Raw genomic sequence first — 56,775 nt, forward strand, 5'->3', positions numbered from 1 at the left:
GCTCTGGCTGTTGTTCCAGCGCACCCGCTGGGGCGTGCTGGTGCGGGCGGCGACGCAGGACCGCGACATGGTCGCAGCGCTCGGCGTCAATCAGAAATGGCTGTTCACCAGCGTGTTCGCGCTCGGTGTCTTCCTCGCTGCGCTCGGCGGCGCGCTGCAGATCCCGCGCGATGCGGTCAACCACGCGATGGATCTGCGCGTCATCGTCGAGGTCTTCGTCGTGGTTGTGATCGGCGGTCTCGGCAGCATCATCGGCGCCTTCGTCGCGGCGGTGCTGGTGTCGGAGCTCAACGCCTTCGGCATCCTGATCTTCCCGAAGATCTCCATCATCCTGGTGTTCCTGGTGATGGCGGTGGTGCTGATCGTCCGGCCGTGGGGACTGTTCGGTAAACCCGAGGCGCCGGCGCGGCGCACGCCGGGCCTGACGGTCAATCCGTGGCGGCCGCTGACGATGAATGAACGGCTCGCCGCGATCGCCGCGCTCGTGGTCGCCGCCGCGCTGCCGTTCGTTGCCGGCAATTACGTGCTCACCGTCGGCTCGGAGATTGCGATCTTCGTGATCTTCGCGGTCAGCCTCCACTTCCTGATGTCGGTCGGCGGGCTCGCCTCGTTCGGCCATGCCGCCTATTTCGGCCTCGGCGCCTATGGCGTCGCGCTGCTCGCCAAGATGGCGGGCTTGCCGATGATCGCGTGCCTGCTGCTCGGCCCGCTGCTCGGGCTCATGGGCGCCGCCGTGTTCGGCTTCTTTGCGGTGCAGCTCTCGGGCGTCTATTTCGCGATGCTGACGCTGGCCTTTGCCCAGATTGTGTGGTCGATTGCATTCCAGTGGGTGTCGGTCACCGGCGGCGACAACGGCATTCTCGGCGTCTGGCCGGAAAAATGGGCGGCGAGTCCGTCGCATTTCTACTGGCTGTCACTCGGTATCGCCGCCCTCGCGGTCGTGATCCTGCGCATCATCGTGTTCTCGCCGTTCGGCTTTGCGCTGCGCGCCACGCGAGATTCGCCGTTGCGCAGCGAAGCGGTCGGCATCAACGGCAAGCGGATCCAGTGGACCGCCTTCGTGATCGCGGGCACGGTCGCCGGCCTAGCGGGCGCGCTGTTCGCCTACCTCAAGGGCAGCGTCTTCCCCGACAATATGGGCATCTCGCTGTCGGTCGACGCGCTGGTGATGGTGCTGCTCGGCGGCGTCGAGACGGTGTCGGGCGCCGTGGTCGGCGCGATCGTCTACAAGGCGCTCAACATCTGGCTGGTCAGCCAGACCGATCTCTCAAAACTCGTGCTCGGCGGCTTCGTCGTGCTGATTGTGGTCGCCTTCCCGAAGGGCATCGTCGGCACGCTGGAAGCGTTCCTGCACCGTCGGCGCAAATCCGGATCGTCGTCGTCGACGTTGCTCACCTCCCGCATCGAGACTGCCGAATGAGCATGGTTCCCACATTGCTGTCGGTCGAGGGGCTGACCAAATCCTATGGCGGCGTGCACGCTGTGCGCGGCGTCTCGTTCGAACTGCGCGCCGGCGAGATCCTGGCGCTGATCGGACCGAACGGCGCAGGCAAGAGCACCTGCTTCGACATGCTGAACGGCCAGAACATTCCCGATAGCGGCCGCATCCGCGTGCTGGGCGCGGAGACCACCGGCAAGAAGCCACGTGTGATCTGGCGCATGGGGGTCGGCCGCACCTTCCAGATCGCGGCGACATTTCCGACCATGACGGTACGCGAGAACGTGCAGGTCGCGCTGGTCTCGCATGGCGGACAATTGTTCAACCTGTGGGCCTCGACCGCGCGGCAGGCACGCGACGAGGCCGGGCGACTGCTCGACCTGGTCGGCATGGGCGCCTATGCAGAACGCCCCTGCGGCGAGCTCGCCTACGGCGACGTCAAACGGCTGGAGCTTGCGATCGCGCTCGCCAACCAGCCGAAGTTGCTTTTGATGGACGAGCCGACCGCCGGCATGGCGCCGCGCGAGCGCGTCGAACTGATGCGCTTGACGGCGCGGATCGCGCGCGAACAGTCGATCGGCGTTCTCTTCACCGAACACGACATGGACGTGGTGTTCGAGCACGCCGACCGTATCCTGGTGCTGAACCGCGGCACGCTGATCGCCGAGGGTTCGCCCGAGGAGGTGCGCGGAAACGCCCAGGTGCGGGCGATCTATCTCGGCGAAGGCCTGCTCTATGACGCCCGGCACCGCGAGGGGGCATCGGCATGAAGCTCACGGTGAAGGACCTCAACAGCTTCTACGGCCCGGCGCATATCCTGTTCGACATCGCGCTCGAGGTCGGCGAGGGCGAAGTGGTGGCATTGCTCGGCCGTAACGGCGCCGGCAAGTCGACCACATTCCGCTCCATCGTCGGCCTGGTCGAAAACCGCTCCGGCCGCGTCATGTTCGAGGGCAGGGACGTCTCGGAGCTGCCGACGCATGCGATCGTGCGCGGCGGGCTCGGCTATGTGCCGGAGGAACGGCGCATCTTCACGGATCTGACGGTCGAAGAAAATCTCGAGGTCGGCCGCCAGCCCAGGCGGCCCAATGCGCCGCAATGGGATCGCGAAAAACTGTTCAAGCTGTTCCCCAATCTTGGGGAGATGCGCGGCCGGCCCGGCGGGCGCATGAGCGGCGGCGAACAGCAGATGCTGACGATCGCGCGCACGCTGATGGGCAATCCGTCGCTGGTGCTGCTCGACGAGCCGTCGGAAGGGCTGTCGCCGAAGATCGTCGAACAGATGGTCGATGCGATCCTGGCGATGAAGAAAGAGGGCGTCAGCATCGTCGTCTCCGAGCAGAATCTGCATTTCGCCCGGCTGATCTCGGATCGCGCCTACATTATCGAACGCGGCCGGATCTGTTTTGGCGGCACCATGGCGGAACTCGATGCGCGCCCGGATATCCGCGACGCGCATCTGTCGCTGTAAAGGACGGGGTGGACATGGCGAGGAGCGCTGCACAGAAGCGAAGCGTCAAGGCGGCCAAGCCCGGTTACGTGCTCGATGACCAGATCGGCTTCATCCTGCGCCAGGTGTCGCAGCGTCACGCCGTGATCTTTTCCCGCGAGATCGGCATCAACCTGACGCCGACGCAATGGGCGGCGCTGTCGAAGCTGTCCGAGGTCGGGGCATGCTCGCAGAACCAGCTCGGGCGGCTGACCTCGATGGACGTTGCGACCATCAAGGGCGTGATCGATCGCCTCACCGCGCGCGGCTTGACCGAGACCTCGCCCGATCCCGACGACGGCCGCCGGCTGATGGTGAGCCTCACGCGCGCCGGCCAACAGATGGCCGACAAGGCCGCGCCGAATGCGCTGGTGATCTCCCGGGAGACGCTGGCGCCGCTCGACGCCAAGGAGCGGGAGACCCTGATGGCGCTGCTCGGCAGGTTGCGGTGACCTTACCCTCCCCTGGAGGGGGAGGGTCGGATCACATCGAGCATAGCGAGATGAGAGCCGGGGTGGGGCGGTCTCTCCACACGGGCACTGTTCTAATGGTGAGACTGTCACCCCACCTCGGTTCGCATTTCATGCGAACCGATCCTCCCCCTCCAGGGGAGGATGAAGAAAGTGCCACCGTGTCGCATCCGGATTATGTCGCAAGGCCAAGCGCGACGGCGCCGACCAGCACCAGGCTGACGGCCCAAACGGTGTCCAGGTTGAACCAGCTCCGGGCCACGAATTTGAGGCCGAGATAGCGGTAGACCAGCCACGCCAGGCATCCGCCGGCGGCGATCATCGCGCCGGCATGGACGATCGCGACCAGCACGGCCATGGTCAGGCTGCTGTCGATCAGGGAGTTGGCAGCCGCGTGGTCTTGGTCCGGCTCAGCCGTGCGGCATAGTCCGAGATAGATCGGCACCAGCATCAGCGCGGCGCCGTGGGCGATCGCCACCGCGAAGGACCACAAAGCGAGTTGCGTCGGCGGGATCCGCGCCAGGGCCCGCGGATGGCGGCGGTCGATCAGCCGATAGATGCCGAAGGCGATCACAAGCAGGCTGGCGCCGATCCGGATCGTACGCTGCCATTCGACGAGGGTGATCAGCAGCGCGAAGGGAAGGATCACGAGCAGCATCGCCAGCAGGTGACCGATTGCGAGCGGGCCGAGCGCGGCTAGCAGCGCGCGCGAACTCCTCTGCATCAAGCCGGCCGAAACCGCGAGCGGCCAGCCCATGCCCGGGTTGATCCCGTGGTAGAGGCCGCTCGCAATCACCGCCAGCCACAGCCAGGCCGGTGTCCAGTCGGCTGTACTCACATTCAGGCCGAAGGATAGCAGAACGAATCCGTAGAGCAGTCACCGCCGTCGAGCCGGATCTGGTGCGCGCGATACCCGTCGGGGAGGCTGACCCAATAGTCCTTCGCCAGTTCAAGCCCGCCGCCCGGGCTTGCATTCGCCATCACCTCGGCGCCGGGAATGCCTTGCGGATAGAACTGGTCGTCCCAGGTCGAGTAGAGCGAATTGGTCCAGTAGACCCGCTTGCCGTCGCGGCTGATCTCGACCATCTGCGGACCGCCGGCAAATGCCTGTCCGTTGGGATGCGGCGTGCGGCTGACGATGCCGCCGATGCGCACCGATCCGGCGAGTTTTGGTTTGCGCGGATCGCTGACATCGTATTGGCGCATCTCGCCGGTGGCCCAGCAGGAGACGTAAAGGAATTTGTCGTCCATCGACAGGTCGATGTCGGTCACCAGCGGCGGCACCGCGCCGAAACCCTGCAGCAGCGGTGGCAGCTGCTCCTTCGGCGCGGGCTCGGGCGGAATCGTCGCCGTCTTCTCGATGTGAAACTTGCCGCCCTCGCGCCACCAGGTCCAGATCGAACCTTCCAGGTTCGTGGTATCGACCACGACGCCGACGAAGCCGTATTCGCGAACCGGATCGTGCGCGGGCCGCACTTCCAGCGCCATCTGATGGTTGGCGCCGAGATCGATGGTCTGCACATTGCGTCGCGCCCGCAGATCCCAGAAGTGGAGGCGATGGCCGTATTTGTTCGAGAGCAGGTCCTCCGGCACGATGCCGTTCTCGAATTGCGGCGGCAGCGCCCATTCGCTGCTCACCATGTAGTCGCGCGGCAGGTTCCACCAGAAGTCATAATGCTTGGTCTGCGGACCGCGATCGATCTCCCAGCGTCCGAGGACCTCGAAGGTCTCGCAATCCATGATGAAGACGCCGGGCGGTCCATCGGTGCCGTCCTTGCCGCCGCCGCCCAGCGTGGAGACGTAGATGCCGTCCGGTCCGCAGTGGATGGTATGCGGCCGCGAATAACCGGTCTTCCTGAACACCTCCTCGGGCTCGATGATCTTGTGGATCCTGGCCTGCGTCGGATCCGGCTTGGTGTCGATGATGTAGATCCGCGACGACCGCATGCCGGGAACGACGAGATAGCGGCGCTCGATGAAGGCATGTCCCGCGAGTGGGGAGAGCGCCGACGAGCACGCGTTCCAGCCGAAATGGTGAAACTCGTCGCCCTTGTTGGGCATCGTCACGGTGTGGACGATCTTGCTGTAGGTCGGCGAGCCCGGCTTGACGTCGATCACGGCGAGCGCGTCGGGCTTGGAAAAGTCCGGGCTGAGCAGCACCGTGTAGGCGAAGTTCTCCGCCGGAGCTTCCATCGCAAGCTTCGGCGACGCGTGAAACGTGGGATCTGGCCTCATCGTCATCGTGCTGCCTCCTGTTTGCCTGGTGTGAACCAACACGGCGCGGCGGCATGCGGCAGGAACTTAATCGTCGCGTGGCTCTTGCGAGCGCCGTCGGCTAGGTTCGCGTGGCGGCACGATACACCTCAATGATGACGGGTGGAAACAAGGTTCGGTTACGGGGGCGGCGCGGCAAAGGCGCGCGGCGCTTTACTGTTCCCTACGGACCATCTTTCACCGTCACCCCCGCAGAGCGGCAAAGCCGTTGCGAGGGGGTGACGGGTCACTATCGCGATTATTTCGCCACGATCTCCGGCACCTTGCCGGCGGGCGGCGTGTTGCGGCTGCGCTGGGTGCGGACGATGCCGTCGATGATGGTCATGCCGATGCCCGGGAGATCGCCGAGCTGCACGCTGTGCAGAAGGTTCTTGCCCGGCGAATGCTGCGCCATGTCCATGATGACGAAATCGGCGGAGCGGCCGACCTCGATCAGGCCGCAATCGAGCTCGCGCATCCGCGCGGTGTTGCCGGTCGCAAGGCAGAATGCCAGCTCGGCCGGCAGCTCGCCGAGCGAGGACAACAGCGAGACCATGCGCAGGATGCCGAGCGGCTGCACGCCGGAGCCGGCCGGCGCGTCGGTGCCGAGGATGACGCGATGCAAATCGCCCATCTCGCGCGCGGTGCGCAGCGTGAACAGCGCCGAACGCTCATTGCCGTTGTGCACGAGCTCGAGGCCACGTTTGCAGCCCTCGCAGATGCAGCGGATCTGATCGTCGGGCAGCGCGGTGTGGCCGCCGTTGATGTGGCCGACCACATCGGTGTCGGCTTCCAGAACGACGTCCTTGTCGATCAGGCCGGAACCGGGAATCGAAGGTCCGCCGGTGTGGATCGTGCTTTGAATGCCGTATTTGCGCGCCCAGCCGACCATTTTCCGCGCCGTCGGCCCGTCCTTCACGCCACCTAGCCCGACTTCGCCGAGTAGCTTGACGCCGGCGGCGGCCATCTCCTTGAAGTCGTCCTCGACCATCTCGCATTCGATCACGGGCGCGCCGGCATGCACCTTCACGCCGCCCGGCCGCAGCGTCCAGAACGCGCGCTGCGCGAAGATCGCCATCGCCTTCACCCCGACCACGTCGCGCGGCCGGCCGGGCATATGCACCTCGCCGGCGGAGATCATGGTGGTGACGCCGCCATGCAGATAGCTGTCGATCCAGCTGGTCTGGTTCTGCCGCGGCGTCCAGTCGCCGGCGACGGGATGGACGTGGCTGTCGATCAGGCCGGGCGCGACCGTCGTTCCCATGGCATCGACGATCGTGGTGGCGCCTTCGGTGTCGACGTCCTTGAAGCGGCCGATCGCGGTGATCTTGCCGTTCTCGGCGACGATGGTATCGGCGTCCAGGATCGGCCTTTCCAGCGCTCCCGACAGCAATATCCCGATATTGCGGATCACCAGCTTGCTGGGGCCGGTGGCCTGGGGCGCGTCGTGAGCCATGGGTGTTTTCCTTTTTCGTTCCGAAATTGCCCGGGAATTTGAGCCCGGCTTGACTTTTCGATCAAGTCGGATTATTCGTTTGTATACGAATGATCGTATACAAACGATCCGGCCGGTCAACGGGGTTCAAGTCCCTTTCCGCCGCAGCACAAATCAGGGATTGGTGCGATGAGCAATTTCAACCAGGAAAGCGTCCTCAGCGTTCATCACTGGACCGACACGCTGTTCTCCTTCAAAACCACGCGCAATCCGTCGTTCCGTTTCCGCAACGGCGAGTTCACCATGATCGGGCTCAAGGTCGGCGAGAAGCCGCTGCTGCGGGCCTACAGCGTCGCCAGCGCGAATTACGAGGACACGCTCGAATTCTTCTCGATCAAGGTTCCGGACGGCCCGCTGACCTCGCGCTTGCAGCACCTCAAGGAAGGCGACGAGATCATCGTCAGCCGCAAAGCGACCGGCACGCTGGTCATCGACAACCTCGAGGATGGCCGCAACCTCTATCTGATCGGCACCGGCACGGGGCTTGCGCCGTTCCTCAGCGTGATCAAGGATCCCGAGACCTATGACCGCTTCGAGAAGGTCGTGCTGCTGCATGGCTGCCGCCGCGTCAGGGAGCTCGCCTATGGCGAGATGATCACCGAGAAGCTGCCGCAGGACGAGCTGATCGGCGATCTCGTGCGCGATCAGCTGATCTACTATCCGACCGTGACGCGCGATCCGTTCCACAACCGCGGCCGCATCACCGACCTCATCACCTCGGGCAAGCTGTTCGCCGACATCGGCCTGCCGGCGCTCGATGCCGCGCATGACCGCGTCATGATCTGCGGTTTGCCGGCGCTGGTCGCCGACACCCGCACGCTGCTCGGCGGCCGCGGCTTCGTCGAGGGCAATCACGGCGAGCCCGCGCAGTTCGTGGTGGAGAAAGCGTTCGCCGAACGCTGATCTTCGCAGCGAGGGCGGAAGCAATCCATCTTCCGGTACAGTCGGGAGCAATGGATTGCTTCGCTCCGCTCGCAATGACGTGGATGGGGCTGTGTGCAATCAGGGCCTGACCGCCGGCGTCTCGATCGGCATGCCACGCGCCCGCGTCATCAGATAGAGCTCGAGCTCGACCAGTTCGGGCGAGCCGTATTCATAGGCCTGTGCGCGGATGCCGGTGATGCAGGCGCGCAGCCGCCGCTGCAACGATCCGAGCGACTGCCATTCCAGCCGGTACAGCGGATAGCCGGTCGGTTGTCCCTGCGTGATCGCGCTGCCCGCGAGCTTCTTGTCCCAGTTGTCGTCGTGGCAATTGGTGCAGCCGAGATTAAGCTGGCCTTGCCGCTGCATGAACAGCGCGTGGCCCTTCTCGATGAAGGGCGCCAGCTCCGGATCGTCGCCGGCCGCCATCGGCATGCCGCGTGACTGCCGCGCGACGTAGGCGGTCAGCGCCAGCAGCTCGCGGCTTTCATACGCGAAGGGCGATGCCTGCTGGTGGTTGGTGCGGCAGAGATTGATCCGCGCTTCGAGGTCGACCGGCTTTCCCAATGCCTTCTCGAAGCCAGGGTAATGCGCCGCGACGCCCTTCATGCTGATGCGCGCATCGTTGTGGCAGTCGGCGCAGGCCTTGTCCGCGCGGCCGGCCTTGCGCGTCCACAGCGCCTCGCCGTCGAGCACGAACAGCATGCCGGGGTTGGCGGTGTCCTCGTCCTGCATCGCCCTGGTGTCCGCGCTCATGAAGCTGTAGCCGGAGCGGCGTTCGGATAGCGGAATCTCCGCGGCGAGCGCCGCGCCCGCCATCGCCATCAGCAGCGCGATGCAGACCGCAATCCTCATTCGACCGTGATCGAAGCCTGCGCGGTCTCCGAAAATCCCTTGTCGCCGATCCACTCGAACTCGAACTTGCCGCTCTCGGTCACCGTGGTGAAGAAGGTGATGAACGGGTTGGCGGCGATCGCCGGATAAAGATCGGCGCGAAAGATCTCCGTGCCGTTGAAGCGGCACGTGAAGCTCGTGATGATGTCGCGGGGCACCACGTCGCCCGAGGCGGTGTGGCGATAGCCGGTCTCCATGATGTGCGACATCAGCGTCTTGATCTCGATGACGCTGCCGCGCTTGGCTTTGGCCGGCACGTTGATCAGGGCCGACGGCATCAGATCGTCTCCTCGGTGCAGGCGGCGAGCGTCACCACGACATCAGCGGTTGTCGACCAGAAGGTGTCGTCGGACAGCCGTGCGATGGCGGTGACCTTCTGGCTGTCGGCGAGGCGAATGCGGGTCGATATTTGGGCGCGTCCGGCGCGCGGCCCGAGATAGAAATTACCGATGTTCGGCTGCGGATTCTTCTCGTTGAAGACGTGGATGCTCTTCACATACTCGTCTGCCGTCATCGCGCTCGTGACGCTGACCGTCATCGGCACCGTATTGCCGTTCTCGACCAGCGGTGGGATGTCGAGCTTGACCTTGCCGGTCCGCACATTGGCTTCACCGACCACATTGCGGATCGCGGCCTTCAGCATCGCCGGTGTGGCGTCGGCAGGGCGCACGATCACCATCACTGCCGCGCCTCCGGCGAGGCCGAGAACCGTGCGGCGTGTGGTCTGGTTTGAATTCGCCATCCGTTGATTGGTCCTAGTTCCGCAACGTTAGAAGATAAGCCACGATGTCCTCGATCTGCTCCGCCGACAGGATCGGCTTGCCGCGCCATGACGCGCCGACGCGCGTGAGGCCGTCGACGCGATAGTAGGACGGCATGATCGTCGCCGTATTGAGGTGCGACGCGTCGACCAGCCGGAGCCGCAACTGTCCCTCGGACCAGCGGCTGCCGCTGCCGGTGAGGTTCGGCGCGAGGTCGCCCTGGAACGCCTGTTCGGGAAATGGGCCGCTGTGGCAGAGGATGCAAGTGGAGGAACGCTCGACGATCAGTGCACGGCCGCGGGCTGCGTCACCCTTGGCTCCGGTTAGCGAAGCGGGAATCGTATCGCCGACCACGGTATAGGGGCGCAACTCTTCGGCGCCGACGGGCGCGCAGGCCGCGAACAGTGCCGCGGCGAGCAACGTTATCGGGGCGAGCCTAGCCAAAGGCGTCTCCCGTGATGGTCTTGAACCAGTCGAGCGCCTGGTTGGCCTCGCGCTGCTGCACCTCGCGCGGCGCGTCGACCGGGCTCGTGGTCACCTCGGCTTCGGCGTATTGATCTTCCCTCGGCTGATAGATGCCCTTCAGCGAGAACGCGTAGCCCGGCGCAACGGTGTTGTAGCAGGCGCCATCGAGCCGCGGCGTCTCCGGCGCCTTGCCTGCCAGCGCGTTGACGATCGCGGCCGCGCAGGCCCGGCCTTGCGCCGCCGCCGCGGAAGCGGATTTCGGAATCCCGCCGGCGATCGCGGCATCGCCGATGACATGGATGTTGGGCACCAGCTTGGAGGCAAAGCTGACCGGATCGATCGGGCACCAGCCGGTGTGGTCGGCGGCGCCGGCGATCTCCGCGATACGGCCGGCTCGCTGCGGCGGGATCACATTGGCGACCGCGGCGGTGTAGTTGCCGAAATCGGTGACGATCTCGTTGGTTGCCGGATCGACCGACGTCACCCGTCCGCCCTGCGACAGCGCGATCCGCTCGATCATGCCGGGATAGAGCTCCGCCCACGCCTTCTCGAACAGCTTCTGTTGCGAGTAATTGTCCTTGGCGTCGAGCACCAGGATCTTCGACTTCGGCTTCTTCGCTTTCAGGTAATGCGCGATCAGGCTGGCGCGCTCGTAAGGCGCCGGCGGGCAGCGCAGCGGCGCGGCCGGTACCGCGATCACGACGAGGCCGCCGTCGTCCATGGCCTCGAGCTGCCGGCGCAGCAGCATGGTCTGCGCGCCGGCCTTCCAGGCGTGCGGCATCTTCTCGGCGGCGGCCTCATCATAGCCGGGCAGGGCGTCGAAGCGCATGTCGATGCCGGGGGCGAGCACGAGCCGGTCATAGGAGAGCGTCGTGCCATCGGAAAGCGCGATGCTACGCGCCTGCGCGTCGATCTTGGCGGCCGCCTGCGCGACGACGGTGATGCCGTTCGCCGCAACCTTGTCGTAGGTGAATTGCTGCGCGGAGAGTTCGCGCAAGCCCGCGATCACCTCGTTGCTGAACGGGCAGGCTGTGAAGGTCCTGTTCGGCTCGATCAGCGTAACCTGCAGTTTTTTGTCGAGCCGCCGCAGCGCCCGCGCGCAGGCCGCGCCGCCAAAACCGCCGCCGATCACCGCGATCCGCGGTGCGCCTTGCGCCAGCGACGGACGCGACAAGGCCGCCGCTGCGACGGCAGCGGCGCCACGGACCACATCCCTGCGCGTCGGATGACGCGTGACGGCCATGCACAAGAATCCGGAAAAAGGAAGCGGCGGCCGGTCGGACCGCCGCTTCTGGTTTGATCAGGCGAAAGAGATGTTCTGGTTACGCAGCGGGAAAGAGCGGATGCGTTTTCCCGTCGCGGCGAAATAGGCGTTGAGCACCGCCGGCGCCGCAACGCCTATGGTCGGCTCACCGACGCCGCCCCAGAACCCGCCGCTCGGCGCCATCACCGATTCCACCTTCGGCATTTCGTTGATGCGCATCGAGTTGTAGGTGTCGAAATTGGTCTGCTCGATGCGGCCGTCCTTCACGGTGCAGCCGCCATAGAACAGCGCGCTGAGGCCATAGACGAAGGAGCCCGCGATCTGCCGCTCCACCTGCGCCGGATTGACGACATAGCCGGGGTCGGTGGAGGCGACGATACGGTGCACCTTGATCTTGCTGCCGTCGGTTACCGAGATCTCGGCGGCGCCGGCAACATAGCTGCCATAGCCCATCACCTGCGCGATGCCGCGATAGACACCCTGCGGCGCCGGCGTGCCCCAGCCGATCTTCTCGGCCACGGCGTTGAGCACCGCGAGATGCTTGGGGTGCTTGCCCATCAGCTTGCGGCGGAATTCGACCGGGTCCTGACCGGCGGCCTGGGCAAGCTCGTCCATGAAGCATTCCATGTAGATCGCGTTGTGATTGACGTTGACGCCGCGCCAGAAGCCGGGCGGGACGTGCGGGTTGCGCATCGCATGCTCGACCAGCAAGTTCGGCACCGCATAGCCGATCGCGGCTTCACCGGACTGCGCGACGCCCTGGAACGCGGCGGGGTCCATGCCGTTCTGCAGCGCTTCCGGGCGCACCGAGAACAGGATGGATTGACCCGACAGCCGGTAATGCAGCGCCACCAGATTGTTGTCGGCATCGAACGCGCCGGTCAGCTTGCACTGCGTGATCGGGTGATACTTACCGTGCTGCATGTCCTCCTCGCGCGACCACAACAGCTTGATCGGCGTGCCCGGCATCTGCTTGGCGATCGCCACCGCCTGCCGCACATAGTCGGTCATGCCGCGCCGGCCGAAGCCGCCGCCGAGCATCAACTTGTGCACGTCGACCTTCTCCGCCGGCAGGCCGGAGGCCTCGAGCGCCGCCGCGAACGCCGCCTCGCCGTTCTGCGTGCCGCACCACACCTCGCATTTGTCAGGCGTGTAGAGCACAGTGGCGTTCATCGGCTCCATCGTGGCGTGGTTCTGGTAGGGATAGCTGTAGACAGCTTCCACCTTCTTGGCCGCGCTCGCGATCGCCGCCTTGGCGTCGCCGTTCTGGTTGCCGACATAGGCCGGCTGTGCATTGTCGAGACCTTCGGCAAGCCACTTCGCAATGGTCTCGCTGGAGACCTTCGCGTTGTCGCCTTCGTCCCAGACGATCGGCAGCTTGTCGAGCGCAGACTTGGCGTGCCACCAGGTGTCGGCGACGACGGCAACGGCGCTGTCGCCGACCGGCACCACCTTCTTGACGCCCTTCATGCCGGCGATCTTGGCTTCGTCAAAGCTCTTCAGCTTGCCGCCGAACACCGGGCAGTCCTTGATCGCGGCGTTCAGCATGCCCGGCAGCTTGACGTCGATGCCGTAGGTCATCTTGCCGGTGGTCTTGTCGACGGTGTCGAGCCGCTTCAGGCCCTTGCCGGCGATGGTCCAGTCCTTCGGATCCTTCAGCTTGACGTCGGCCGGCGGCTCGAGCTTGGCGGCGGCTTCCGCGACCTTGCCGTAGGTCGTGGTCTTGCCCGAGGGCGTGTGGGTGATGACGCTGTTGGCCGCCTTGCATTCGGTGGCTGGCACCTTCCACTCATTGGCCGCGGCCTGGATCAGCATCACGCGTGCGGTGGCGCCGCCCTTGCGGACATAGTCCTGCGAGGTGCGGATACCGCGGCTGCCGCCGGTCGAGAAATCGCCCCAGGCGCGCTTGCGGGCGACGCTCTGGCCGGGCGTCGGATATTCGGTGGTGACCTTCGACCAGTCGCACTCCAGTTCCTCGGCGACGAGCTGGGCGAGGCCGGTCAGCGTGCCTTGGCCCATCTCGGAGCGGGCGATGCGGATCACCACGGTGTCGTCGGGCCGGATCACGACCCAAGCGTTGACTTCAGGCGCGCCGTCGGCGGCGCGCACCACGGAGGGACCGCCGAACGGCAGATCGAGGCCGAGCGCGAGCCCGGCGCCGGCCGTTGCCGTGCCGATCACGAAGGCGCGGCGGTTGAGTGTCGGCATGATGTGTTGGTTCATGGCTGCCTCCTCATGCGTTCGCGGCAGCATGGATAGCCTCGCGCACCTGCTGGAAGGTGCCGCAGCGGCAGATATTGGTGATGGCGTCGTTGATGTCGTCGTCGCTCGGCTTCGGATTCTCTTTCAGCAGCGCCGCGACGGCCATGATCATGCCGCTCTGGCAATAGCCGCATTGCGGCACGTCGCTCGCGATCCAGGCGAGCTGCACCTTGTGCATCACGCCGCCGGCCGCGAGGCCCTCGATGGTGGTGATGTCCTTGCCGGCCACTTCGCTCACGGTCACGCCGCAGGAGCGCATCGCGACGCCGTCGATATGCACCGTGCAGGCGCCGCATTGTGCGATGCCGCAGCCGTATTTGGTCCCCGTCAGTCCGACATTCTCGCGAATCGCCCACAGCAGTGGCGTGTCGTCCTCGACGTCTACATTGGTAGTCTTGCCGTTGATTTTGAGGTTTGCCATCGCTTTCCCCTGAATGGTCCAATCCTCCGATTGGACTTCGGGGCGATGTTGGCCTTGAAACTGGAACGGTTCAAATCAAGAATATGCGCTTGCAGTGCGGAAGAAAGTTGATGGCGCGGTGTATGGTCGCGCTCCGCGCATGCAACATGCCTGTCATGTCTTTTGCGGTGAGGCGACGGCCAGGCGCAGCAAGCTCATGACGCTGCCGAGCGCGGCAAATCCGGCACCCAGCCCCAGCGCTACGGTTGCGCCCTCGCGATCGGCGAGTGCGAAGCAGAGCGCGGCGAGTGCAGCGCCGGTAGTCTGTCCGGTCAGCCGTGCGGTCGCAACGATGCTGCTGGCGCTGCCGCTGCGATGCGGCGGTGCGCTCGACATGATCGCCTTCATGTTGGGGGTCTGGAAGAAGCCGAAACCGATGCCGCAGATCATGGTGCGCCAGACGATGTTGGCAATACCGGGCTCGGCCGGCAGGGTCGCGAGCAGCACCATGCCGAGGCCCAGCAGCAGCATGCCGATGCCGCCGAGGATGCCGGCCGGATAGCGATCCGACAGCCGGCCGCCGATCGGCGCCATGAAGGCGACCACCAGTGGCCAGGGCGTCATGAAGAAGCCGGTCTCGACCTGCGAGCGGTGCAGTATGTCCTCGAAGTAGAACGGTAGCGATACGAAGGCGAGGCCCTGCACAGCAAATGAGCAGACGGCGGTCGCGGCCGACAGCGCGAAGATCGGACGGCGGAACAGGTCGATCGGCAGCATCGGCGCCGGATGATCGGCATGCCGCCGGGTCAGGATCCAGCCGAACAGCAGGGCGCCGGCAAACTCCGAGATGACGAGCGCAGGCGCGGTCTTATGGGCGGCGCTGCCGATGCTGATGATGAAGAGCCCGAGGCAGGCGCAGGCCAGTGCCGCACCGGCGAAGTCGAAAGCGTGGGTGGCGCGCGGCGTCTTCGGCAGCGTCTTCATGCCGATCAGCAAGGCGACGATGCCGAAGGGAATGTTGACGGCGAACAGCCAGGGCCACGGGCCGAGCGCGAGGATGCCGGAGGCGATCGTCGGCCCGAGCGACATGGCGCTTGCGACCACGAGCGCATTGTGACCGAAGCCGCGGCCGAGCATCCGGCTCGGATAAACGAAGCGCACCAGCGCGGTGTTGACGCTCATGAGGCCGCTGGCGCCGAGCCCCTGCAAGGTGCGTGCGACCAGGAGGCTCGGCAGCGACCACGCCAGCGCACAGCCGAGTGACGCCAATGTGAACAGCAGGAGACCGCCGATGTAGATCCGCTGGTGGCCGACGATTTCGCCGAGTGCACCGAGCGGCAGCAGCGTGGCGACCAGGGCGATCTGGTAGACGTTGACGACCCAGACGACTTCCGCAGGGCTGACATGCAGATCGCTGGCGATCGCGGGCAGCGCGATGTTGGCGATCGCGGTATCGAGCGAGGCCATCGCCAGCGCGGTGAAGATCGCGGCCACCGCCCAGCGCCGCCGTTCCCAGGGCAATCCATCGGTGATCGGCGCCGCAGCCGCGGTGGTCGGGGTCTTCTCGAGCATGCCTGAAAATGTCTCCGGGATCGCCATGTACTACGTCACCATCCCGTTCCCCAGCCGCGCCATTGCATGATGCGTATGCGAAGTGACGTTGCCGGACGCGGACCGGCAGGCCGCGGCCGAGAGTCGGTCGCGCGGCGAGGGGTGGAACGAAGAGCAACACTCGCGCAAATTGTGTCGCGAGAACGCCGAAATATGACTCGGCGGCCGCGCAACAAATTCAGTGTCGTCCCGGCGTAGGCCGGGACCCATAACCACAAATGACAATTGTTGCGCGACGCTGGGGCCGCAGCCCTCTTCAACAACACAGCCCTGTGCTGATGGGGTCCCTGCCTTCGTAGGGACGACACCGAGATTGTGGCGCGTGAGCGCGATCGATCGAGTTCGTGTTCCCGCGGTGTGTCAGACAACCGCACGCAAGCGACTTTCGGATAGCTTGCGTCACGGTCGCGATCGACTACGCTTGGCATACAAGCAGGCGCGACGTCAGATCGCGCCGCAGAGGGGACGCGCGCATTGCACGGACAGGCCGACTGGCGCAGCGAAGCCATGCGAAGCGCCAGGGAGGGAACCCGGCGCCGCGCATTCACTGGCCTCTGGATCACGGCGCTGCTGGCGATCCTCGGCTTCCTGGTCATCTATCCCGTTTTGATGCTGCTGCTCGGCGCGCTCACCGACACCAACCCGGTGGTGGACGGCATCCGCCTCAGCCTGAGCCATCTGTCGATCGCCAATTTCCTCGCCGTGCTTGCCAATCCGAATGTCGGCGAGGCGCTGCTCAACACGCTGATCGCCTGCGGCGGCGGCACTGTGATCGCGGTCGCGATCGGGCTGTTCTTCTCGTGGATCGTGGTTCGCACCAACACGCCGTTCAGGGGCTTCATCGCTGCGGCCAGCATCCTGCCGCTGTTCGCGCCGCCGCTGGTGGCGGGTGTGGCCTGGGCGATCCTCGGCTCGCCGAAGACCGGGTTGATCAACACGATGTTCAAGTGGATGGGCTCCGACCTGCGCATCGATCTCTATTCGATGTGGGGCCTGGTGTTCGTGTTCGGCATCTACTACGCGCCCTATGTCTACATGTTCACGTCGTCGGCGCTGCGCAACATGGACCCGAGCCTGGAGGAGGCCGCGGAAATCTCCGGCGCCAGCGCATTCACCACGCTGTTCACGGTGACGTTTCCGCTGATCATGCCGGCGATCGTCTCGGGCATGCTGCTGTCGTTCATCGTGATGCTCGGCATCTACGGCATCCCGGCCGTGCTCGGCGCGCCGACCAATCTGAACGTGCTGACGACCTACATCTTCAAGCTCACCAACTGGTCGCCGCCGCTCTACAACACCGCAGCGGCGGTTGCGATCATCCTGATGATGGTCACGGGGCTCCTGGTCTATCTGCAGCAGAAATTGCTCAGCGGGCGCAGCTATACGACCGTTGCGGGCAAGGCGTTCCGGCCGCGCAGCCTCGATCTCGGGCGGTGGCGCTGGGTCACCTTCGCGCTCGGGATCGTCTATCTCGTCATCGTCGTGGTGCTGCCGTCGCTGGCGCTGATCGTCGCGGCGTTCCGCAAGTTCATGTTCATCCGCGACGCCGCGAGCCTGTTCGACATGCGGCAGTATTCGCTGATGCATTTCGAGAGCATCTTCGACAATCCGCTGACCATGAGGTCGATCTACAACGCGATCGAGGTCGGCATCATCACCGCCATTGTCGGCGGCGCGCTCGCCTTTGCGATCGGCTACACCATCCATCGCACCCGCGTCGCGGGGCGCGGCGCCATCGACCTGATCTCGACGCTGCCGGTCGCAATTCCCGGGCTCGTGGTCGGCGTCGCCTATCTCTGGGCCTGGATCGGCGTGCCCGGCGGGCTCTACGGCACGATCTGGATTCTTGCGCTCGCCTTCATCGCGCGTTTCATGCCCGACACTGTGAAGGCGCTGTCAACGTCATTCCTGCAGATCCATCGCGAGCTCGAAGAGGCTGCCTGGGTTTGCGGCCGGGGCATGCTCGGCACCATCAGGACGATCGTGCTGCCGCTGGCGCGGCCGGGCGTGCTGGCGTCGATGACGCTGCTGTTCGTGCTGGCGATCCGCGAGCTCGGCTCGTCGCTGTTCCTCTACACCAGCAACACCATGGTGATGTCGGTGCTGCTGCTCGACTATTACGAAGGCGGCAATATCGGCAAGACCGCGGCCTTCAGCCTGGTGCAGACCGTGCTGCTCGGTGTCCTGATCGGCGGCGCCAACTGGCTGTCGCGCGGGGCGGCGCAGGGCAACGTGGCGCGGACCGGATAACGAATAAGGGGAGGATTGGCGATGGATAGACGAACCTTCACCACACTGGCCTTGGCGAGCGTCGCAACGCTCGCGCTGGCGCCGGCGGCGCGGGCACAGGAGTTCGGCTCGGCGGAATTGATCGCCACTGCAAAAGCCGAGGGCAAGCTCGTCTATTACACCGCGAACTTTGCCGAGATCGAACAGCAGGTGATCAAGGCGTTCAACAAGCGCTTTCCCGAGATCAGGGTCGAGATGGTCCGCGCGCCCGGCGGCCAGCTCATCACCCGCGTGAAGACCGAAGCCGCGGCCGGCAAGCTGATCGCCGACGTCGTCGACCATTCAGATCGCGCGCTGATGCAGCCGCTGGAGGATCTGTTCCAGGACTATGCGCCGCCGAACGCGGCCGATTACAGCAAGGACGCGCTGATCTCGCCGAAGCTGTGGCCGCGCGCCACCATCGCCTGGTCGATTGGCTACAACACCGAGCTGGTGAAGGATCCGCCGAAATCCTGGATGGATCTGACCAAGCCGCAATACGACAAGCTGATCGGGCAGGTGTTCGCGCAGTCCGGCGGCACCACCTGGACCCGGATCATGTTCGAACGCCAGGTGCTCGGCGATGACTACTGGGCCAGGCAGGCCGCGACCCATCCCGTGCTCTATCCTTCCGGGGCGCCGACGGCCGACGCCCTGGTGCGCGGCGAGATCGCGATCGCGCCGCTGCTCTACAACGTGATCTACCAGAAGAAGAAGGACGGCGCGCCGATCGAGATCTTCTTTCCGCCCGAGGGCGCGCCGGTCAATCCCTATGCGAGCGGCATTCCCAAGACAGCTGCGCATCCCAATGCGGCAAAGCTGTTCCTGAACTGGTGCCTGTCGAAGGAAGGACAGACCTTCATGATCAAGGAGCTCGGCAATCTCACGTCGTTGAAGGAGCCGCCGGCATTTCCGGAGGGCTTCGATCCCAAGGCGGTCAAGCTCTGGTACCCGAAGTTCGACGAGTACGTGAAGCTGCACGCGGCGTGGGTCGCGGACTGGGACAAGATCTACGGGTATCGGCAATAGGCTGGTGTAGCGATGACGGCAACGCTCGAGGTCCACGATCTCAGGAAGCAGTTCGCGATCGGTCGCCCGGCGATCGACGGCGTCAGCTTTGGCGTGCCGGCCGGCGAGATCGTGGTGCTGCTCGGGCCGTCCGGTTGCGGCAAGACCACGACCTTGCGCTGCGTCGCCGGGCTCGAGCATCCGACGGATGGCGAGATCAGCATTTCCGGGCGAGTGGTATCGTCGCCGGCGCGCGGCATTCTGGTGCCGCCGCGCTTGCGCAACCTCGGCATGGTGTTCCAGTCCTACGCGGTGTGGCCGCATATGACGGTGCGGCAGAACGTGATCTATCCGTTGAAGCACCGCACGGTCGGCCGCACCGACGCCGCCCGCATGGTCGACGACGCACTGGCGCTGGTCGGATTGTCCGATTATGCCGACCGGTCGGTGGTGGCGCTCTCAGGCGGCCAGATGCAGCGCGTCGCGCTGGCGCGCAGCATGGTGTACCGGCCGCAACTCCTGCTGCTCGACGAGCCGCTGTCGAACCTCGATGCCAAACTGCGCCTGCGGCTGCGCGACGACCTCCGCGTCATCCTCAAGCAGACCGGGATGACCGCGCTCTATGTCACTCATGATCAAGCCGAGGCGGTCGTGCTCGGCGACCGGATCGGCGTGATGCGCGACGGCAAGCTGTTGCAGATGGACACGCCCGACGTGATCTACAACCGTCCGGCCGATCTGTTCGTCGCCAATTTCACCGGCGCGACCAACGAGCTCGCCGGCACGCTGGTCGCGTGCAGCGGCGGCTATGGTGTGGTCGATTTCGGCGATGGCCGGCGAGGCGAGGTCGCGCTGTTCCAGCCGCTTAATCCCGATGAGAAGGTGCGCGTGGCGCTGCGGCCCGAGAACATCGCGATCGGCCGGCCCGATGGCGCCAACACGTTTGCGGCGAAGGTGCTCGACCGGCGCTACCAGGGCACCCAGACCGCCTACGGCATCGAGCTGTTCGGCAAACGGCTGGAGGCGATCGAGCTCGGCACCGCCGCGCGCCATCAGGTCGGCGTCGAGGCGCAGGTCGCGCTGCCGCGCGAATGCCTGTGGGCCTACCGTGACAATGGGCCGATGTCCCAAGACTAAACAGAACCGGGCAGAAGCTACTGCAGCGCCATTCCCGAAGTCTTGATCACGGTGGTCAGCTTCTGCTGATCGGCTTTCATCAGCGCGGCGAGCTCATCGAGCGACATCGGCTTGCCCGGAATATTGGCGAGCGACAGCTGGCGCTGCACGTCGGGGTTCTGCAACGCCTTGTTGATCGCCGCGTTGATCTTCGCAAGCAGCGGCGCCGGTGTCGCGGCCGGCACGTAGATGCCATACCAGGGAACGTAGGCGGCCTCGGCAAAGCCGGCTTCCGCGATGGTCGGGACGTCGGGCAGGTCGGGGACGCGCTTGTCGGTGAACACCGCGAGCGGCTTGACGCTGCCGGCCTTGATGTGCGGCAGCGCCAGCTCGAGCGAGACGATCTCGAAATGCATCAGGTTGGTCATCAGGTCGATCAACGCCTGCGGCTGGCCCTTGTAGCCGACATTGGTCAGCTTGATGCCGGCGGCCTGAAACAGTTTCTGCGCACTGAGGTCGATCGACGATCCGGTGCCGGGATTGCCGAAATTGAACTCTCCGGGCCGCTTGCGGGCCAGCTCGACGAATTCGCCGATGGTCTTGACCGGCATCGACGGGTGCACCAGCGCCACACTCTGATTCCAGACGGCGAGGCCGACGCATTTGAAATCCCTTGCCGCGTTCCAGCCGGCGTCCTTGTAGAGATCCGGGTTGACCAGCAAAGCGGGGCCGGTGACGACCCAGGTGTAGCCATCCGGCTCGCTGCGTGCGACGGCTGATGTGCCGATATTGCTGTTGCCGCCGGGCCGCGCCTCCACCACGACGGTCTGCTTCCAGTCGCGGCCGACCTGCTCGGTCACAGCGCGCGCGACGATGTCGACGATGCCACCGGCAGGGTAGGGCACGATGATGTGGATCGGCCGGCTCGGATAATTGTCCTGCGCCCGAACAGCAACGCCGCCGGACAGCGCCGTGATCGCGGCCGCAAGCAAGGCCGTGGCGGTTGCAATGCCGCGCATCTCTCCCTCCCGATGTCTCCCGCATCGTTCGTGCGATGCGTGGTCTAGTTGTCGGCCACCAGCGAACGGATGCTGCGGGCGAGCCCGAGGATACGCGGCCCGCATTCGCGCTCGATCTGCTCGGCGCTGAAGCGGAACGAGGGGATGCCGCAATTGACCGACAGGCACTCGCCGGCGGGCGTGCGGTACAGCGGGGCGGCGACGCCAAAAATCTCGCGACGCCATTCGCCGAGCGAGACCGCGAAGCCGCGTTCGTTGCAGAGCTCGATGTCCGGCAACGTGCGCCGTTCGACGTAGTCGAGCTCCTCGGGGCGCTCGGCCTTCACGCGCGCGACATAGGCGTCGCGTTCGTCCTGCGTGAACTGCGACAGCAGCGCGCGCCCGACCGCAGTCGGCGCCAGCGAGGAGACAAAGCCGACATCAGGAACGTGCGGTACTGCGTCGGTGGTGCGCAGCGTTTCGACATAGATGAAGTCGAGCCCGAACGGCATCGCGATCGACACCGTGCCGCCGGTGTAGGCGGCGAAGTCGCGCATCAGCGGACGCGCGAGCTGGCGGACCTTGAGCGACGACAGCACTGGATAGGCGGCGGCAAGCACGCCGAGCCCGAGCACGAAGCGGCCCTTGGCGTCGCGCTTGAGATAGCCGAGCTGCTCCAGCGTGTAGCTGAGGCGCGAGACGGTCGGCCGCGACAGGCCGGTGTGCTCGGCAAGCTCCGCATTCGAGAGCGGGCCGGCGTGGTTGCGGAAGGCCGCGAGCAGATCGAGCCCGTGCGCCAGGGTGGTCGCAAAGGAGGGATCCGCCTGGGATTCGAGAGTGGACAATGCCGCCATACGAAATAATGGTCCAGTATGGCCAGAAATGTCAATATATCGAAATGAATTTGCAAATCGTTTCGATATAGGCTTATCTCCCGCCCAAAATACGGGAGGCGGCATGGATTTCGATCTGTCCGAACGGTCGGAGCGGTGGCGGAAAGATCTGTCGGCCTTCTTCGAGCAGGCGGTGCTGCCGCGCCATCGCGCCTGGCTCGATCACGTCCGTGCGCACAGCGACACGCCGCCCTTCATGGCCGAGCTGCAACAACAGGCGCGCGCGGCCGGCCTGTGGAATCTTGGCCTGCCCGAACTGGCCGACGATGAGTCGGGCACACGCCTCTCCAATCTCGACTACGCGCCATTGGCGGAAATCATGGGGCGGCTGTTCTGGGCGCCGGAGGTGTTCAACTGCCAGGCGCCTGATGTGCCGAACATGATCGCGTTGCAGGCCTGCGCGACGCCGGCGCAGAAGAAGCGCTGGTTGGCGCCGCTGCTCAACGCCGAGACGCGCTCCGCCTTCGGCATGACCGAGCCCGATGTGGCCTCGTCCGACGCCACCAACATCGCAACGCGGATGATGCGCGACGGCGACCACTACATCGTCAACGGCCGCAAATGGTTCATCACCGGCGCCGCGCATCCGCGCTGTAGCTTCCTGATCGTGATGGGCGTCACCGATGCCGGCGCCGAGCGCACCAGCCGGCATTCCTGCATCATCGTGCCGATGGATGCGCCCGGCGTGCGGCTGGTGCGGCGGCTACGCTGGATGGGCTGTGAAGATCATGTTGCTCCGATCGGCGAGCTCGTGTTCGACAATGTGCGGGTGCCGGTGGAGAATCTGCTTGGGGCGGAGGGCGAGGGTTTCAAGGTCGCGCAGATCCGGCTCGGCCCGGCGCGCATCCACCATTGCATGCGCTCGATCGGGCTCTGCGAGCTCCTGATCGAATTGATGATGGCGCGCGCCGCGGAGCGCAGTGCGTTCGGGCGCACCGTGATCCAGTACGATACCGTGCAGCGCTGGATCGCCGAAGCCCGTGTCGAGCTGGAGCAGGCACGGCTGCTCGCGTATCGCTGCGCCTGGCGGCTCGATCAGGCCGGCCATCACGGCGCCTGGCGCGACGTCTCACTGATCAAGGTCGCGGTGCCGGCGATGCTGCAGAAGATCGCCGACCGTGCGATGCAGGTGTTCGGCGCGATGGGCGGCTCCGACGATACGCCGATCCATCAGGCGCTGGCGTGGGGACGGCTGCTCCGGATCGGCGACGGACCCGACGAGGTGCATCTGCGGCAGATATTCCGGATGGAGCCGATGCCGGAATGGTCGATCGCCAACTCGCCCTATCTTGCTGCACATCCCGCCTGAGCGGCGCTAGAGTATCCACCGATTATCCCTAAACGAGGCGCCCTTCCGATGACGATGTCTGAGCAAGCCCGAGACGCAAAGCCCGCCGCGATCGACAAGGAGCGGCTGCGCCTGAAGTATCAGGAGGAGCGCAACAAGCGGCTGCGTCCTGACGGCAACGACCAGTATCTCCAGATCAAGGACCAGCTCGCGCATTATCTCGAGGATCCCTACACGCCGGTGGTGGAGCGCGCGCCGAAGACCGATCACGTCACCTTCGCCTTCATCGGCGGCGGCTTTGCCGGGCTCGCCACCGCGGCCCGGTTGACCGAGGCCGGGGTCAAGGATGTCCGTATTGTCGAGAAGGGCGGCGATTTCGGCGGCACCTGGTACTGGAACCGGTATCCCGGCGCGCAGTGCGACACGGCGTCGATGGTCTACATGCCGCTGCTCGAAGAGACCGGCCACATGCCGTCGGAGAAATACGCGCATGCGCCGGAAATCCTGGCGCACTGCCAGCGGATCGGCCGGCAGTTCAATCTCTACGACAACGCGCTGTTTCACACCGAGGTGACGAGCCTCGATTGGGACGGGACACAGTCGCGCTGGATCGTCCGCACCACCAGGGGCGACGCCTTCACCGCGCAATATATCGGCATCGGCACCGGCCCGCTGCATGTGCCGAAGCTGCCCGGCATTCCCGGCATCGAGCGCTTCAAGGGCCACTCGTTCCATACCAGCCGGTGGGATTACGATTACACCGGCGGCGATCCCCGGGGCGCACTGATGGACAAGCTTGCCGACAAGCGCGTCGGCATCATCGGCACCGGTGCAACGTCGGTGCAATGCATTCCGCACCTCGCGCGCGCCTGCAAGGAGCTGTACGTGTTCCAGCGTACGCCGTCGTCGGTCGATGTGCGCGGCAACGGCCCGATCGATCCCGACTGGTTCGCCGATATCGCAACGCCGGGCTGGCAACAGCGCTGGCTGGAGAATTTCACCGCCAACCAGGCCGGCGGATCGGCCGAGGAAGATCTGGTTCAGGACGGCTGGACTGATTTGTCGAAGCGGATTCGCGCCAAGGTGATGCTGCTGCCGCGTGAGCAGCGGACCGTGGAAAACATGCGGGCGGTGTTCGAGGATTCCGACTTCGAGAAGATGGAGGAGATCCGCAACCGGGTCGACAGCATCGTCGGCGACAGCGAGACGGCCAGGAATCTCAAGGCCTGGTACGGCCAGCTCTGCAAGCGGCCATGCTTCCACGACGCCTATCTTCAGGCGTTCAACACGCCGGGCACGCATCTGGTCGATACCGACGGCAAGGGCGTCGAGGAGATCACCGAGAACGGGATCGTCGTCGCGGGCAAGGAATACAAGCTCGACTGCATCATCTACGCATCGGGCTTCGAGGTCGGAACCGAATATCGCAGGCGCGCGGGCTTCGATCTGACCGGCCGCGACGGCATCAAGCTGTCGGAGCATTGGGCCAAGGGTATGCGCACCAAGCACGGCATCCACGTGCATGGCTTCCCCAACGTGTTCTTCGTGCAGCCGACGCAGGGCGCCAACCTCATCTCCAACGTGCCGCACAATTTGACGGAAGCGGCGCGGACCATCGCCTTGATGGTCGCTCATGCGCAGGACAACGGCCTCAAGGAAATCGAAGTCAGCAAGGAAGCCGAGGATCGCTGGGTCGAGCTGCTGCTGACCGCGGTCGGCCGAATGATCGGCGGGCCGGATTGCACGCCCGGCTATTACAACAATGAGGGCCGCGAGCCCGGGCCTGCCGCCAAGCTCCATGTCGGCTATCCGGCGGGCGCGTTGGCCTACTTCAAATACATCGACGGCTGGCGCAACAGCGGCCAGTTCGAAGGCGTCCAGTTCCGCTGAGGCATGCGCGATTGGGACTGATTTTCTGCCAGATGAGGGAGTGCCTGAGTATGACCCAGACAACCGCAGGTGAGACGTCGCACGAAGGTCCGAAGGCGGCATCCGCGCCGGTCATCGCGCAGCACGAGGCGACGCTGAAGGCGCTGCCGTTCGCCGACACCAGGGATTTCGACGACGCCGCGCGCGGCTTCCTCGGCACCATCGAGAACGCGCGCGTCACCTCGGCCCAGGGCAGGGTGGTCTGGAGCCTCGAGCCTTACGGCTTCCTCTCCGACGAGAAGGCGCCCGCGACCGTCGATCCGAGCCTGTGGCGGCAGTCGCGGCTCAACATGCATCACGGCCTGTTCGAGGTGGTGCCGGGCGTCTATCAGGTGCGCGGGCTCGACATCGCCAACATGACGCTGATCGAGGGCGACAAGGGCGTCATCGTGGTCGACACTCTGACCTCGATCGAGGGGGCGCGCGCCGCGATGGAACTGTACTTCCAGCATCGCGGCAAGCGGCCGGTCGCCGCAGTGATCTTCACCCATACCCACACCGACCATTGGGGCGGCGCGCGCGGCGTGCTCGACGACGCCATGCTGGCGGCGGGCGTGCCGATCATCGCGCCGAACTTCTTCATGGAGCACGCGGTCTCCGAGAACATCATCGCAGGGCCGGCGATGTTGCGCCGCGCGCAATACCAGTTCGGGCCGTTCCTCGCCAAGGGCGTGCGCGGCCAGGTCGATTGCGGCCTCGGCAAGACCATGGCGGCGGGCGGCGTGGCGCTGCTGCGGCCGACCGATCTGATCATCGCGACCGGCGATACGCGCATCATCGACGGCGTCGAGTTCGAATTCCAGATGGCGCCGAACAGCGAAGCGCCGGCGGAGATGCATTTCTTCATTCCGCGCTACAAGCTGCTGAACCTCGCGGAGAACTGCACACACAATTTCCACAATCTGTTGCCGTTCCGCGGCGCCGATGTGCGCGACGCACTAGCCTGGTCGAAATATCTCGGCGAGGCGTTGCAGATGTGGGGCGGCAAGGCCGAGGCGATGTGCGGCCAGCATCACTGGCCGGTGTGGGGCAAAGAGCGGATCGACACCATGATCCGCCAGCAGCGCGATCTCTACAAATATGCGCATGACCAGACCATCCGGCTGATGAACCACGGCCTCAACGCGGCCGAAATCGCCGAGACGATCCGCCTGCCGCAGAGCTTAGAGGGCGCCTGGCACGGCCGCGGCTATTACGGCCACATCAGGCACAATGTGAAGGCGATCTACCAGAAGTATCTCGGCTGGTACGACGCCAATCCGGTCAATCTCGATGCCTTGCCGCCGGTCGATGCCGGCAAGAAGTATGTCGAGTATATGGGCGGCGCCGATGCGATCCTGAAACGCGCCACCGCGGATTTCGCCAAGGGCGAATTCCGCTTCGTCGCGCAGGCCGTCAGCCATCTCGTCTTCGCCGAGCCCGACAACCAGGCGGCCCGCGCGTTGCTCGCCGACACGTTCGAGCAACTCGGCTACGCCGCGGAGAGCTCGACCTGGCGCAACGCCTATCTGTTCGGCGCCCAGGAGCTGCGGCAGGGCATGCCGAAGACGCCGCCACGCTCGCCGATGCCGCGCGAGACGCTGGCTGCGCTGCGCACCGAGCAGCTCTGGGACGTGCTCGGCGTCCGCCTCAACGGCCCCAGGGCCGAGGGCAAGCGCATCGTGCTGAACTGGAGCTTCACCGACACCGGCGAGAGCTTCGTGCTCAACCTCGAGAATTCGGCGCTGACCTACGTCAAGGGCGCGCAGGCGAGCGACGCGCACGCCAGCTTCACGCTGGCGCGCAGCGTGATCGACGAGGTGATCGCCAAGCTGACCACGTTCCCGGAGGCCGTCGGCGCCGGCAAGGTCAAGGTATCAGGCGAGCCGCTGCGACTCGGCGAATTGATGATGCTGATGGACGAATTCCCGCGGATGTTCGAGATCGTCGAGCCGAAGCGGACGGTGGTGACGTGACCGACATATGCCCAGAACTATAACCGTCACCCTGAGGAGCGCGGAACGCGCGTCTCGAAGGGGCGACGGCCCGGATGGTGGCCGATTCATCCTTCGAGGCTCGCTCCGCTCGCACCTCAGGATGACGTGTTGATGAGTGTGCGCTCATATCCCGAGATACGCAGCCTGCACCTGTTTGTTGTTGGCAAGCTCGGCGCTCGAGCCCTGCATGATCACGTTGCCGCTTTCCAGCACATAGGCGCGCTGCACCAGCGACAGCGCGCGGCTGACATTCTGCTCCACCAGGAGGATCGCGGTGCCCATCTTGTGGATCTCGCCGATCTTCTCGAAGGTGACGTCGGTCATCACGGGGGCGAGGCCCAGCGAGGGCTCGTCCAGCATCAGCAGGCGGGGCTTCAGCATCAGGCCGCGACCGACTGCGACCATCTGCTGCTCGCCGCCGCTCATGGTGCCGGCGAGTTGCTTCCTGCGGTCGGCAAGCCGCGGGAAGATGCTGTAGACCAACTCCATCGTGCGCGCGCGGTCCGCCTTGGCCTTCGGCGTATAGGCGCCGATCTCGAGATTCTCCTGCACTGTCATTTCCGGAAACACCTGACGGCCTTCCGGGACGTGCGCGATGCCGAGCTCGGGGATGCGGTAGGGCGGCAGCGTGGCGAGGTCGACGCCGTCGAAGCTGACCTTGCCGGCGAACAGCTTGACGAGCCCGGAGACCGCACGCAGCGTCGTGCTCTTGCCGGCGCCGTTGGCCCCTAACAGGCCGACAGCCTCGCCCTCGCCAATCGAGATGCTGACGTCGGTGATGGCGGGGACCGAGCCGTAGCTGGCGCTGACGCGAGAGAGCTCAAGCATGGGCGTCTCCCTGCGCCGGCGGATGCACATAGGAGCCGAGATAGGCGCGGATCACTTCCGGATTCTCCACGATCTCCTTTGGCGCACCTTCGGCGATCTTCTGGCCGTGATCGAGCACCACGATGTGGCGGGCCACCGCCATGATCGCTCGCATCACGTGCTCGACGATCACGATTGTGAGGCCGCGGGCGGAGAGCTTTTTCACCAGCTCCACGGCCTGGTCGATCTCGGCCGGGTTGAGCCCGGCCATCACCTCGTCGAGCAGCAGGATTCTCGGTTGCGTCGCCAGGGCACGGGCCATCTCGAGCCGGCGCTGGTCGATCGTGGTGAGGTCCTTGGCCGGCGTCTGCTCTCTGGCGCCGAGGCCGACGAATTCGATTGCTTCAAGCGCCTTGTCGCGGGCGGCGGCGACATGGCGGTCGCGCAGGAAGGCGCCGGTCATCACATTGGCGAGCACCGTCATCGCGCCGAACGGTTTTGCGACCTGGAAGGTGCGCGCCATGCCGAGCGCGCAGACGTCGTGCGGCCTGAGGCCCACGACCTCGTGGCCGAAGGCGAGCACCGAGCCGGAGTCCGGGCGGTGAAATCCCGTGATCAGATGGAAGCTCGTGGTCTTGCCGGCGCCGTTCGGCCCGATCAGCGCGACCGTCTCGCTCTCCTGCACCGTGAAGCTGACGTCCTGCACGGCGCGCAGGCCGCCGAAGCGCTTGCTGAGACCCTTGATGACCAGTGCTTCTCCCATCGCAACCTCAGGCCCGCGCCGGCTTGCGCCGGACATAGCGATGATAGACGTCGGTCGCAAACCCGATCAGCCCGGTCGGCCGCCACAGGATCACGGCCATCAGAATCAGGCTGTAGACGGTGAGCTGGATGCCGCCGACCGAACTGCCGAGCCAACTTTGCAGCAACGCCGAGGTGGTCTCCAGCAGCACGGTGCCGATCACCGGCCCCCACAGTGTGCCGATGCCGCCGACGATCGACACCAGCGCGGCCTCGATCGAGACGCTGAAGCTGAACGCGGTCGCGGGATCGATGAAGTAGATGTACTGGGTGTAGAAGGTGCCGGCGAGCGCGGTGAGGAACGCGCTGATCATGTAGATGTCGCGCTTGACCTTCGGCGCGTTGACCCCGATCGCCTCAGCCGCATCCTCATCCTCGCCGATCGCGACGAGGTAGTAACCGATCCAGGATTTCTCGATTTGATGGGTGATCCAGAGGCCGACCACGAGCAGGCCGAGCACGACGTAGTAATACGACGACTTCTCCTCGAACTGCATCATCAGCGGCGCGCTGCCGAGGTTCGGGATCGTGGTGCCTTCGGCGCCCCAAGCGAAGTCGCGGAATTTGAGGAAGATCAGCATCAGCACCTGCGCGGTCGCGATGGTGGCGATGGTGAAGTAGGGCCCGCGCAGGCGGAAGCAGAGCCAGCCGATCGGCAGGCTCGCCAGCATTGCGACCACGCCGCCCGCGATCATCCCGATCCAGGGCGAGATGCCGTAATTCACCTGCATGATGGTCGAGGTGTAGGCGCCGAGCCCGAAATAGGCGGCGTGCCCGAGCGACAGCTGCTTGGCATAGCCGCCCATCAGGTTCCAGGCGACGCCGATGAAGGAGAACAGCAGGATGCGGATGAAGATGTCGATCGCAAACGACGAGGTGACGAGCTGGGGTAGAGCCAGCATGACGACGGCCCCGATCGCCAGCCACAGCCATTTCATGTTGCCTGAGGTCTGCATCAGCGGCCCCTTTTGGCGCCGAGGCCGCTCGGCCTGAAGGCGAGCGTCAGCAGCAGCAGCGCAAACACCACGATCAGGCCTGAATCCGCGCCGACGAACTGGATGCCGAGCGATTCCGCCACGCCCATCATCAGGCTGGCGACCAACGCGCCCATCACGTTGCCGAGCGTGCCCATCACGACCGCGACGAACGCCATCAGCACGAACACCTGGCCGACGAACGGATAGGCCGAATAGAACGGCATCAAGAGCGAGCCGGCAGCACCCGCGAGCGCCAGCGCGGTGCCGAACGCGACCGCGAACACGCGGTTGGGATTGATCCCCATCAACATCGCGACGTCACGGTTCTGCGATGCTGCGCGCATGGCGCGGCCGAGATCGGTGGTGTGCAGGAACACCCAGAGCAGCCCGCTGAGCGCCATCGCGACCGCGAAGGCGATCAGCTTCGCCATCGGAATGTATAGTCCGCCGATGTGCCAGGCTTCATCCGAATAGGAGGTGTGGACGGTGCGGTAATTGGCGCTGAACAGCATCAGCGAGAGATTGAGCAGCAATAGCGACAGCGCGAAGGTCAGGAAGATCTGCGGCATGTCGTTCGGCCCGAGCACCCTGCGGATCAGGAAGTGCTGGATCAGGACGCCGGCGAGGAACAGCACCGGCATCGAGACGACCAGCGAGACCAGCGGATCGATGCCGAACTGGGTGGCGAGGAAGAACGAGATATACATCCCGATCATCACGAACTCGCCCTGGGCGAAATTGACGATCTTGACCACGCCGAAGATCAGCGTGACGCCGATGCTGACCAGCGCGTAGATGCCGCCGATGAGCAGGCCGTTGATGACAGCCTGGGCCAGTGTCTCCCACATGCGATGCGACCGCGGTTCAGGTCTTCATCAGCGGGGCGCGGGCGTCTTCCTTGGGGAAGATGCTGGCAAGATCGGCATTCTGCCACTGCACGCCGACCGGACGGCCATTGACGTTCTTGCCGTCGGGGCCGAACTTCACCTTGCCGCCGGGCGCCATCGCCGCGTAACCCGAGGAAACGTCGAGCGTCGAGAGCGCCTCGCGCACCTTCTTCGGGTCGGCGGATGCGGCGCGCTCCAGCGCGTCGGCCAGCATGAAGGTCTGCGCGACCAGGCCGCCGGCATATTCGAAGGCGAACTCGCCGGTGCGCTTCTTGAACTCGGCGTTGACCTTCTGCGCATCGTCGTTGACGTCGTGGTTCCAGTGCGCGACGCCCTGCAGGCCTTCGGCCGCCTTGCCGACATTCTTGTAGAAGTCCGGCATCACGAAGCCGCCCGAGCCGCCATTGATCGCGATGTTGAGCCCGACCTGCTTCACGGTGCGCACGATCAGGATCAGGTCGTTGAGATAGGACAGCGAGAATAGTGCATTGGCGCCGGAAGCCTTGACCTTGTTGATCAGCGGGCTCGCGTCGGTGAAGCCGGCCGAGTAGGGCTCGAACATCACGATCTCGACGCCTTCGCCCGGCGCCAGCTCCTTCAGCCCGTTCGAGGTCGAGGTGCCGAATGCAGTGTTCTCGAAGATGACGGCGACCTTGGCCTGGTCGCTGACCAGCTTGGCCATCTGCAACTGCGCCTTGGCGAATTGCGAGGCGCGCGCGAACGGCGTGAAGGTGTAGGTGCGTCCCTTGTTGAGCTGGTCGGAGCTCGATCCTGTGATGATCGGAACCTTGGCGCGCTCGCAGACTTCGCTCGCGATCAGGGTCAGCGCGCTGGCATAGCAGCCATGGATCGCCGACAACTTGTTGCCGGTGATGAGCCGGTCGGTCTCGGTGCGTGTCACCGTGGTGTCGCTCTGCACGTCGGACACGATGAGGTTGAGCTTGGCGCCGCCGAGCGACTTGATGCCGCCAGCCTCGTTGACCATGTCGACGGCGAGCTTGGCTGCTGCAACGCAGCCGACGCCGATCTGCGCCATGCTGCCGGTGCTCGGATAGAGCGCGCCGATATTGATCGGGTCGGCGGCCCAGCCGCGCAGCGGGACGGCGCCGAATGCGCCGGCCGCGAGCACCCCGCCGGTTTTGACCAGGAATTTGCGGCGGTTCAGCTTTGTCCGCGAGGCTTTGGTCGGTGCGGCATTATTAATGGCCGACGGATTGCGGTCCCCTGTCATGGCGTTCCCCCTGTGCGACTGCGGCTCGGTTACTCCGTCCGCTCGCTTATTATTTTTTGCTTGCGCGGGGAGCATAAGAGCACGTAATTCGGCAATCGCAAAGGCGATATCAGCCGAGCTCACGGGAAACGCATTGCGACTGGTGCGTCGCAGCAATCGCGCGACGCGCGCATGTGAACCGCTTCGCTGCGTGGCAGTTGCCGGCGGATGCGGCGGTATTATTGACAATCGAATGACCGACGGACCGGCACAGAGGGTGCCGGCCGGCCCGCCGGATCATTCGATCGGCCGCTGCAACGTCTATTCCGCGCTCGCCACCAGCTTGAAGCGCGGCTTGGCTTCCATCAGGCTGCGATAGGCGGCGAGATAGTCGAGCGCCATGCGGCGCGCGGTGAAGCGGGTCTCGAACTGCTTGCGGATCGCATCGCGGTTGAGCGTCGAGAGCCGGCCCACGGAAGCGACCGCGCTGATTTCGTCTTCGACGATGAAGCCGGTCAGGCCGTCCTCGATGATCTCCGGCACCGAACCGCGGTTATACGCAATCACGGGCGTGCCGCAGGCCATCGCTTCGATCATCACGAGGCCGAACGGCTCCGGCCAATCGATTGGAACTAGGAGCCCGATCGCGCCGCTGAGAAAATCCGGTTTCTCGCGGTCGCTGATCTCGCCGATGAACTCGACCAGCGGATTGTTGGTGATCAGCGGCTTGATCAACTCGTCGTAATATTCCTGGTCGGCGCGATCGACCTTGGCTGCGATCTTCAGCGGAATGCCGCAGCGGATCGCGATCTTGATCGCGCGATCGACGCCTTTCTCCGGCGCGATGCGCCCGAGCACGGCGAGATAGGATTGCTTGGCCGGTTGCGGCGTCAGCAAATTCTCCGGCAGGCCGTGATGGATGGTGCGCACCCAGTGCGCCTGCGGCACCGGCCGCCGCTGGGCATTGGAGATCGAGATCACCGGGATCTTGGAGAAGGTGTTGAAGACGGGTTGATGCTCCGGCAGGTCGAGCCGTCCGTGCAGCGTGGTCACGAACGGCGTCGGCTGCCGCGCGAACAGCGACCACGGGTAATAGTCGAGATGGAAATGCAGGAAGTCGAATTCGTCGTCGTCGGCTTTCTGCCGCACGCGCTCCAGCATCACCATGTGCAGCGCATTGGGGTCGCGGACGGAGCCGTCGAGGCGCAGTGCCTTCGGCCAGGTCGCGTCGAGCTTCGCGGAGGTCTGTGAATCGCCACTGGCGAACAACGTCACGTCATGTCCAAGTGTTACAAGTTCTTCGGTCAGCCAGTGCACGACCCGTTCGGTGCCGCCGTAGAGCTTGGGGGGAACAGCCTCCGTCAGCGGGGCAACCTGCGCGATGCGCATTTCTCCGTCTCCATGTTTGTAATGTGGATGAGCCCTCAGCCCTCTGATGGCAGCGACATGCCAAAGACGGGAACGTTCTCGCACGTGCGAGGTTCCTTAGGTGTAGGAGATCTGCCGCTTCTTTCTTCCATCACACTGTGGTCTTGCTGATGCCATCTCGCTCCAACACGTTTTTGCCGACGCCAGCGTTGCAAAATTGTCGCGCAGTGATGGCTGCATCGAGCAATCCCACCGCCGCCCTTCACGTCATCGTGCACGAGAGTTTCGACTAAAATTTTCTCGTTCACCTTCAACAGCTTTGCAGGACGTCATGGACCATCTGTCAGGATACGCGCATCGCCCGTTCCCCTTTGTGCTGCGCTATCTGCGCCGGCGGCTTCCGTCGCATGTTGTGATTTTGTCGGCCGTCGTCGCGGCGGTTGCCTGTTCGGTAGGCACGCAATACGGCGTGAAGAATCTGGTCGACGCATTGTCGGCAGGGCCGTCGGCCGCGAATGGCGTATGGCTGGCATTCGCTCTGCTCATGTCGCTGATCGCAGCCGATAACTTCCTGTGGCGGATCGCGAGCTGGACCGCGAGCTACACTTTCGTCAGCGTCAGCGGCGACCTTCGCCGCGACATGTTCCGCCATCTCACCGGCCACGCACCGAGCTATTTCACCGATCGGCTGCCGGGCATGCTGACCAGCCGGATCACGGCAACCTCGAACGCGGTCTACACCGTCGAGAACATGTTCGTATGGAACGTGTTGCCGCCTTGCATCGCGACCTTCGCGGCGATCACCCTGGTTGGAACCGTTAGCGTGACAATGTCAGCAGTGCTGATCCTGATCGCGGGAACCATGGTGGTGGCGATGTTCCGTATGGCTGCCGCCGGCCGGCCGCTGCATGACGATTTCGCCAACAGGGCGGCCGCCGTGGACGGCGAAATGGTCGACGTCATCAACAACCTGCCGCTGGTGCGCGCGTTCTGCGGCCTGGGCTACGAGCACGACCGCTTCGACGCGACCGTCAATCGGGAACTCGTCGCGCGCGGCCGTTCCCTACGCTATCTCGAAAAGCTTCGTTTGGTTCACGCCGGCGTGACCGTCATTCTGACGATCGCGATGCTGGCTTGGGCGCTCAATCTCTGGCAGCAGGGCGCGGCGACCACCGGCGACGTCGTGCTGGTCTGCACCCTCGGCATCTCGATCCTCAGCGCCACCCGCGATCTCGCTGTTGCGCTAGTCGACGTCACCCAGCATGTCGCCCGTCTGACCGAGGCGCTGGCGACGCTGTTGCAGCCGCATGAGCTGAAGGACCATCCGGAAGCCGAGGTGCTGGTGAAGAGCGGTGCGGCGATCGCCTTCAACAACCTCTCGTTCCGCTATCCCGGCGGGTTGCAGGTGTTCGAGCGCTTCAGCCTGCGGATCCAGCCCGGCCAGCGGGTCGGTCTGGTCGGGCAGTCCGGTGGCGGCAAGTCAACGCTGTTTACCCTTCTGCAGCGCTTCTACGATGTCGAGCAGGGCGCCATCACGGTCGACGGCCAGGACATCTCGCGCGTCACCCAGCAGAGCCTGCGCGCGGCGATCTCGGTGGTGCCGCAGGACATCTCGTTGTTCCACCGTTCGATCCTAGAGAACATCCGCTACGGCCGGCCGGACGCCACCGACGACGAGGTACGGCGGGCGGCGGCCGCGGCGCGCTGCGACTTTATCGAGACCTTGCCCGAGGGCATGAACACCATCGTCGGCGATCGCGGCGTCAAGGTCTCCGGCGGCCAGCGCCAGCGGATCGCGATCGCGCGCGCCTTCCTGAAGGATGCGCCGATCCTGTTGCTCGACGAGGCCACCGCGGCGCTCGATGCGGATTCCGAGGAGGCGATCCGCGAGGCGTTGTCGCGCCTGATGCGCGGGCGTACGGTGGTGGCGATCGCGCACCGCCTCGCGACGCTGCGCAGCTTCGACCGCGTGCTCGTGCTGCAGGGCGGCCGGATCGTCGAAGACGGTCCGCCCGATATCCTCGTGAAGGGAAGGGGTCCCTACCGCGACCTGGTCGCGCGCGAGATGGGCCGCCTCTCCACCAGCGCGGCCTGACCCCGCGTCATCAAGTGTGGTCTTGCGTTCCGGTGCGTTCGTTCGAGCCAGGATACGGGCCAAGAGTCGGGCCAAGCAAAGTCGCCAGAGGTTCAGATGGCAGCTGACGTCGTTACGCAGATCATCACTGCTCGCATCACTGAGCACGTCGCCGAATCGCCGTTCTACATTCCGATGACCGGGCCCGCGGCGCGGCCGCGGCGCTCGCTCAAGCATGACGACACCTTCATCGTGCTCGACAGCCATGGCGATATCGGCGCCTCGGCGGGCGGGCCGGACGGCTTGTTCAACGCCGACACGCGCTACCTCGCGCGGTTGGAAATGGTGCTGGAGGACGTGCAGCCGCTGTTGCTCGGCTCCAACATGCGCGACGACAATTCGGCGCTGACGGTCGATCTCACCAATTCCGACGTCTATCGCGACGGCCGTCTGACCTTGCAGAAGGACACGCTGCACATCGTGCGCTCGATCTTCCTGTGGCGCGGCACCGCCTATCAGCGCATCGGCCTGCAGAACCACGGCGACCTTGCCGCGAGCTTCGATCTCACGCTGCTGTTCGACAATGATTTCGCCGACCTGTTCGAGGTACGCGGCGAGCGGCGGCCGCGACGGGGCATCGGCTCGAGCAAGCTGCTCGGCCCGACCGACGTGGTGCTGGAATATTGCGGCCTCGACGAGCAGACGCGGATCACCGCGCTGCATTTCGATCCGCGGCCGACCCGGCTGTCGGTCAACACCGCGACCTACCATTTCGACCTCGAGCCGGGGCAGGTCACCTCGCTGTTCGTCGCGGTGTCTTGCAACAAGCCGATCATGCAGAAGCCGGTACCGTTCTTCCGCGGGCTCTTGGCGCATCGCCGCGAGATGCGAAATTCGACGGCCGGCGCGGCCAGCATCGAGACCTCGAACAACATCTTCAACGAGGTGCTGTGCCAGGCGATGGCCGACCTCAATATGCTGATGACGGAGACGCCGCAGGGCCGTTATCCCTATGCTGGCATTCCCTGGTATTCGACGACATTCGGCCGCGACGGGCTGATCACCGCCTTGCAAATGCTGTGGGTCGATCCGCGGATCGCCAAGGGCGTGCTGAAGCGGCTCGCGCTGTTCCAGGCCAAGGCGGTCGATCCTTTGTCCGATGCCGCGCCGGGCAAGATCCTGCACGAGATGCGCGGCGGCGAGATGGCGGCGCTCCGCGAGGTGCCGTTCGCGCATTACTACGGCAGCGTCGATTCGACCCCGCTGTTCGTGTTGCTCGCCGGGCTCTATCTGGAGCGCACCGGCGACGTCGAGACGTTGCGCGAGCTGTGGCCGGCGGTCGAGGCCGGCTTGCAATGGATCGACGGCCCGGGCGATCCCGATCGCGATGGATTCATCGAGTATCAGCGCGCCACCGAGGAGGGCCTGCGCAATCAAGGCTGGAAGGATTCCTTCGACGCCATCTTCCACGCCGACGGAACGCTGGCCGAAGGCAATATCGCGCTGGCGGAAGTGCAGGGCTATGTGTTCGCCGGCAAGCAGCTTGCCGCGCAAGCGGCGCGGCGGCTCGGCTTCGCCGACAAGGCTTTGAGGCTCGATGCGGAGGCCGAGCGGCTGCGTGAGCGGTTCGAGGCTGCTTTCTGGTGCGAGGAGCTCGGCACCTATGCGCTCGCGCTGGACGGCGCCAAGCAACCGTGCAAGGTGCGCACGTCGAATGCCGGACAGATCTTGTTTTCCGGCATGGTGCGCGAAGACCGCGCGCGACGGGTTGCCGCCGACCTGATGAGCCAGAAATTCTTTTCCGGCTGGGGCATCCGCACCGTCGCCGCGGGCGAGGCGCGCTACAATCCGATGTCCTATCACGACGGTTCGATCTGGCCGCACGACAATGCGCTGATCGCGCTCGGCTTCGCCCGCTACGGCCTCAAGCATTCGGTCGCGCATCTGTTCAAGGGCCTGTTCGATGCCGCGAGCTATATGGAGCTGCGGCGGTTGCCCGAACTGTTCTGCGGCTTCCGCCGCGAGCGCCGGCGCGGCCCGGTGCTCTATCCGGTGGCCTGCGCGCCGCAGGCCTGGGCGAGCGCGACGCCGTTCACGCTGCTGGAGGCCGCGCTTGGGCTGGAGTTCGATACCGCGCGCGGCGAGATCCGCCTGCGCGATCCGCGGCTGCCGGAATTCCTCAACGACGTGGTGTTGCGCGATCTCCGGCTCGGCGCGTCCAGCGTCGATTTGCGGCTGCGCCGTCACGGCGGCGAGGTGTCACTCGAAGTGTTGCGCACGCGCGGCCAGATCCAGGTGTCGATCGTGCTGACGCATTGAGCGTCGTCGCACGGTGCGCGCGGCGAAATCGTGGGGAGAGGTATATGCGTCCGAGGATCATGGTGATGCTGGTTGGAGCGGCGCTGCTGGCATGCGCGGGTGTCCGTGCCGCCGACGACGAAGGCAAGACGCCAGCAACTCCTGCGCCGCCAGCAGCTGCTGCACCGAAGGAGCAGGCCAAGGAACCGTCAAAGGAACAGTCGCCGCCGCCTTCGGTGACCGTGATCGGCGCGCGCGATGCGCACGGCATTCTCGGGCGCGACGTGCGCAGTTCCGCCAATGAGGACATGGGCCGCATCGTCGACGTCATCGTCGACCGCGACGGCAAGGTTCGCGCCGCGGTGATCGATTTCGGCGGCTTCCTCGGCGTCGGCAGCCGGAAGATCGTGGTCGACTGGAACGCACTGCGTTTCGCCGGCGTTTCCAGCAAGAGCGACAGCATCACGCTGGACCTGAACAAGCAGCAGGTGAGCGCTGCGCCTGAATATAAGGAAGATACGCCGCTGATCGTGCTTGGCGCGGCCGGCAATCTTCATCCATGGGACTACGAACATTAGGGGGCTAAAGCTGGTCGCGCGTCCGAACTCTTCCGTCGAGACGGTTGGCGACGGTCGTGGCGAGCGATCAGCCGGCGGCACCAAAATTGTGCCGATCGTCACCGATCAACCCGGTCCCGAGGAACCGCGCTTGCCGTCGCGCGAAAGCCAGCGCGGGCTCGACTGGTTCATCTTCTTCCTGGCCGACGTGCAAACGGGCTTCGGCCCGTTCATCGCGGTCTACCTGACGACGCAGAAATGGACCCAGGTCGAGATCGGCTTCGTGCTCTCGATCGGCGGCATCATCGGCCTCTTGGGCCAGGTGCCCGGCGGCGCGATCGTCGATGCGGCGCGCTCGGAGCGGGTGGTTGCGGGCTGGGCGGTGGCTGCCATCGGCGCCGCCGCGCTGGCCTACGCGCTCTGGCCGATCTTTCCGGTGGTGACGCTCGCCGCAACGCTGCACGCGCTCGCGAGCTGCGTGCTGGGTCCCGCGATCGCCGCGATCAGCCTCGGCCTGGTCGGGCCGCTGGCGATCGGCGAGCGGCTCGGCCGCAATGCGCGCTTCGCGTCGCTCGGCAGCGGATCGGCCGCGGCGCTGATGGGCGCCTGCGGCTATTTCCTGTCGAGCCGATCGGTGTTCCTCGTGACCTTCATCCTGGCGATCCCGACGTTGCTGTCGCTGGCGCGGATCCGAGAGCGCGAGATCGACATCGCGCAGGCCCATGGCGAGGTGAAGCGCGAGGTTCCCGACAAACGGGCGACCAGTATCGTCGGTCTGGTGCGACAGCGGTCGCTTTTGATCTTTGCCGGCGCGATGATGCTGTTCCAGCTCGCCAATGCCGCGATGCTGCCGCTGATGGCGGGCGTCGTCACCACACGGTCGAGCCAATGGGCGCCGGTCCTGATCGCCGCCTGCATCATCGTGCCGCAGGCGATCGTCGCGCTGTGCTCGCCGTCGGTCGGCCGCAAGGCCCAGGCCTGGGGCCGGCGGCCGCTGCTCTTGATCGCATTCGCCTCTCTGGTGATCCGCGGCCTTTTGTTCGCAACGGTGCGGGATCCCTATCTGCTGGTCATGGTGCAGATCTTCGACGGAATCACCGCGGCGATCTTCAGCGTCATGGTGCCGCTGATCGTGGCCGACGTGGCGTTCGGCAGCGGCCATTTCAACCTGGCGCAGGGCATTGTTGGAACCGCGGTCGGTATCGGCGCGTCGCTCAGCACGGTGCTGGCCGGCTATGTCAGCGACAAGCTCGGCAGCAGCACCGCCTTCATGGGCCTGGCCGGCGTTGCCGCGCTTGGGCTGTTCATGATCTGGCTGGTGATGCCGGAGACGCGGCGGACGGCATGAGGCAGGCAGGTTTCGCCCCGCCGCACCCTTCCTCATGCATGCGCCGTCATATATGAGTGATTTGCTGCTGGAACGAGCCGATGGTCCCCGGGATTAATCAATCCAAAATCGTGATCTGGTAGGGATCGACGCAGCGCGGGCAGGCATTTCGACCGAGGAATCGCATGGTAATTCGAACGACGACGGCGCAGATCACCGGAGCGATGCGGCGTTGGGGGCCTCCGGCCTTTGTGACCTTCGCGGCGATGGTCACACTTGCGTCATTGACCGGCGGCGCCGCGGCAAAGCAGCAGCGTCCTGCGGCAACGGTCGAGGCGACCGCGCCGCGCGCCGCGGGCGAGCCGATCATGGCGATCGTGTCGATCAAGGCCCAGAAGGTGACCTTCTACGACGCCGACGGCTGGATCTACCGCGCGCCGGTGTCGAGCGGCGTCAAGGGACGCGAGACGCCAGCCGGCGTCTTTGCGCTGATCGAGAAGGACAAGGACCACCACTCGACGCTTTATGACGATGCCTGGATGCCGAACATGCAGCGCATCACCTGGAACGGCATCGCGCTGCATGGCGGCCCGCTGCCCGGCTATGCGGCCTCGCACGGCTGCGTGCGGATGCCCTACGACTTCGCCGAGAAGCTGTTCGACAGGACGCGAATCGGGATGCGGGTGATCATCGCGCCGAACGATCCGGCCCCGGAGAATTTCACCCACCCCGCGCTGTTCGTGCCGAACGCCCAGGCCATCGCGGCTGCTCCGGCGCGTGCCGAGACGCTGTCCCGCGAAGCCGCGGATGCCGCCAAGGTGGCCGACGAGGCAAAGAAGGCCTCCGTGGCCGCGACCAAGGAAGCTGCACTGTTCACGCCGGCGTCACTGCACAAGCTGGAAAAGGCAAAGACCCGTGCCGACGCCGAGCTCGCGTTCGCCGACAAGACGCTCGCCAATGCCAAGACCGACCAGGCCAAGGCGCGCGCCGAGGATCTGAAGCAGAAGGCCGCCGCCAAGGCCGCGGAAGCGACGACGCAGTTCGAGGCCGCCCAGGGCGACGCCAAGCCGAAGCTCGACGCCGCAGCGGCCGCAAAGGACGCCGCCAAGGCGGCCGAGACCAAGAAGGCCGATACCCAGAAGGCGGCGACCGAGGCGAAGCTCGCGCTCGAGCCGGTCTCTGTCTACATCAGCCGCTCGACGCAGAAGCTCTATGTCCGGCGCAACACCCACAAGCCGTGGGCTGACGGGGGCGAGGTGTTCGACTCGAGCATCGAGGTTCCCGTGACGATCCGCGATCCGGACCAGCCGATCGGCACGCATATCTTCACCGCGATGGCCCGCAATAACGACGGCAGCCTGCGCTGGACCGAGGTGACGATCGACGACGGCGACAACGCCAAGGACGCGCTCGACCGCGTCACCATCCCGCAGGATGTGCTGGATCGGATTGCATCGACCGCCGTGCCGCGCTCATCGATCATCATCTCGGACGAGCCGCTGAGCGCCGAGACCAACTACCGCACCGAGTTCGTCGCCGTGCTGAGCAACCAGCCCCAGGGCGGCTTCATTACACGCAAGCCGACCAGGCCGATGGAAACCGACGACATGGTTGCGAGCGGGGACGGGGACGGTTTCGGCTTCTTCTCTCAGCGCAGCTGGAATCCCCAGTCCGGCACCCAATACGGCTACCCCCAATACGGCAATCCCCAGGCGCCGACCCAGTACGGCTCCCCGTATTATGGCAATCCTCAACCCGCCAATCCGCGCCGGCGCGGCGGCCAGTACTACTGGCAATCGCAACAGGACTGGTAGCACGGCGCCGCCGCGGGATCAGACGGCATTCTGAGCGTTGGACGGCGGTGCGATACCGCCGTCCAATCGCGTATCGCTGTTAGGGCCGGGCTTCCAGGATCAGGTTGAACGGTGTTTCCGCCGCGCGGCGGAAACGCGAGAAGCCACCCTGACGCGCCACCTCGCGCAGCCGGGTCTCTCCGGCCTGCGCGCCGAGGGCAAGCCCGACCTCCTGGTCCAGCGACGCCGGCGTGCAGATCATCGTCGACGCCGCGTAGTAGACCCGCCCGATCGGATTGAGGTTGTCCTCCAGCCGGTCGTTGGCGAACGGCTCGATCAACAGGCAGGTGCCGTCGTCGGCGAGGGTGGAGCGGGTGTGCTTGAGTGCGCCGACCGGGTCGCCCATGTCGTGCAGGCAATCGAAGAAGCACACCAGGTCGTAGCGGTTGGCGGGAAAGTCCTTGGCGGAGTGCGTCTGGAAATGGACGCGGTCCGACAATCCCGCCTCCTTCGCGGACATCCGTGCCGTCTGGATCGAGCCATCATGATAGTCGAAGCCATAGAAGGTTGATTTTGGAAACGCTTCCGCCATCAACCGGGTCGAGACGCCGTGGCCGCAGCCGACGTCAGCGACGACCGCGCCCTTCTTCAGCTTGTCGACGACGCCCTCGAGCGCCGGCAGCCATTCCTGCACCAGATAGTGCTTGTAGCTGGTGCGGAAGAACCGGGCGGTGCCGCAGAACAGGCATTCGCTGCGTTTGTTCCAGCCGACGCCCTTGCCGGTCTTGAACGCATCGGTAATTTTCGGCTCGTCGAGAAACGTCGCGCCGACCAGGCTTCCCACGGCGCCGAGGAAGACCGGGCTCTCCTCGTCGGCGAGCGCGAGCGCCTGCTCGGGCAACATCGAGAATTTTCCGGTCGCGCTGTCGTACTCGACGTAACCGGAAGCGGCCTGTGCGGAGAGCCATTCCTGAACGTAACGCCCGGCGGTTCCTGTTGCCTTGGCCAGGGCCGCCGCGTTCATCGGTCCTTGCTGCGCCAGGGCCTTGTAGAGCCCGAGCTTGTCGCCCAGCAGCATCAGCGAGGCGTTCATAGCCGCGCCGACATCGCCGATCATCTTTCCCATGAATGAATTAAGACGCTCCTCGTTGACGTCCATGATGTTCCTCCATCGCAATTGGGTTTTTGCAATAAGTCCGTCATTGCCAATTTCATGCTTGCGTGATCGTCCAGGCAGAAGGCCTTGGGCGCGGACATGATCGCACGAATGGGGTCGGCGGCGCAGGCTGAATGTCACAAAGCGGCTGGGATGCCAGCTTGGCGACTTCACAAGCCTGCGAGGCGGACGCCTTACGCTGCTGCCCGCGGCATGATGAGCCTCCGGTACAGCGCGCCGTAGCAGGCGGCCGACAGGTCCCAGCTGTAGGACTTGGCCATTGCGCTGGCGCGCATGGCGTTGAGGCGATCCTTGGCACGATAGGCATCGAACGCGCGCCTGACGCCGCCGAGGAAGGATTCCGCCGACGGCTGCGCGAACAGGAAGCCGGTCTCGCCGTCGGCGATGGTCTCCGCAAGCCCGCCGGTCTGGTGGCCGATCGGCAGCGAGCCGAAGCGCTGCGCATACATCTGGCTGAGGCCGCAGGGCTCGAAGCGCGACGGCATCAGGGTGAAATCGCTGCCGGCAAAGATCCGGCGCGCCTGTGCGTCGTTGAAGCCGATGATGACGCCGATCGCGTCGGGCCGGCGCCGGTGCGCAGCCACCAGCGCATCCTCGATCGCGGGCTCGCCGCTGCCGGTGACGACGATCTGTCCGCCGTCTTTGATGATCTCGTCGGCGGCGGACAGCACGAGGTCGACGCCCTTCTGGTGCACGAGCCGCGCGACCAGGCCGAAGATCGGCCCGCGCGAGACCGCAAGGCCGAACTGCCGGCGGACATAGTCGGCGTTGGCCTGCTTGCCCTTCCAGTCGCCGGCGCCGAACGGTTGGGCGAGCTGTGCGCAGTGGCGCGGGTCCCAGCTCTCGTCGATGCCGTTCAGGATGCCGGTCAGCTGGTCGGCGTCGGAGCGCACGCGCAGCAGGCCCTCCAGCCCGCAGCCGAGTTCAGCGGTGGTGATCTCCCTCGCATAGGTCGCGCTGACCGTGGTCAGATGCGAAGCGTAGACGAGGCCGCCCTTGAGGAAGGACAGCTTGTCGTAGAACTCCAGCCCGTCGATGTGGAAGGAGCTTTCCGGTGCGCCGATCCGCCGCAGCGAGGCCTTCGGAAACAGGCCCTGATAGGCGAGATTATGGATGGTCAGGATCGACGGAATCCGCGCCTCGCGCCATGCGAGGTAGGCGGGTGTGAGCGCGGCCTGCCAGTCGTTGGCGTGAACGAGATCCGCTGCCCAATTCTTGTCCAGCGTTCCGGCTGCAAGTTCGGCAGCGGCGGAGGCGAAGCGGCCGAAGCGGATGTCGTTGTCGGGCCAGTCGCGGCCGGACTCGTCGCCATAGGGATTGCCAGGCCGGTCGTAGAGCTGCGGACACAGCAGCACGTAGACCGGCAGCCCGTCCTTGGTCGATGCACGCCCGAGCGTGCAGGCTGGCATCTCGGCGAGTGCCTCGCATTGTCCAACGATTTCAATATGCGTGAACTGTTCGACGACGTCCCGGTAGCCGGGAAGCATGATCCTGACGTCGCTCCAGGGGCGCAGCGCCCGGGGAAGTGCAGCGGAAACGGCGCCGAGCCCGCCCACGCGGACGAAATCGTCCATCTCCGTCGTGACGAATAAGACCTTCAACAAGCGCCCTCGTTCCAGCCCGTGACGGGGCTATGCAAGATCGGGTCCAATCTGCCTTTGAGTAAAATGCAAGACGGCCCGCGGTCCCGGTCTGGACGAGACGCTTTCCTGTCAGGGCGGCTCACTTTAGGGTCGCGCGACGCCGAACAATGGAAACGACGAAGCTGGAGGAAGCCTTGGCCACGACAATAGCCGCCGACGATGAGGGGAATTTGACACGGAGCTTCGACGGCCTTCGCGTGCTCGATTTTTCGACCACGATCGCCGGACCTCATTGCACGCGGATGCTCGCCGACATGGGCGCAGAGGTGATCAAGATCGAGCCCGCCGAAGGCGAGACGATGCGGACGCGGCCGCCGGTGCGCAACCATTGCTCGACGGCGTTCGGCCAGCTCAATATCGGCAAGCACAGTCTGGTGCTCGACCTGAAGTCGCCGGCCGGCGTCGAAGCCGTGCGCCGGTTGATCGCGACCGCCGACGTGCTGGTGGAGAATTTCCGTCCCGGCGTGATGCGGCGGCTCAAGCTCGACTATGCCTCGATCCGCGACATCAATCCGACGCTGATCTTCTGCTCGATCTCCGGCTACGGCCAGACCGGCCCGTCGGCGGAATTGCCGGCCTATGCCCCGGTGATCCATGCCGCCTCCGGCTATGAAATGGCGCATCTCGCTTATCAGCCCGGCCGCACCCGGCCGGATTATTGCGGCATCTATCACGCCGATGTGCTGACCGGGGTCTACGCTTTCGGCGCAATCTCGGCGGCGCTCTATCAGCGCGGCGCCAGCGGCAAGGGCCAGCATATCGACGTGTCGATGCTGGAATCGATGCTGAGCCTGACCCTGAACGAGTTGCAGTGGTCGCAATTCGAGGTGAAGCAAACCCAGCGGCCGATGTTCGGCCCGATCGAAACCAGCGACGGCTACGTCATGGTGGCGGTCGCCAGCGAGAAGACGTTCCAGAACCTGATGCAGGTGATCGGCCGGCCTGAATGGGTGTCCGATCCGCGCTTCGCCAAATATTCCGATCGGCGGGACAATTGGGCGGGCTTGATGGAGGGCGTCGAGGCGTGGTCGCGTTCGGTCAGCACGCAGGCCTGCCTCGCCGCGCTCAATGAATATGGCGTGCCGTCGTCGGCCTATCGCACCGTGCGCGAGGCGCTCGCCGATCCGCAAATCGCCCATCGCGGTGCACTGGCCGAGGTCGAGGACGGCGGCGGCAGCTTCAAGGTGCTCAATCTGCCGTTCCGGATGTCCGGTGCGGCGGTTGGCGCGCGCAAGCGGATGTCGACGCTCGGCGAGCACACACTGTCCTATCTGAAGGAGATCGGGCTCTCCGACGATCAGATCGCAGGCTTCGCAGCGCAACCGGCAAAGACGGCGCGCAGTTAAAGCATGATCCGGGCCTGGAGGGCCGCATTGGCGCAAAGGGGATATCGGCCCGAAGGATCGGACTCAAACCGGTCGACGAGATCACGATGCGGGTCCGCGTGATCGCATCGTGATCTGCCTGCGGCTTTTCATCCGTTTTACGGTCTTGTCGCGCGCGGCGATTCCGGACAAGCTGCCGCCCGACATACGACGATCCGGAACACCGGACGTCGCGCACTTGGGAGGGACCATCGATGAAGCTGGCCGGGCGCGCGCACGCAGTTGCGCGCATATTTCTTGTGGCGGGATTAGGCGCAGCGGTGTCCGCTGCACCGGCCCATGCGCAGAAGCAGGGCGGTACGCTCACCGTCGGCCAGGAGCTGGATATCGCGGGCTTCGACCCGCTCAAGGTAGGCGTTTACGATACGTCGGCCAACACCGCGGCAGCCGCGATCTTCGACACGCTGATGACGCTCGACGAGAAGGGCGAGCCGAAGCCGAAGCTCGCGCTGTCGTGGGACCATTCCGAGGACTTCAAGATCTGGACCATCAAGCTGCGGCCCGGCGTCAAATTCCACGACGGCACGCCGTTCAATGCACAGGCGGTGAAAGAGAACTTCGACCGCCAGAAGGATCCAGCCAACAAGTGCCGTTGCGCCTTCTACATCACCAGCATCAAGAGTGTGGATGTCATCGATGACCTCACGGTGCGCTACAATTTCAGCGACCCGTCGGTGAACTTTCCGGCGACTCAGTCGATCCAGAGCTCCAACAACGTGATGCAGTCGCCGACTGCGTGGAAGACCAAGGGCGATGATTACAATCGCAACCCGGTCGGCACCGGTCCCTACATCCTGAAATCCTGGAACGCCGGCGATCGCATGGTGCTGGAGAAGAATCCGGACTACTGGGACAAGGGCAAGCCCTATCTCGACCGCATCATCCTGAAGCCGCTGCCGGACGCGCAGTCGCGCTTCGCCTCGCTGCAATCGGGCGAGGCCGACATCGTCTGGGACGACGAGGCCGACGCCGACAACATTATCAAGGCGCGCAAGGACACCAGTCTGACCGTGCATACCTATGAAGGCTCGGGGGCGGCAGTCGCTGCCTTCAACACCAAGGTCCCGCCGTTCGACGACGTGCGCGTGCGCCAGGCGCTGGTGATGGCGCTCGACCGCAACAAGATGTCGCAAGCGATTACCAATGGCTTGGCGCGGCCGGCCAGTAATCCCTACGGCGACGGGTCCTGGGTGAAGTGCAAGGATGACGGCGCGTTGCCCTTCGATGTCGAAAAGGCCAAGGCGCTGCTCAAGGACTACGGCAAGCCGGTCGAGTTCAAGATGCTGGTCACGGCGACGCCGCGCGGCCGCACCGGCGGTCAGGTGTTGCAGCAATTCTGGAAGCGGATCGGCGCCAATATGGAGATCGAGCAGGTCGATCAGGCGACCATTCCGCCGCGTGCCTTCATGCGCCAGTTCCAGCTCACGCCGTGGCGCATCGTTGATCTCGCCGATCCCGATCCACAGATGTACGCCAATTTCCACACCGGCAGCCCGGTCGCGCTGGCGAACTACTCGAATCCGGAGCTCGACCGGCTGCTTGAGCATGCGCGAACCACCGCCGACGTCGCCCAGCGTACCGAGGACTATTGCGCGATCAGCCGCCTGATCAACAAGGAGGCGATCTGGTTCTGGACCTTCCAGAACACCTACTACGCGATCTCGAGCGTGAAGGTGAAGGGCGTGCCGAAGATGTTCAACGGGGTGCTCGACGTCTCCTACGCCTGGAAGGAATAGCGTTTCATGCTGTTCTTCGTCGCGCGCAGGCTCCTGTACCTGGTACCGGTGCTGATCGCGGTTTCGGTTCTCACCTTCGTGATCGCCTCGCTGTTGCCGGGCGATCTGGCCTACGTGATCCTCGGCGACCAGGCGACGCCTGAGAATGTCGCGGCCCTGCGTCACGACTTGGGGCTCGATCAGCCGATCTGGCTGCGCTATCTCAGCTGGCTGTGGCACATCCTGCAGGGTGATTTCGGACGCTCGTTCCGCACCGGGCAGACAGTGTGGCAGGCGGTCAGCGAGCGCGTCCCGGTCTCGTTCGAGCTGATGATCCTCGCCGAGCTGATCGGGCTTGCGATCGGCGTGCCGCTCGCGATCGCATGTGCCGCCAAGGCGGGCTCCGCGTTCGACCGCTTGATGACCGGCTCGGCCTTCGGCATGCTGTCGGTGCCGACCTTCCTGTCCGCGATCCTCCTGATCTATCTGTTTGCGGTCGAGCTGCGCATGTTGCCGGCGACGGGCTACGTGCCGTTCACCGAGGACCCGGTCGCCAATCTGCGCTTCATGGTGCTGCCGGCGCTGACGCTCGGGCTTGCGGAATGGCCGGGCATCATGCGCGTGCTGCGCTCCGACATGATCGCAGCGCTGCAGGAGGACTATATCGCGCTCGCCAAGGCGAAGGGCCTGAAGCCGTCGCGCATCCTGTTCGTGCACGCGCTGAAGCCGTCGTCGCTGACGCTCGTCACCATCACCGGCATCAATATCGGCCGCCTGATCGGCGGCGCCGTGATCGTCGAATCGATCTTCGCATTGCCGGGGATCGGGCGCCTTCTGGTCGGCGCGATCTATACCCGCGACCTCATCATTCTGCAGGGCGTGGTGCTGCTGGTTGCCGCGGGCTTCGTGATCATGAACTTCATCGTCGACCTGCTTTACGCCGTGCTCGACCCGAGGATCCGCCATGGCCACGCTTGAGCTCAGCCTCGACGAGACCGAAGCGACGCCGGTGCGGCGCAGGCGCCGGCTGGGCATGCTGTTCTGGTGCGCGATCGCCTGGATGGTGCTGGTGTTCGCGGTCGCGATCTTCGCTGACCTGCTGCCGCTGCCGAGCCCGACCGACATGGACATGCTGGAGCGGCGGGCGCCGTTCTCGGCCGAGCATTGGCTCGGCACCGACGGCCTCGGTCGGGACGAACTGTCGCGGCTGATCTATGGCGCACGCATCTCCCTGATCGTCGGCCTTTGCGCGCCCATGATCGGCGTCACCATCGGCGGCGCGCTCGGCATGCTCGCCGGCTATTTCCGCGGCCGGTTCGAATCCTTCGTGGTCGGCAGCATGGACGTGCTGCTGGCATTCCCGCCGCTGATCCTGGCGCTTGCGGTCACCGCCTATCTCGGCCAGTCGATCTTCAACCTGACCTGCATCCTCGGCGTGCTCGGCATTCCGGCCTTCATGCGGGTGGCGCGGGCCGCGACCCTGACACTGGCACGGCGCGAATTCGTCATCGCGGCGCAGGCGCTCGGCGCCACCCATGCGCGCATTCTGCTGCGCGAGCTGCTGCCCAACGTGCTGCTGCCGCTGCTCGCCTTCTTCCTGCTCGGCGTCGCCGTCACCATCGTGGTCGAGGGCTCGCTCTCCTTCCTCGGCCTCGGCGTGCCGCCGCCGATCTCGAGCTGGGGCAGCATGATCGGGGAGGGGCGTGAAAGCCTCGACGTGGCGCCGCGGCTGGCCTTCATTCCAGCGATTGCGATGTTCCTGACGGTGCTTTCGTTCAACCTGATCGGCGACACGATGCGTGCGCTGACCGACCCGAGGCAGGGTGCGCTATGAGCGGCGCGCTGCTTTCGGTCGAGGACGCGGTGGTCGACCTGCCGACACCGCGCGGCAATCTGCGGGCGGTTGATCATGTCGATCTCGCTGTCGGTGCCGGCAAGACGCTCGGCATTGTCGGCGAATCCGGCTGCGGCAAGACCATGCTGTCGCGGGCCGTCCTGCAGCTTCTGCCCAAGAAGGCCAAGCTGTCCGGCCGCGTGATGTTCGACGGGCAGGATCTCACGACGCTGCCGGCGGAGAAATTGCGCAAGCTGCGCGGCCGCTCGCTCGCGGTCGTGTTCCAGGATCCCATGACCTCGCTCAATCCGGTGCTGACCATCGGCACCCAGCTGATCGAGACCATCCAGGAACATCTCGAGCTCGATCTGGCCCAGGCCAGGCAGCGCAGCATCGAGCTGCTGACGGCGGTCGGCATTCCCGCACCCGAGCAGCGGCTGACGCAATATCCGCATCAGCTGTCCGGCGGCATGCGCCAGCGCGTCGCGATCGCGGTGGCGCTGTCCTGCGAGCCGAAGCTCCTGATCGCGGACGAACCGACCACCGCGCTCGACGTCACGATCCAGGCGCAGATACTCGATCTCTTGGCGCGCGAGCAGCAGCGCCGCCATATGGCGATGATCATCATCACGCATGATCTCGGCGTGGTCGCCGGCCGCACCGACGAGGTCGCGGTGATGTACGCGGGGCGCGTCGTCGAGCGCGCGCCGACGCCTGCATTGTTCAAGCAGATGCGGATGCCCTACACCGAGGCGCTGCTCGCCGCACTGCCGAAGCTCGACGTGCCGCCGCATACGCCGTTGCCGGCGATTTCGGGACGGCCGCCCGATCCGACGCGACCGCTGAAAGGCTGCTCGTTCTCGCCGCGTTGCCGCTATTCCGCCGGGCGCTGCAGCACGGAGAAGCCGCGGCTCAGTCCGGCAGAGACGTTAGAGCATCTCTATGCCTGCTTCCACCCGATCGCGGCGGGAGGCCGCGCATGATGTTGCAGGCCGCATCCAATCCGCTGATGAAGGTGGAAAACATCGTCGTCGAGTATTCGGTGGGGGGCAAGACCATCCATGCCGTCTCCGATGTCAGCCTCGAGATCGCGCGTGGCGAGACGCTGGGGCTGGTCGGCGAGTCCGGCTGCGGCAAGTCCACGCTCGGCCGCGCCGTGCTGCAATTGCGCCAGGCCGTCTCCGGCAAGGTGCTGTTCGACGGCCACGATCTCACCGCTCTGAAGGGCGAGGCGCTGCGCAAGATGCGCCGGCGCGTGCAGCTGATCTTTCAGGACCCGATTGCGTCGCTCAATCCGCGGCGGCGGATCGGCGATATCGTCGCCGAGCCGCTGGTGATCGCCGGCGTCAAGGATCCCGAGGAACGCAAGCGGCGCGTCAGCGAGGTGCTGTCGGCGGTCGGGCTCGACCCCGCGCTGGTGAGCGGCCGCCTGCCGCACGAATTCTCGGGCGGACAATGCCAGCGCATCTGCATCGCCCGTTCGCTGGTGCTCAATCCGGAATTCGTGATCTGCGACGAGCCGGTGTCCGCGCTCGATGTCTCGATCCGAGCGCAGATCCTCAATCTGCTGGAGGAGATGAAGGCGCGCTACGGCCTGACCCTGCTGTTCATCGCCCACGACCTCGCCGTGGTGAAGGCGGTCTCGGATCGCGTCGCGGTGATGTATCTCGGCCGGCTCTGCGAGGTCGGTCCGTCGGAGCAGCTGTTTGCGCGGCCGGCGCATCCTTATACCGCGCTGCTCATCGAAGCGATCCCGGTGCCGGATCCGGACGTCCGGCCGACCACGAGCGTGCCGGTAGGCGAGCCGCCGTCGCCGATCGCGCCGCCGTCGGGCTGCCGCTTCCGCACCCGCTGCCCGCGGGCCGATGCGCGTTGTGCCAGCGAGGTGCCGGAACTGCGCGTGGTTGCGCCCGGCCAGTTCGCGGCTTGCCATCATCCGCTGATCTGAATAGTCACGCCTCTGAATAGTGGCGCGTTGGCCCTCGAGCGAGCTGCATGGCGGCTTGCTCGAAAATGGGGTCTTGAGCGTTTGTCCCGGGCGGGCAGGCGTGGCAAGGTCCGCCTCAAGAGCAAGTTTCGGGAGAACAGCGATGAAGAGTTTCCAGGTCGTCGATTTCAATGCCCCCTTGAAAGAGGTCGATCAGCCGACGCCGCAGCCGTCGGGCACGCAGGTGCTGATCAAGGTCAAGGCCGCCGGCGTCTGCCACAGCGACCTGCACATCTGGGAGGGCGGTTATGATCTCGGCCATGGCCGCAAGCCGCTGTCGCTGAAGGACCGCGGCGTCTCGCTGCCGCGCACGATGGGCCATGAGACGGTCGGCGAAATCATCGCCTTCGGGCCCGACGTCAAGGACGCCGACAAGGGCGGCCTCAAGGTCGGCGATGTCACGCTCGCCTATCCGTGGCTCGGCTGCGGCAAATGCCCGACCTGCCTCGGCGGCGACGAGAACATGTGCGCGATCAAGCCGAATGCGCTCGGCGTCTATTGCGACGGCGGTTATGCCGATCACATGACGGTGCCGCATCCGAAATATCTGCTCGACCTCAAGGGGCTCGATCCCGTCACGGCCGCGCCTTACGCCTGCTCTGGCGTCACGACCTACAGCGCACTCAAGAAGGTCGAGAAGGATCTCGACACGCCGATCGTAATCTTCGGCGCCGGTGGTCTCGGCCTGATGGCGCTCTCGCTGTTGAAGGCGATGGGCGGCAAGGGCGCGATCGTGGTCGATATCGACGCCAGGAAGCGTGAGGCGGCGGAAGCTGCTGGCGCGCTCGCCACCGTCGACGGCAAGGCGCCCGACGCGCTGGAGCAACTCATCAAGAAAGCGGGTCAGCCGATCCGGGCCGCGATCGACCTGGTCGGTAACGCCCAGACCTCGCAACTCGGCTTCGACTGCCTGACCAAGGGCGGCAAGCTCGTGATCGTCGGCCTCTTCGGCGGCGGTGCGACCTGGGCGCTGCCGCTGATCCCGATCAAGGCGGTCACCATCCAGGGCAGCTATGTCGGCAATCTGCGCGAGACGCAGGAGCTGCTCGACCTGGTGCGGACGAAGAAGATCCCGGCGATCCCGGTCACGCCGATGCCGCTGGCGAAGGCGAACGAGGCGCTGACCAATCTGCACAAGGGTCAGCTCGTCGGGCGCGCGGTGCTGACGCCTTAGTTTTCTCTGCTGTCATTCCGGGGCGATGCGAAGCATCGAACCCGGAATCTCGAGATTCCGGGTTCGCTTCGCGCCCCGGAATGACGGTCATCTTTCGGAGCTTCCCATGTCCGCCAACGACGCACTCCACATCGCAGTTCTCGGTGGCGATGGCATCGGTCCGGAGGTGATGGCGCCGGCGCTCGAAGTGCTGCGCAGGATCGAGGCGTCGTCCGGCCTCAAATTCCGCTTCACTGAGGCGCCGGCCGGTGCTGGCCACTACAAGCAGACCGGCAAGTCGATGCCGGAGAGCACGGTGCGGCTGTGCGAGGAGGCTGACGCGATCCTGCTCGGCGCCTGCGGGCTGCCGTCGGTGCGCTACCCTGATAACACTGAGATCGCGCCGCAGATCGAGTTGCGCATGATCTTCGATCTCTATGCCGGTGTGCGGCCCGCGCGATTGATCCCGGGTGTGCCGAGCACGATCGTCGGCGCCGATCAGAAGGGCATCGACCTCGTCGTGATCAGGGAATCCACCGAGGGCCTGTTCGCCTCGATGGGCAAGGGCGTCGTCACCGATAGCGAGGCGCGCGAGACCATGGTGATCACGCGCCGAACCTCGGAGCGGCTGTTCGAGTTCTCGTTCCGGCTTGCTGAACGCCGCAAGGCGCGCGGCCGCGTCGGCGGCGGGCTGACTTGCGTCGACAAGGCGAACGTGTTCAAGGCGTTCGCGTTCTTCCGGAGCATCTTCGACGAGACCGCGAAGCGTCATTCCGACGTCAGGGCTGATCACCTCTACATCGACGCGGCTGCGGCCGCGCTGGTGAAGCGCCCCTGGGACTTCGACGTCATGGTGACCGAAAACATGTTCGGCGACATCCTGTCCGACCTCACCGCCGGCCTGATCGGCGGCATGGGCATGGCGCCGTCGGCCGATATCGGTGACCGTTACGCGGTGTTTCAGCCGTGTCATGGCACGGCGCCCGACATCATGGGGCAGGGCAAGGCCAACCCGACTGCGATGATCCTGTCGGTTGCGATGATGCTGGACTGGCTCGCTGACAGGCATGGCCTCGAGAGCGCCGCTGAAGCCGCCGAAAGCATCGAGCGCGCCGTCGACAAGGTCTATGCCGCCGGCATCAAGCCGTTCGAGTTTGGCGGCAGCAACGGCACCGCAGATGTCGCGAAGGCCGTGCTGGCGGCGCTTTAGCGCAAAGGGTGAGGGGCCGACGCCGCGCCGGCTCAGCGGAGCCGTCACGGCAGCAGCGTTGCGTCGCCGTCGAACGGGCCGGCGTACCAGGCATTCTCGTCTTCGAGGGCGCGAGCCAGGCCCTCGTCCGTCGTCTTGTAGACGAGCGGATCGGTCGGGTAAGTCCTGACGTAGGGATTCCATCTCATCAGGATCTGCCGGATATGTCCGGGCACGCCGACCAGCTCGAAGAGTTGACCGCCCGAAGCGACCGCGTTGGCATAGGCCGCCTCGAGCAGTGCCTCGGTCACGTCTGTGTCATCCTGCTCCACCAGGATGTCGGCGAGCGTCGACCGTCGCAAACCTGTCTCGCGGTCGACCGCATGCAGCACGACGGCATATCCCGCCAAGCGCTGGAATCGATGGCAGCAAAGCACGGCAACCGTCGAAGAGCTCCCAGGGAGCGTGAAGTGCCACCGGAGAGAGGCGGGACTTCGGTCGGCCAGCAACCGAGGGGCCTCGCCCAATTTGCGTCGCCACAGCGCTTCAAATTCGTCCCCGATGTCCTTCACATCGATTTCCGTCACCTTGCTGGTCGAACGGCCCCGTGGTCCGCGGCGGAGCGAATCCAAACGCATGGCCGAGGAGGCAAGGAAAGCTCCGACAGACTCCATTCCGCTCCCGACGTCGAACTTCGCTGCGAGCACCCGCGCGAAGCGATGGACATCCAGGATCCAGAACAGGATCTTGTCGTAGTCGGGGTCAGGCAACGACTTCGCATGAAGGGCTTTTGATTGATTGACCACCGATGCTGTCGAATTCGTGATGACAAGGAGATCGACATCTCGCTGCCGAAAGAACGAAGCCAGCAGGCCGATGCAGCGGGTGCGGTACGCCGGGTCGATCACCAAGCCAGCGGCTGTCGCGGCGAATATCGTTCGACTTTCGAGCTGGTAGAGCACGGGAATGTTTCCCTGGTACCCGACAATCCCCTGCTCGGTTTCCAGCACCCACCCCATGCTTGGCTGCGATTTGGCGGCGGCCATCGCCGGATTTTGTCGCCAGAGCCGATCCCAGTTCTCCGGGCTGTCTTTCGCAAGGCCTCCGCGTTCCTTTAGCCGCGCGACGCTTTCGAAATCCGCGAACCGGACCTCCCGCTGCTTCGCCGGCGCCAACGCGCTTCCGGAGCGTGTTGCCGCTTCGGCTTGAGCGGACGCAGGACGCCGCCGGCTTTTCAGGAGTCGGAGCAGGATATCGGCGGCGTGATACTTGGAGCGTGTCTGAATTTGCGCCGGCGCACGGGTCCCCGCCATAAATCCCTCCCTAGCCGAATGGCGGCGACGAGCCGGTCGGCCCGATTCGCAATCGACGCTGCGTCAATTGCTCCGACACGAACTGGCACAGCGGCCCGATCAGCGTCATCTGTTCTGGATCGAGGTTCTCGAAATCGATCTCCCTGTCGAAGTGCTCACCCGCCGCCATCATCATCTCGACGAAGGCGAGCGAATCGAGCGCGCCCGACAGCAGCAGGTCGTAGTCGTCGGGGAGATCGCGCAGCGGGCGCTGTCCGCGGTCCTGGAGCTTCTGGTTGAGGAAGGCTCCGAAGAAGGCGCGGACGTCATCCGTGGTCGGACCGCTCATTGGCTGTCTCCCAAAACCGCCGGCATGGCCTTGCGATCGTATTTGCCGTTGGCGTTGCGCGGCAGCCGGCTGCGGACGTGCCATCGTCTCGGGACCATGTAGTCCGGCAGCAGGGCGGCGACCGCCGCGCGAAGCCCGTCGAGATCAACCGGCCCGCCTTCGATGAGCACTTCGATGCCGCCGTAGCCGCTCGACGTGATGGGCCAGCCGATCGCCACGACACCGTCGACGCCCGAGGCCTCGCGCACCACGGCTTCGACCTCGCCGAGTTCCACCCTGTGGCCGAGGATCTTTACCTGCGAGTCCATGCGGCCGAGATGGGTCAGGGGACCGTCGCCGGCGGGCCGGCGCACGCGGTCGCCGGTGCGGTAGAACATTTCCCGCCGTCCGGGCGGGACGACGAAGGCTGCGGCGGTCTTCTCGGGATCTTTCCAGTAGCCGAGCGACATCTGCGGACCGCTCATCAGCAGTTCGCCGTCCGCGCCCGGCGCGACCTCGTTCAGCTGCTCGTCGACGACGAGCACCTCCATTCCCGGGAATGGCGCGCCGATCGGCACGATGCCCATCTCCGCTTCGGCCGGCGTGCGCTTCGGATCCCAGCGATAGCCCGTGCACGCGATAGTCAGCTCGGTCGGTCCGTACACGTTCTCGACGATGCTGTTCGGCGCAGCCATCGCCCAGGCCTCGACGCTAGCGACGGGCAGCGGCTCGCCGCAGAACAGGCTCAATCTGAGCGAGGGAAGCCCTCCCGGCTTCAGCAGCCCGGACTGCTTCATCAGCGCGACCATCGAGGGCACCGAGAACCAGACCGTCAATCCCTGCTCGCGGATGAACCGCCCCGGATTGATCAGCGTCTTCTGCGAGGGGCAGCACACGCAGGCGCCGCGTTCCCACGCCATGAACATGTCGGATGCCGACAGGTCGAACGTCATGTCGAATGTTTGCGAGACGACGTCCAGCTCCGTAATGGCGAAGCGCTCCGCGACATGGTCGACATAGGCTGCGACGTTGCGGTGCGCGACCATCACTCCCTTCGGTACCCCCGTGCTGCCGGAGGTGAACAGCAGATAGGCGATCGCGTCCGCGCGCGCGTCCGGCTCGCGCCAGCCGGCGTATCCTTCGAGATCGGCAGCTCCGACGATGATGTGCAACGGCCATCGTTCGCGATAGGGGCGCGGGTCCTCGAGACCGGGCGCGATCACGAGCAGCGGCTCGTCCACGCCCGCCATGAGCGCGTCCATCTGCGGCAAGGAGTCCGCATCGACGATGATCGATCGGCATTCCGAACGGACAAGCATCGATCTGGTGCGCGCGATCGGGAAGGTGCGGTTCAGCGGCACGTAGCCGTTCCCGGCCAGAAGCGATCCGAGCACGCCGGCGAACGCCGTCGCGCTGCGATGCGCGAATACGGCGGTCAGCCGCGTCGACAACCCTTCGCGATGCGCCTGGATGCAGGCTGCGATGCGAACGGCGACCTCGCGCAGCTGTCGATACGACAGCGACGTGTCCTGTGCGACGACGGCAGGACGGCCGGGAAACAGCTTCGCCGAGCGCAGGAAGCCCGTCCACAATCCCCGCCGTGATTCGTCCGCGCGCAACTCCATCGAACAATTGCCCAATCTAGCCTGCGAGGGCCGTTACGCGCCGGGATCGCGAAGCGCTGATGACTTCAGTCGCCTGGCCTTCGTCAGCGCCTGTCCGAAGACCTCGCCCGTATGGGCCAGTTCGTCGCGGCTGGGTGGAATGTCCAGGA

General features: G+C 65.3%; 49 protein-coding genes (2 of these 49 cut by a window edge). 24 read left to right on the forward strand and 25 right to left on the reverse strand.

Translation table 11 applies throughout. The annotated features are described in order from the left end of the window. The 4 genes in view from ACVIGA_RS33310 to ACVIGA_RS33325 are tightly spaced (at most 14 nt apart) and all read left to right on the forward strand, a layout consistent with a single transcriptional unit that may run on beyond the window. Positions 1-1,420, forward strand: partial view of an ABC transporter permease gene (locus ACVIGA_RS33310; protein ID WP_456669334.1) — the 3' portion only. 470 nt of this gene lie to the left of the window's left edge; the window shows 1,420 of its 1,890 coding nt (coding positions 471-1,890); its start codon lies beyond the left edge, outside the window; it ends in the stop codon at positions 1,418-1,420. After that, positions 1,417-2,208 carry an ABC transporter ATP-binding protein gene (locus tag ACVIGA_RS33315; protein ID WP_456669335.1) on the forward strand — a complete coding sequence of 264 codons (792 nt, stop codon included), beginning with the start codon at positions 1,417-1,419 and terminating at the stop codon, positions 2,206-2,208. Before ACVIGA_RS33310 ends, ACVIGA_RS33315 begins: the two co-directional genes overlap by 4 nt. Further along, positions 2,205-2,909 (forward strand): ABC transporter ATP-binding protein, encoded by a 705-nt coding sequence (locus ACVIGA_RS33320; RefSeq protein ID WP_375779680.1) that lies wholly within the window; start codon positions 2,205-2,207, stop codon positions 2,907-2,909. Before ACVIGA_RS33315 ends, ACVIGA_RS33320 begins: the two co-directional genes overlap by 4 nt. A gap of 14 nt (positions 2,910-2,923) precedes the next feature. Then, positions 2,924-3,379 carry a MarR family winged helix-turn-helix transcriptional regulator gene (locus ACVIGA_RS33325; RefSeq protein WP_223968158.1) on the forward strand — a complete coding sequence of 152 codons (456 nt, stop codon included), beginning with the start codon at positions 2,924-2,926 and terminating at the stop codon, positions 3,377-3,379. A 193-nt stretch (positions 3,380-3,572) separates the two neighbouring features. On the opposite strand, the gene ACVIGA_RS33330 is transcribed toward ACVIGA_RS33325, so the two are convergent. From ACVIGA_RS33330 to ACVIGA_RS33340, 3 genes are all read right to left on the reverse strand, one after another. Further along, complete coding sequence (locus ACVIGA_RS33330; RefSeq protein ID WP_456669336.1) at positions 3,573-4,235, reverse strand: hypothetical protein; 663 nt, start codon at positions 4,233-4,235, stop codon at positions 3,573-3,575. A gap of 2 nt (positions 4,236-4,237) precedes the next feature. Beyond that, positions 4,238-5,638 (reverse strand): selenium-binding protein SBP56-related protein, encoded by a 1,401-nt coding sequence (locus ACVIGA_RS33335; RefSeq protein ID WP_456669337.1) that lies wholly within the window; start codon positions 5,636-5,638, stop codon positions 4,238-4,240. Positions 5,639-5,909: 271 nt separating this feature from the next. Further along, the gene (locus tag ACVIGA_RS33340; RefSeq protein ID WP_456669338.1) at positions 5,910-7,106 is read right to left on the reverse strand and encodes an amidohydrolase family protein; all 1,197 of its coding nucleotides are present in this window, start codon (positions 7,104-7,106) and stop codon (positions 5,910-5,912) included. A gap of 168 nt (positions 7,107-7,274) precedes the next feature. On the opposite strand from ACVIGA_RS33340, the gene ACVIGA_RS33345 reads away from it, so the two are divergent. Beyond that, a complete protein-coding gene (locus ACVIGA_RS33345; protein WP_456669339.1) occupies positions 7,275-8,048 on the forward strand; it encodes a ferredoxin--NADP reductase in 774 nt (257 codons plus the stop codon). Between the two features lie 99 nt (positions 8,049-8,147). On the opposite strand, the gene soxA is transcribed toward ACVIGA_RS33345, so the two are convergent. The 8 genes from soxA to ACVIGA_RS33385 form a co-directional block, all read right to left on the reverse strand. Beyond that, complete coding sequence (gene soxA, locus ACVIGA_RS33350) at positions 8,148-8,921, reverse strand: sulfur oxidation c-type cytochrome SoxA (protein ID WP_456669340.1); 774 nt, start codon at positions 8,919-8,921, stop codon at positions 8,148-8,150. Then, positions 8,918-9,238, reverse strand: a complete 321-nt coding sequence (soxZ, locus tag ACVIGA_RS33355; RefSeq protein ID WP_223968153.1) for a thiosulfate oxidation carrier complex protein SoxZ — start codon at positions 9,236-9,238, stop codon at positions 8,918-8,920. The genes soxA and soxZ overlap by 4 nt, the downstream gene beginning before the upstream one ends. Then, entirely contained in the window at positions 9,238-9,702 is a 465-nt protein-coding gene (locus ACVIGA_RS33360) for a SoxY-related AACIE arm protein (RefSeq protein ID WP_456669341.1), read from the reverse strand. Before ACVIGA_RS33360 ends, soxZ begins: the two co-directional genes overlap by 1 nt. Before the next feature lie 13 nt (positions 9,703-9,715). After that, a complete protein-coding gene (gene soxX / locus ACVIGA_RS33365; protein ID WP_456669342.1) occupies positions 9,716-10,165 on the reverse strand; it encodes a sulfur oxidation c-type cytochrome SoxX in 450 nt (149 codons plus the stop codon). After that, entirely contained in the window at positions 10,158-11,429 is a 1,272-nt protein-coding gene (locus ACVIGA_RS33370; RefSeq protein ID WP_456669343.1) for an FAD-dependent oxidoreductase, read from the reverse strand. Before ACVIGA_RS33370 ends, soxX begins: the two co-directional genes overlap by 8 nt. 57 nt (positions 11,430-11,486) lie before the next feature. After that, positions 11,487-13,673 carry a molybdopterin cofactor-binding domain-containing protein gene (locus tag ACVIGA_RS33375; protein WP_456669344.1) on the reverse strand — a complete coding sequence of 729 codons (2,187 nt, stop codon included), beginning with the start codon at positions 13,671-13,673 and terminating at the stop codon, positions 11,487-11,489. Between the two features lie 10 nt (positions 13,674-13,683). Continuing rightward, the gene (locus ACVIGA_RS33380) at positions 13,684-14,133 is read right to left on the reverse strand and encodes a (2Fe-2S)-binding protein (RefSeq protein ID WP_456669345.1); all 450 of its coding nucleotides are present in this window, start codon (positions 14,131-14,133) and stop codon (positions 13,684-13,686) included. A 153-nt stretch (positions 14,134-14,286) separates the two neighbouring features. Continuing rightward, positions 14,287-15,684 carry an MFS transporter gene (locus ACVIGA_RS33385; protein ID WP_456669346.1) on the reverse strand — a complete coding sequence of 466 codons (1,398 nt, stop codon included), beginning with the start codon at positions 15,682-15,684 and terminating at the stop codon, positions 14,287-14,289. Between the two features lie 546 nt (positions 15,685-16,230). Here ACVIGA_RS33385 and ACVIGA_RS33390 point away from each other — a divergent pair. The 3 genes from ACVIGA_RS33390 to ACVIGA_RS33400 are packed head-to-tail and all read left to right on the forward strand — an operon-like array spanning position 16,231 to position 20,136. Then, the gene (locus ACVIGA_RS33390) at positions 16,231-17,973 is read left to right on the forward strand and encodes an ABC transporter permease (RefSeq protein WP_456669347.1); all 1,743 of its coding nucleotides are present in this window, start codon (positions 16,231-16,233) and stop codon (positions 17,971-17,973) included. Positions 17,974-17,994: 21 nt separating this feature from the next. Then, a complete protein-coding gene (locus ACVIGA_RS33395) occupies positions 17,995-19,020 on the forward strand; it encodes an ABC transporter substrate-binding protein (RefSeq protein ID WP_456669348.1) in 1,026 nt (341 codons plus the stop codon). A 12-nt stretch (positions 19,021-19,032) separates the two neighbouring features. Further along, on the forward strand, positions 19,033-20,136 hold the full coding sequence (locus tag ACVIGA_RS33400) for an ABC transporter ATP-binding protein (RefSeq protein WP_456669349.1): 1,104 nt from the start codon (positions 19,033-19,035) through the stop codon (positions 20,134-20,136). A gap of 17 nt (positions 20,137-20,153) precedes the next feature. Here ACVIGA_RS33400 and ACVIGA_RS33405 read toward each other — a convergent pair whose 3' ends face one another. Further along, on the reverse strand, positions 20,154-21,134 hold the full coding sequence (locus ACVIGA_RS33405; protein WP_456669350.1) for a Bug family tripartite tricarboxylate transporter substrate binding protein: 981 nt from the start codon (positions 21,132-21,134) through the stop codon (positions 20,154-20,156). Between the two features lie 44 nt (positions 21,135-21,178). Then, positions 21,179-21,967, reverse strand: a complete 789-nt coding sequence (locus ACVIGA_RS33410) for an IclR family transcriptional regulator (protein ID WP_456669351.1) — start codon at positions 21,965-21,967, stop codon at positions 21,179-21,181. Between the two features lie 103 nt (positions 21,968-22,070). Between ACVIGA_RS33410 and ACVIGA_RS33415 the strand changes: the two genes are divergently transcribed. From ACVIGA_RS33415 to ACVIGA_RS33425, 3 genes are read left to right on the forward strand one after another with little or no spacing between them, the layout of a single operon-like run. After that, complete coding sequence (locus ACVIGA_RS33415; protein WP_456669352.1) at positions 22,071-23,315, forward strand: acyl-CoA dehydrogenase family protein; 1,245 nt, start codon at positions 22,071-22,073, stop codon at positions 23,313-23,315. A 48-nt stretch (positions 23,316-23,363) separates the two neighbouring features. Further along, complete coding sequence (locus ACVIGA_RS33420; protein ID WP_456669353.1) at positions 23,364-25,184, forward strand: flavin-containing monooxygenase; 1,821 nt, start codon at positions 23,364-23,366, stop codon at positions 25,182-25,184. Between the two features lie 50 nt (positions 25,185-25,234). After that, entirely contained in the window at positions 25,235-27,178 is a 1,944-nt protein-coding gene (locus tag ACVIGA_RS33425; protein ID WP_456669354.1) for an alkyl/aryl-sulfatase, read from the forward strand. A 144-nt stretch (positions 27,179-27,322) separates the two neighbouring features. On the opposite strand, the gene ACVIGA_RS33430 is transcribed toward ACVIGA_RS33425, so the two are convergent. The 6 genes from ACVIGA_RS33430 to ACVIGA_RS33455 all read right to left on the reverse strand — a co-directional run bounded on the left by ACVIGA_RS33430 (position 27,323) and on the right by ACVIGA_RS33455 (position 33,270). Then, a complete protein-coding gene (locus ACVIGA_RS33430; RefSeq protein ID WP_456669355.1) occupies positions 27,323-28,027 on the reverse strand; it encodes an ABC transporter ATP-binding protein in 705 nt (234 codons plus the stop codon). Further along, positions 28,020-28,769 (reverse strand): ABC transporter ATP-binding protein, encoded by a 750-nt coding sequence (locus tag ACVIGA_RS33435; RefSeq protein ID WP_456669356.1) that lies wholly within the window; start codon positions 28,767-28,769, stop codon positions 28,020-28,022. The genes ACVIGA_RS33430 and ACVIGA_RS33435 overlap by 8 nt, the downstream gene beginning before the upstream one ends. A gap of 7 nt (positions 28,770-28,776) precedes the next feature. Beyond that, positions 28,777-29,763, reverse strand: coding sequence for a branched-chain amino acid ABC transporter permease (locus tag ACVIGA_RS33440; RefSeq protein ID WP_456669357.1), 987 nt, complete (start codon positions 29,761-29,763; stop codon positions 28,777-28,779). After that, positions 29,763-30,632 carry a branched-chain amino acid ABC transporter permease gene (locus ACVIGA_RS33445; protein ID WP_456669358.1) on the reverse strand — a complete coding sequence of 290 codons (870 nt, stop codon included), beginning with the start codon at positions 30,630-30,632 and terminating at the stop codon, positions 29,763-29,765. The genes ACVIGA_RS33440 and ACVIGA_RS33445 overlap by 1 nt, the downstream gene beginning before the upstream one ends. A 16-nt stretch (positions 30,633-30,648) precedes the next feature. After that, a complete protein-coding gene (locus ACVIGA_RS33450) occupies positions 30,649-31,902 on the reverse strand; it encodes an ABC transporter substrate-binding protein (RefSeq protein WP_456669359.1) in 1,254 nt (417 codons plus the stop codon). Between the two features lie 300 nt (positions 31,903-32,202). Then, entirely contained in the window at positions 32,203-33,270 is a 1,068-nt protein-coding gene (locus ACVIGA_RS33455) for a glycosyltransferase family 4 protein (protein WP_456669360.1), read from the reverse strand. Between the two features lie 310 nt (positions 33,271-33,580). Between ACVIGA_RS33455 and ACVIGA_RS33460 the strand changes: the two genes are divergently transcribed. From ACVIGA_RS33460 to ACVIGA_RS33480, 5 genes are all read left to right on the forward strand, one after another. After that, positions 33,581-35,344 (forward strand): ABC transporter ATP-binding protein, encoded by a 1,764-nt coding sequence (locus ACVIGA_RS33460; RefSeq protein WP_456669361.1) that lies wholly within the window; start codon positions 33,581-33,583, stop codon positions 35,342-35,344. 96 nt (positions 35,345-35,440) lie between these two features. Next, on the forward strand, positions 35,441-37,642 hold the full coding sequence (locus ACVIGA_RS33465) for an amylo-alpha-1,6-glucosidase (RefSeq protein WP_456669362.1): 2,202 nt from the start codon (positions 35,441-35,443) through the stop codon (positions 37,640-37,642). 44 nt (positions 37,643-37,686) lie between these two features. Then, on the forward strand, positions 37,687-38,199 hold the full coding sequence (locus ACVIGA_RS33470) for a PRC-barrel domain-containing protein (protein ID WP_456669363.1): 513 nt from the start codon (positions 37,687-37,689) through the stop codon (positions 38,197-38,199). 88 nt (positions 38,200-38,287) lie between these two features. Beyond that, positions 38,288-39,526: an MFS transporter gene (locus ACVIGA_RS33475; protein ID WP_456669364.1), complete on the forward strand. Its 1,239-nt coding sequence runs from the start codon at positions 38,288-38,290 to the stop codon at positions 39,524-39,526. A gap of 164 nt (positions 39,527-39,690) precedes the next feature. Beyond that, complete coding sequence (locus ACVIGA_RS33480) at positions 39,691-41,319, forward strand: L,D-transpeptidase family protein (protein WP_456669365.1); 1,629 nt, start codon at positions 39,691-39,693, stop codon at positions 41,317-41,319. 79 nt (positions 41,320-41,398) lie between these two features. On the opposite strand, the gene ACVIGA_RS33485 is transcribed toward ACVIGA_RS33480, so the two are convergent. Beyond that, positions 41,399-42,457 carry a class I SAM-dependent methyltransferase gene (locus ACVIGA_RS33485; protein WP_456669366.1) on the reverse strand — a complete coding sequence of 353 codons (1,059 nt, stop codon included), beginning with the start codon at positions 42,455-42,457 and terminating at the stop codon, positions 41,399-41,401. Positions 42,458-42,648: 191 nt separating this feature from the next. Further along, positions 42,649-44,076 (reverse strand): glycogen synthase GlgA, encoded by a 1,428-nt coding sequence (glgA, locus tag ACVIGA_RS33490; protein ID WP_456669367.1) that lies wholly within the window; start codon positions 44,074-44,076, stop codon positions 42,649-42,651. Between the two features lie 149 nt (positions 44,077-44,225). On the opposite strand from glgA, the gene ACVIGA_RS33495 reads away from it, so the two are divergent. The 8 genes from ACVIGA_RS33495 to ACVIGA_RS33530 all read left to right on the forward strand — a co-directional run bounded on the left by ACVIGA_RS33495 (position 44,226) and on the right by ACVIGA_RS33530 (position 53,402). Next, entirely contained in the window at positions 44,226-45,464 is a 1,239-nt protein-coding gene (locus tag ACVIGA_RS33495; RefSeq protein WP_456669368.1) for a CaiB/BaiF CoA transferase family protein, read from the forward strand. A 299-nt stretch (positions 45,465-45,763) separates the two neighbouring features. Then, positions 45,764-47,239, forward strand: a complete 1,476-nt coding sequence (locus tag ACVIGA_RS33500; protein ID WP_456669369.1) for an ABC transporter substrate-binding protein — start codon at positions 45,764-45,766, stop codon at positions 47,237-47,239. 6 nt (positions 47,240-47,245) lie between these two features. Then, positions 47,246-48,196, forward strand: coding sequence for an ABC transporter permease (locus ACVIGA_RS33505; RefSeq protein WP_456669370.1), 951 nt, complete (start codon positions 47,246-47,248; stop codon positions 48,194-48,196). Continuing rightward, positions 48,183-49,052, forward strand: coding sequence for an ABC transporter permease (locus tag ACVIGA_RS33510; protein ID WP_456669371.1), 870 nt, complete (start codon positions 48,183-48,185; stop codon positions 49,050-49,052). The genes ACVIGA_RS33505 and ACVIGA_RS33510 overlap by 14 nt, the downstream gene beginning before the upstream one ends. Next, entirely contained in the window at positions 49,049-50,035 is a 987-nt protein-coding gene (locus ACVIGA_RS33515) for an ABC transporter ATP-binding protein (protein WP_456669372.1), read from the forward strand. Before ACVIGA_RS33510 ends, ACVIGA_RS33515 begins: the two co-directional genes overlap by 4 nt. After that, positions 50,032-51,000, forward strand: a complete 969-nt coding sequence (locus tag ACVIGA_RS33520; protein WP_456669373.1) for an ABC transporter ATP-binding protein — start codon at positions 50,032-50,034, stop codon at positions 50,998-51,000. The genes ACVIGA_RS33515 and ACVIGA_RS33520 overlap by 4 nt, the downstream gene beginning before the upstream one ends. A 142-nt stretch (positions 51,001-51,142) precedes the next feature. Then, on the forward strand, positions 51,143-52,213 hold the full coding sequence (locus ACVIGA_RS33525; protein ID WP_456669374.1) for an alcohol dehydrogenase: 1,071 nt from the start codon (positions 51,143-51,145) through the stop codon (positions 52,211-52,213). Positions 52,214-52,319: 106 nt separating this feature from the next. Next, complete coding sequence (locus ACVIGA_RS33530) at positions 52,320-53,402, forward strand: isocitrate/isopropylmalate dehydrogenase family protein (RefSeq protein ID WP_456669375.1); 1,083 nt, start codon at positions 52,320-52,322, stop codon at positions 53,400-53,402. Between the two features lie 44 nt (positions 53,403-53,446). On the opposite strand, the gene ACVIGA_RS33535 is transcribed toward ACVIGA_RS33530, so the two are convergent. The 4 genes in view from ACVIGA_RS33535 to ACVIGA_RS33550 are tightly spaced (at most 33 nt apart) and all read right to left on the reverse strand, a layout consistent with a single transcriptional unit that may run on beyond the window. Continuing rightward, the gene (locus ACVIGA_RS33535; protein ID WP_456669376.1) at positions 53,447-54,694 is read right to left on the reverse strand and encodes a hypothetical protein; all 1,248 of its coding nucleotides are present in this window, start codon (positions 54,692-54,694) and stop codon (positions 53,447-53,449) included. A 10-nt stretch (positions 54,695-54,704) separates the two neighbouring features. Further along, positions 54,705-55,022: a hypothetical protein gene (locus tag ACVIGA_RS33540; protein ID WP_456669377.1), complete on the reverse strand. Its 318-nt coding sequence runs from the start codon at positions 55,020-55,022 to the stop codon at positions 54,705-54,707. Beyond that, entirely contained in the window at positions 55,019-56,626 is a 1,608-nt protein-coding gene (locus ACVIGA_RS33545; RefSeq protein WP_456669378.1) for an amino acid adenylation domain-containing protein, read from the reverse strand. The genes ACVIGA_RS33540 and ACVIGA_RS33545 overlap by 4 nt, the downstream gene beginning before the upstream one ends. Positions 56,627-56,659: 33 nt before the next feature. Further along, positions 56,660-56,775 carry the end of an LLM class flavin-dependent oxidoreductase gene (locus tag ACVIGA_RS33550; RefSeq protein WP_456669379.1) on the reverse strand. It continues 940 nt past the right edge of the window, so only the last 116 of its 1,056 coding nucleotides appear in the window; its start codon lies off the right edge, out of view; the stop codon is at positions 56,660-56,662.

The organism is Bradyrhizobium sp. USDA 3240, from assembly GCF_054063295.1.

What these genes read in the sequence shown, in the direction of transcription:
- ACVIGA_RS33315 (WP_456669335.1), top strand. Translation starts at nt 1,417, where the DNA reads ATGAGCATGGTTCCCACATTGCTGTCGGTCGAGGGGCTGACCAAATCC.
- ACVIGA_RS33320 (WP_375779680.1), top strand. Translation starts at nt 2,205, where the DNA reads ATGAAGCTCACGGTGAAGGACCTCAACAGCTTCTACGGCCCGGCGCAT.
- ACVIGA_RS33325 (WP_223968158.1), top strand. Translation starts at nt 2,924, where the DNA reads ATGGCGAGGAGCGCTGCACAGAAGCGAAGCGTCAAGGCGGCCAAGCCC.
- ACVIGA_RS33335 (WP_456669337.1), bottom strand. Translation starts at nt 5,638, where the DNA reads ATGACGATGAGGCCAGATCCCACGTTTCACGCGTCGCCGAAGCTTGCG.
- ACVIGA_RS33340 (WP_456669338.1), bottom strand. Translation starts at nt 7,106, where the DNA reads ATGGCTCACGACGCGCCCCAGGCCACCGGCCCCAGCAAGCTGGTGATC.
- ACVIGA_RS33345 (WP_456669339.1), top strand. Translation starts at nt 7,275, where the DNA reads ATGAGCAATTTCAACCAGGAAAGCGTCCTCAGCGTTCATCACTGGACC.
- soxA (WP_456669340.1), bottom strand. Translation starts at nt 8,921, where the DNA reads ATGAGGATTGCGGTCTGCATCGCGCTGCTGATGGCGATGGCGGGCGCG.
- soxZ (WP_223968153.1), bottom strand. Translation starts at nt 9,238, where the DNA reads ATGCCGTCGGCCCTGATCAACGTGCCGGCCAAAGCCAAGCGCGGCAGC.
- ACVIGA_RS33360 (WP_456669341.1), bottom strand. Translation starts at nt 9,702, where the DNA reads ATGGCGAATTCAAACCAGACCACACGCCGCACGGTTCTCGGCCTCGCC.
- ACVIGA_RS33370 (WP_456669343.1), bottom strand. Translation starts at nt 11,429, where the DNA reads ATGGCCGTCACGCGTCATCCGACGCGCAGGGATGTGGTCCGTGGCGCC.
- ACVIGA_RS33375 (WP_456669344.1), bottom strand. Translation starts at nt 13,673, where the DNA reads ATGAACCAACACATCATGCCGACACTCAACCGCCGCGCCTTCGTGATC.
- ACVIGA_RS33380 (WP_456669345.1), bottom strand. Translation starts at nt 14,133, where the DNA reads ATGGCAAACCTCAAAATCAACGGCAAGACTACCAATGTAGACGTCGAG.
- ACVIGA_RS33385 (WP_456669346.1), bottom strand. Translation starts at nt 15,684, where the DNA reads ATGCTCGAGAAGACCCCGACCACCGCGGCTGCGGCGCCGATCACCGAT.
- ACVIGA_RS33390 (WP_456669347.1), top strand. Translation starts at nt 16,231, where the DNA reads ATGCGAAGCGCCAGGGAGGGAACCCGGCGCCGCGCATTCACTGGCCTC.
- ACVIGA_RS33395 (WP_456669348.1), top strand. Translation starts at nt 17,995, where the DNA reads ATGGATAGACGAACCTTCACCACACTGGCCTTGGCGAGCGTCGCAACG.
- ACVIGA_RS33400 (WP_456669349.1), top strand. Translation starts at nt 19,033, where the DNA reads ATGACGGCAACGCTCGAGGTCCACGATCTCAGGAAGCAGTTCGCGATC.
- ACVIGA_RS33405 (WP_456669350.1), bottom strand. Translation starts at nt 21,134, where the DNA reads ATGCGCGGCATTGCAACCGCCACGGCCTTGCTTGCGGCCGCGATCACG.
- ACVIGA_RS33410 (WP_456669351.1), bottom strand. Translation starts at nt 21,967, where the DNA reads ATGGCGGCATTGTCCACTCTCGAATCCCAGGCGGATCCCTCCTTTGCG.
- ACVIGA_RS33415 (WP_456669352.1), top strand. Translation starts at nt 22,071, where the DNA reads ATGGATTTCGATCTGTCCGAACGGTCGGAGCGGTGGCGGAAAGATCTG.
- ACVIGA_RS33420 (WP_456669353.1), top strand. Translation starts at nt 23,364, where the DNA reads ATGACGATGTCTGAGCAAGCCCGAGACGCAAAGCCCGCCGCGATCGAC.
- ACVIGA_RS33425 (WP_456669354.1), top strand. Translation starts at nt 25,235, where the DNA reads ATGACCCAGACAACCGCAGGTGAGACGTCGCACGAAGGTCCGAAGGCG.
- ACVIGA_RS33430 (WP_456669355.1), bottom strand. Translation starts at nt 28,027, where the DNA reads ATGCTTGAGCTCTCTCGCGTCAGCGCCAGCTACGGCTCGGTCCCCGCC.
- ACVIGA_RS33435 (WP_456669356.1), bottom strand. Translation starts at nt 28,769, where the DNA reads ATGGGAGAAGCACTGGTCATCAAGGGTCTCAGCAAGCGCTTCGGCGGC.
- ACVIGA_RS33440 (WP_456669357.1), bottom strand. Translation starts at nt 29,763, where the DNA reads ATGCAGACCTCAGGCAACATGAAATGGCTGTGGCTGGCGATCGGGGCC.
- ACVIGA_RS33445 (WP_456669358.1), bottom strand. Translation starts at nt 30,632, where the DNA reads ATGTGGGAGACACTGGCCCAGGCTGTCATCAACGGCCTGCTCATCGGC.
- ACVIGA_RS33450 (WP_456669359.1), bottom strand. Translation starts at nt 31,902, where the DNA reads ATGACAGGGGACCGCAATCCGTCGGCCATTAATAATGCCGCACCGACC.
- ACVIGA_RS33455 (WP_456669360.1), bottom strand. Translation starts at nt 33,270, where the DNA reads ATGCGCATCGCGCAGGTTGCCCCGCTGACGGAGGCTGTTCCCCCCAAG.
- ACVIGA_RS33460 (WP_456669361.1), top strand. Translation starts at nt 33,581, where the DNA reads ATGGACCATCTGTCAGGATACGCGCATCGCCCGTTCCCCTTTGTGCTG.
- ACVIGA_RS33465 (WP_456669362.1), top strand. Translation starts at nt 35,441, where the DNA reads ATGGCAGCTGACGTCGTTACGCAGATCATCACTGCTCGCATCACTGAG.
- ACVIGA_RS33470 (WP_456669363.1), top strand. Translation starts at nt 37,687, where the DNA reads ATGCGTCCGAGGATCATGGTGATGCTGGTTGGAGCGGCGCTGCTGGCA.
- ACVIGA_RS33480 (WP_456669365.1), top strand. Translation starts at nt 39,691, where the DNA reads ATGGTAATTCGAACGACGACGGCGCAGATCACCGGAGCGATGCGGCGT.
- ACVIGA_RS33485 (WP_456669366.1), bottom strand. Translation starts at nt 42,457, where the DNA reads ATGGACGTCAACGAGGAGCGTCTTAATTCATTCATGGGAAAGATGATC.
- ACVIGA_RS33495 (WP_456669368.1), top strand. Translation starts at nt 44,226, where the DNA reads ATGGAAACGACGAAGCTGGAGGAAGCCTTGGCCACGACAATAGCCGCC.
- ACVIGA_RS33505 (WP_456669370.1), top strand. Translation starts at nt 47,246, where the DNA reads ATGCTGTTCTTCGTCGCGCGCAGGCTCCTGTACCTGGTACCGGTGCTG.
- ACVIGA_RS33510 (WP_456669371.1), top strand. Translation starts at nt 48,183, where the DNA reads ATGGCCACGCTTGAGCTCAGCCTCGACGAGACCGAAGCGACGCCGGTG.
- ACVIGA_RS33515 (WP_456669372.1), top strand. Translation starts at nt 49,049, where the DNA reads ATGAGCGGCGCGCTGCTTTCGGTCGAGGACGCGGTGGTCGACCTGCCG.
- ACVIGA_RS33520 (WP_456669373.1), top strand. Translation starts at nt 50,032, where the DNA reads ATGATGTTGCAGGCCGCATCCAATCCGCTGATGAAGGTGGAAAACATC.
- ACVIGA_RS33525 (WP_456669374.1), top strand. Translation starts at nt 51,143, where the DNA reads ATGAAGAGTTTCCAGGTCGTCGATTTCAATGCCCCCTTGAAAGAGGTC.
- ACVIGA_RS33530 (WP_456669375.1), top strand. Translation starts at nt 52,320, where the DNA reads ATGTCCGCCAACGACGCACTCCACATCGCAGTTCTCGGTGGCGATGGC.
- ACVIGA_RS33535 (WP_456669376.1), bottom strand. Translation starts at nt 54,694, where the DNA reads ATGGCGGGGACCCGTGCGCCGGCGCAAATTCAGACACGCTCCAAGTAT.
- ACVIGA_RS33540 (WP_456669377.1), bottom strand. Translation starts at nt 55,022, where the DNA reads ATGAGCGGTCCGACCACGGATGACGTCCGCGCCTTCTTCGGAGCCTTC.
- ACVIGA_RS33545 (WP_456669378.1), bottom strand. Translation starts at nt 56,626, where the DNA reads ATGGAGTTGCGCGCGGACGAATCACGGCGGGGATTGTGGACGGGCTTC.